This window comes from Pseudomonas sp. RW10S2 (genome assembly GCF_014268985.1).
Taxonomy (GTDB): Bacteria; Pseudomonadota; Gammaproteobacteria; order Pseudomonadales; family Pseudomonadaceae; genus Aquipseudomonas; species Aquipseudomonas wayambapalatensis.
On sequence record NZ_JABWRO010000016.1, the window covers coordinates 1 to 57,671 of the forward strand.

The 57,671-nt window shown below is 64.5% G+C and carries 48 protein-coding genes (1 of these 48 running past the window's edge); 19 read left to right on the forward strand and 29 right to left on the reverse strand.

Annotated features, from left to right (window positions below):
• Positions 1-1,224: multidrug effflux MFS transporter (locus tag HU729_RS05715; RefSeq protein ID WP_238348316.1), on the forward strand; the 1,224-nt coding region annotated here is incomplete at its 5' end.
• A gap of 111 nt (positions 1,225-1,335) precedes the next feature.
• Here the strand turns inward: HU729_RS05715 and HU729_RS05720 are convergent.
• From HU729_RS05720 to HU729_RS05760, 9 genes are all read right to left on the reverse strand, one after another.
• The gene (locus tag HU729_RS05720; RefSeq protein ID WP_186664272.1) at positions 1,336-1,839 is read right to left on the reverse strand and encodes a GNAT family N-acetyltransferase; all 504 of its coding nucleotides are present in this window, start codon (positions 1,837-1,839) and stop codon (positions 1,336-1,338) included.
• A 77-nt stretch (positions 1,840-1,916) separates the two neighbouring features.
• Positions 1,917-2,513 (reverse strand): nucleotidyltransferase family protein, encoded by a 597-nt coding sequence (locus HU729_RS05725; RefSeq protein ID WP_186708897.1) that lies wholly within the window; start codon positions 2,511-2,513, stop codon positions 1,917-1,919.
• Between the two features lie 52 nt (positions 2,514-2,565).
• Positions 2,566-3,591 (reverse strand): XdhC family protein, encoded by a 1,026-nt coding sequence (locus tag HU729_RS05730; protein ID WP_186664276.1) that lies wholly within the window; start codon positions 3,589-3,591, stop codon positions 2,566-2,568.
• Between the two features lie 10 nt (positions 3,592-3,601).
• Positions 3,602-4,945: a cytochrome c gene (locus HU729_RS05735; protein ID WP_186708900.1), complete on the reverse strand. Its 1,344-nt coding sequence runs from the start codon at positions 4,943-4,945 to the stop codon at positions 3,602-3,604.
• A gap of 13 nt (positions 4,946-4,958) precedes the next feature.
• Positions 4,959-7,208, reverse strand: coding sequence for a molybdopterin cofactor-binding domain-containing protein (locus HU729_RS05740; protein ID WP_186708903.1), 2,250 nt, complete (start codon positions 7,206-7,208; stop codon positions 4,959-4,961).
• On the reverse strand, positions 7,208-7,675 hold the full coding sequence (locus tag HU729_RS05745; protein ID WP_054890890.1) for a (2Fe-2S)-binding protein: 468 nt from the start codon (positions 7,673-7,675) through the stop codon (positions 7,208-7,210). The genes HU729_RS05740 and HU729_RS05745 overlap by 1 nt, the downstream gene beginning before the upstream one ends.
• 303 nt (positions 7,676-7,978) lie before the next feature.
• Positions 7,979-8,308 carry a hypothetical protein gene (locus tag HU729_RS05750; protein ID WP_186664282.1) on the reverse strand — a complete coding sequence of 110 codons (330 nt, stop codon included), beginning with the start codon at positions 8,306-8,308 and terminating at the stop codon, positions 7,979-7,981.
• 74 nt (positions 8,309-8,382) lie between these two features.
• Complete coding sequence (locus HU729_RS05755; RefSeq protein ID WP_186708906.1) at positions 8,383-9,033, reverse strand: DUF998 domain-containing protein; 651 nt, start codon at positions 9,031-9,033, stop codon at positions 8,383-8,385.
• A gap of 91 nt (positions 9,034-9,124) precedes the next feature.
• A complete protein-coding gene (locus HU729_RS05760; protein WP_202883543.1) occupies positions 9,125-9,940 on the reverse strand; it encodes a sulfite exporter TauE/SafE family protein in 816 nt (271 codons plus the stop codon).
• Between the two features lie 108 nt (positions 9,941-10,048).
• On the opposite strand from HU729_RS05760, the gene HU729_RS05765 reads away from it, so the two are divergent.
• The 3 genes from HU729_RS05765 to HU729_RS05775 all read left to right on the forward strand — a co-directional run bounded on the left by HU729_RS05765 (position 10,049) and on the right by HU729_RS05775 (position 13,848).
• Positions 10,049-10,828, forward strand: a complete 780-nt coding sequence (locus HU729_RS05765; protein WP_186664286.1) for a helix-turn-helix transcriptional regulator — start codon at positions 10,049-10,051, stop codon at positions 10,826-10,828.
• A gap of 80 nt (positions 10,829-10,908) precedes the next feature.
• Positions 10,909-11,658 carry a FadR/GntR family transcriptional regulator gene (locus HU729_RS05770; protein ID WP_186708909.1) on the forward strand — a complete coding sequence of 250 codons (750 nt, stop codon included), beginning with the start codon at positions 10,909-10,911 and terminating at the stop codon, positions 11,656-11,658.
• Positions 11,659-11,793: 135 nt separating this feature from the next.
• Complete coding sequence (locus HU729_RS05775; protein WP_186708912.1) at positions 11,794-13,848, forward strand: pyridoxamine 5'-phosphate oxidase family protein; 2,055 nt, start codon at positions 11,794-11,796, stop codon at positions 13,846-13,848.
• A gap of 183 nt (positions 13,849-14,031) precedes the next feature.
• Here the strand turns inward: HU729_RS05775 and HU729_RS05780 are convergent, their stop codons facing one another.
• The 5 genes from HU729_RS05780 to HU729_RS05800 form a co-directional block, all read right to left on the reverse strand.
• Entirely contained in the window at positions 14,032-15,612 is a 1,581-nt protein-coding gene (locus HU729_RS05780) for an aldehyde dehydrogenase (NADP(+)) (protein WP_186708915.1), read from the reverse strand.
• A 57-nt stretch (positions 15,613-15,669) separates the two neighbouring features.
• Positions 15,670-17,223: a galactarate dehydratase gene (gene garD, locus HU729_RS05785; RefSeq protein WP_125930023.1), complete on the reverse strand. Its 1,554-nt coding sequence runs from the start codon at positions 17,221-17,223 to the stop codon at positions 15,670-15,672.
• Between the two features lie 79 nt (positions 17,224-17,302).
• Entirely contained in the window at positions 17,303-18,658 is a 1,356-nt protein-coding gene (locus HU729_RS05790) for an MFS transporter (RefSeq protein ID WP_186708918.1), read from the reverse strand.
• A gap of 102 nt (positions 18,659-18,760) precedes the next feature.
• On the reverse strand, positions 18,761-19,672 hold the full coding sequence (kdgD, locus tag HU729_RS05795; RefSeq protein ID WP_186664298.1) for a 5-dehydro-4-deoxyglucarate dehydratase: 912 nt from the start codon (positions 19,670-19,672) through the stop codon (positions 18,761-18,763).
• A gap of 403 nt (positions 19,673-20,075) precedes the next feature.
• Positions 20,076-20,888 (reverse strand): type 1 glutamine amidotransferase, encoded by an 813-nt coding sequence (locus tag HU729_RS05800; protein WP_186664299.1) that lies wholly within the window; start codon positions 20,886-20,888, stop codon positions 20,076-20,078.
• A gap of 414 nt (positions 20,889-21,302) precedes the next feature.
• Between HU729_RS05800 and HU729_RS05805 the strand changes: the two genes are divergently transcribed.
• Positions 21,303-22,328 carry an Ldh family oxidoreductase gene (locus tag HU729_RS05805; RefSeq protein ID WP_186708921.1) on the forward strand — a complete coding sequence of 342 codons (1,026 nt, stop codon included), beginning with the start codon at positions 21,303-21,305 and terminating at the stop codon, positions 22,326-22,328.
• A gap of 271 nt (positions 22,329-22,599) precedes the next feature.
• Here the strand turns inward: HU729_RS05805 and HU729_RS05810 are convergent, their stop codons facing one another.
• On the reverse strand, positions 22,600-23,112 hold the full coding sequence (locus tag HU729_RS05810) for a hypothetical protein (protein ID WP_186708923.1): 513 nt from the start codon (positions 23,110-23,112) through the stop codon (positions 22,600-22,602).
• Between the two features lie 300 nt (positions 23,113-23,412).
• Between HU729_RS05810 and HU729_RS05815 the strand changes: the two genes are divergently transcribed.
• The 8 genes from HU729_RS05815 (at position 23,413) to HU729_RS05850 (ending at position 38,221) form a co-directional block, all read left to right on the forward strand.
• Positions 23,413-24,612 (forward strand): amino acid aminotransferase, encoded by a 1,200-nt coding sequence (locus HU729_RS05815; RefSeq protein ID WP_186664305.1) that lies wholly within the window; start codon positions 23,413-23,415, stop codon positions 24,610-24,612.
• Between the two features lie 280 nt (positions 24,613-24,892).
• Complete coding sequence (locus HU729_RS05820) at positions 24,893-26,173, forward strand: serine/threonine transporter (RefSeq protein ID WP_186664307.1); 1,281 nt, start codon at positions 24,893-24,895, stop codon at positions 26,171-26,173.
• Between the two features lie 123 nt (positions 26,174-26,296).
• A complete protein-coding gene (tpx, locus tag HU729_RS05825) occupies positions 26,297-26,797 on the forward strand; it encodes a thiol peroxidase (RefSeq protein WP_186664309.1) in 501 nt (166 codons plus the stop codon).
• Positions 26,798-27,009: 212 nt separating this feature from the next.
• Positions 27,010-28,281: an MdtA/MuxA family multidrug efflux RND transporter periplasmic adaptor subunit gene (locus HU729_RS05830; RefSeq protein WP_186708925.1), complete on the forward strand. Its 1,272-nt coding sequence runs from the start codon at positions 27,010-27,012 to the stop codon at positions 28,279-28,281.
• A complete protein-coding gene (locus HU729_RS05835) occupies positions 28,278-31,376 on the forward strand; it encodes an MdtB/MuxB family multidrug efflux RND transporter permease subunit (RefSeq protein WP_186664312.1) in 3,099 nt (1,032 codons plus the stop codon). The genes HU729_RS05830 and HU729_RS05835 overlap by 4 nt, the downstream gene beginning before the upstream one ends.
• Positions 31,373-34,483 carry an efflux RND transporter permease subunit gene (locus tag HU729_RS05840; RefSeq protein ID WP_186708926.1) on the forward strand — a complete coding sequence of 1,037 codons (3,111 nt, stop codon included), beginning with the start codon at positions 31,373-31,375 and terminating at the stop codon, positions 34,481-34,483. Before HU729_RS05835 ends, HU729_RS05840 begins: the two co-directional genes overlap by 4 nt.
• On the forward strand, positions 34,480-35,973 hold the full coding sequence (locus HU729_RS05845) for an efflux transporter outer membrane subunit (protein ID WP_186708928.1): 1,494 nt from the start codon (positions 34,480-34,482) through the stop codon (positions 35,971-35,973). The genes HU729_RS05840 and HU729_RS05845 overlap by 4 nt, the downstream gene beginning before the upstream one ends.
• A gap of 175 nt (positions 35,974-36,148) precedes the next feature.
• A complete protein-coding gene (locus HU729_RS05850; RefSeq protein WP_186708930.1) occupies positions 36,149-38,221 on the forward strand; it encodes an EAL domain-containing protein in 2,073 nt (690 codons plus the stop codon).
• On the opposite strand, the gene HU729_RS05855 is transcribed toward HU729_RS05850, so the two are convergent.
• Both HU729_RS05855 and HU729_RS05860 read right to left on the reverse strand, forming a co-directional pair.
• Entirely contained in the window at positions 38,218-38,478 is a 261-nt protein-coding gene (locus HU729_RS05855; protein ID WP_186664320.1) for a DUF1652 domain-containing protein, read from the reverse strand. The two genes, HU729_RS05850 and HU729_RS05855, sit on opposite strands and share 4 nt — an antisense overlap.
• A gap of 269 nt (positions 38,479-38,747) precedes the next feature.
• Positions 38,748-39,395: a DUF1345 domain-containing protein gene (locus tag HU729_RS05860; RefSeq protein ID WP_186708991.1), complete on the reverse strand. Its 648-nt coding sequence runs from the start codon at positions 39,393-39,395 to the stop codon at positions 38,748-38,750.
• A 169-nt stretch (positions 39,396-39,564) separates the two neighbouring features.
• Here HU729_RS05860 and HU729_RS05865 point away from each other — a divergent pair, with 169 nt between their 5' ends.
• Complete coding sequence (locus HU729_RS05865; RefSeq protein ID WP_186708941.1) at positions 39,565-40,479, forward strand: tyrosine-type recombinase/integrase; 915 nt, start codon at positions 39,565-39,567, stop codon at positions 40,477-40,479.
• Between the two features lie 19 nt (positions 40,480-40,498).
• Here the strand turns inward: HU729_RS05865 and HU729_RS05870 are convergent, their stop codons facing one another.
• On the reverse strand, positions 40,499-41,689 hold the full coding sequence (locus tag HU729_RS05870) for a type II secretion system F family protein (RefSeq protein ID WP_186708943.1): 1,191 nt from the start codon (positions 41,687-41,689) through the stop codon (positions 40,499-40,501).
• A gap of 11 nt (positions 41,690-41,700) precedes the next feature.
• A complete protein-coding gene (gene gspG, locus HU729_RS05875; RefSeq protein WP_186664325.1) occupies positions 41,701-42,126 on the reverse strand; it encodes a type II secretion system major pseudopilin GspG in 426 nt (141 codons plus the stop codon).
• Positions 42,127-42,301: 175 nt separating this feature from the next.
• Here gspG and HU729_RS05880 point away from each other — a divergent pair, with 175 nt between their 5' ends.
• The gene (locus HU729_RS05880; RefSeq protein WP_186708945.1) at positions 42,302-42,898 is read left to right on the forward strand and encodes a lytic transglycosylase domain-containing protein; all 597 of its coding nucleotides are present in this window, start codon (positions 42,302-42,304) and stop codon (positions 42,896-42,898) included.
• 8 nt (positions 42,899-42,906) lie between these two features.
• Here HU729_RS05880 and HU729_RS05885 read toward each other — a convergent pair whose 3' ends face one another.
• From HU729_RS05885 to HU729_RS05895, 3 genes are all read right to left on the reverse strand, one after another.
• On the reverse strand, positions 42,907-43,503 hold the full coding sequence (locus HU729_RS05885) for a hypothetical protein (RefSeq protein ID WP_186708947.1): 597 nt from the start codon (positions 43,501-43,503) through the stop codon (positions 42,907-42,909).
• A gap of 90 nt (positions 43,504-43,593) precedes the next feature.
• Entirely contained in the window at positions 43,594-43,980 is a 387-nt protein-coding gene (locus HU729_RS05890; RefSeq protein ID WP_186708949.1) for a VOC family protein, read from the reverse strand.
• A gap of 164 nt (positions 43,981-44,144) precedes the next feature.
• Complete coding sequence (locus tag HU729_RS05895) at positions 44,145-45,005, reverse strand: CAP domain-containing protein (protein WP_186708951.1); 861 nt, start codon at positions 45,003-45,005, stop codon at positions 44,145-44,147.
• Positions 45,006-45,261: 256 nt separating this feature from the next.
• On the opposite strand from HU729_RS05895, the gene HU729_RS05900 reads away from it, so the two are divergent.
• Positions 45,262-47,430: a TonB-dependent siderophore receptor gene (locus HU729_RS05900; RefSeq protein WP_186708953.1), complete on the forward strand. Its 2,169-nt coding sequence runs from the start codon at positions 45,262-45,264 to the stop codon at positions 47,428-47,430.
• 15 nt (positions 47,431-47,445) lie between these two features.
• Here the strand turns inward: HU729_RS05900 and HU729_RS05905 are convergent, their stop codons facing one another.
• The 6 genes from HU729_RS05905 to HU729_RS05930 all read right to left on the reverse strand — a co-directional run bounded on the left by HU729_RS05905 (position 47,446) and on the right by HU729_RS05930 (position 54,066).
• Entirely contained in the window at positions 47,446-48,057 is a 612-nt protein-coding gene (locus HU729_RS05905; protein ID WP_186708955.1) for a cell wall hydrolase, read from the reverse strand.
• A gap of 47 nt (positions 48,058-48,104) precedes the next feature.
• A complete protein-coding gene (locus HU729_RS05910; RefSeq protein WP_186664339.1) occupies positions 48,105-49,022 on the reverse strand; it encodes an AEC family transporter in 918 nt (305 codons plus the stop codon).
• 117 nt (positions 49,023-49,139) lie between these two features.
• Positions 49,140-50,003, reverse strand: a complete 864-nt coding sequence (locus HU729_RS05915; protein ID WP_186708969.1) for a LysR substrate-binding domain-containing protein — start codon at positions 50,001-50,003, stop codon at positions 49,140-49,142.
• Positions 50,004-50,076: 73 nt separating this feature from the next.
• Positions 50,077-51,384, reverse strand: coding sequence for a phosphate ABC transporter substrate-binding/OmpA family protein (locus HU729_RS05920; protein WP_186708972.1), 1,308 nt, complete (start codon positions 51,382-51,384; stop codon positions 50,077-50,079).
• A gap of 84 nt (positions 51,385-51,468) precedes the next feature.
• Complete coding sequence (locus HU729_RS05925; RefSeq protein WP_186664345.1) at positions 51,469-52,071, reverse strand: cupin domain-containing protein; 603 nt, start codon at positions 52,069-52,071, stop codon at positions 51,469-51,471.
• Positions 52,072-52,113: 42 nt separating this feature from the next.
• Entirely contained in the window at positions 52,114-54,066 is a 1,953-nt protein-coding gene (locus tag HU729_RS05930; RefSeq protein WP_186708982.1) for an FAD-dependent oxidoreductase, read from the reverse strand.
• A 144-nt stretch (positions 54,067-54,210) separates the two neighbouring features.
• Between HU729_RS05930 and HU729_RS05935 the strand changes: the two genes are divergently transcribed.
• Positions 54,211-54,978 (forward strand): class II aldolase/adducin family protein, encoded by a 768-nt coding sequence (locus HU729_RS05935; protein WP_272979759.1) that lies wholly within the window; start codon positions 54,211-54,213, stop codon positions 54,976-54,978.
• 58 nt (positions 54,979-55,036) lie between these two features.
• Here the strand turns inward: HU729_RS05935 and HU729_RS05940 are convergent, their stop codons facing one another.
• A complete protein-coding gene (locus tag HU729_RS05940; protein ID WP_186664349.1) occupies positions 55,037-56,434 on the reverse strand; it encodes a cytosine permease in 1,398 nt (465 codons plus the stop codon).
• Positions 56,435-56,702: 268 nt separating this feature from the next.
• Here HU729_RS05940 and HU729_RS05945 point away from each other — a divergent pair, with 268 nt between their 5' ends.
• Positions 56,703-57,590, forward strand: a complete 888-nt coding sequence (locus HU729_RS05945) for an EamA family transporter (protein WP_186708983.1) — start codon at positions 56,703-56,705, stop codon at positions 57,588-57,590.
• A gap of 60 nt (positions 57,591-57,650) precedes the next feature.
• Positions 57,651-57,671 carry the start of a YbjQ family protein gene (locus tag HU729_RS05950; protein WP_186708985.1) on the forward strand. The gene runs 300 nt beyond the window's last position, so the window shows 21 of its 321 coding nt (coding positions 1-21); the start codon lies at positions 57,651-57,653; its stop codon lies off the right edge, out of view.

The following is a 57,671-nucleotide window of genomic DNA, read 5'->3' on the forward strand; positions in this document are numbered from 1 at the left end:
GGGCGCTTCGCTGCCCGGCACGCCGGAGATCCTATGCACGCCAATATGCGTTATGAAAACTTCATCGTCTTCCTCGCCCCGCTGGTCAACAGTCTGGGGGGCATCGCCATCGATCTGTATGCACCGAGCCTTCCGTCCATCGGACGCGAACTGGGCGCGGGGCCTGCGCTGATGCAGAACACCATCACCATCACGCTGCTGTTCTATGCCCTGGGGCAGCTGTTCTTCGGCGTGATGGCCGACGCGCGCGGGCGCCGGCCTGCCGTACTGCTGGGCCTGGGCGTGTTCGTGGTCGGCAGCCTGCTGGCCACTGCTGCGACGTCCATCGAGATGCTGCTGCTGGCGCGTGCGCTGCAGGGCTTTGCCATTGGCGCCTGCCAGGTCGTTGCCCGTGCTGTGTTGGTCGACATCGTCAAAGGCCCGCGCTTCTATGTCGCGATCATCTACCTCAGCCTGGCGTTCGGCCTGGGGCCAGTCATCGCGCCCTATATCGGCGGGCTGATCGAGGTGCATTTCGGCTGGCGCTACAACTTCGTGCTGTATGCCGCCTATGCCCTGATGGTCCTGGCTTTCGTCGTTGCCGGGCTCAAGGAGTCACTGCCGACCGGTGCCCGTCGCAGTGCCTTGCAGACGGTGGTCGGCTATCGGTTCATCCTGGCCGACAAGCGCTTCCGTGCCTCGGTGGTGGTGCTCGGCGCGAGCTTTTCCGCATTCCTGCTGTGGAACGTGTTTGGGCCGCATATCGTCCAGGATGTGCTCGGCCATGACGCTCATTACTTCGGCACCACGGCGCTGGGTGTGGGCTGCTGCTATCTGGTCGGCACACTGACCAACCGTGCGCTGGTCCGTGTCGTTTCACCCGATACCTTGATGTGGAGCGGGCTGGCGCTGTTTCTGGTGGGGGTACTGTGCATCGCGGCGGCTGCCGACACCTTGAGCCTGGCGAACATTCTCGCGGGTATCATGCTGATCGCCTTCGGCCAGGGCTTTATCTTCTCCAATGCCATGGCCCGTTCGATGGCACTGTTTCCTGATCGCGCTGGGGTGGCTGCGAGTCTGCAGGGCTGCTTGATGCTGGTGTTCGGTTCGATTGCCTCGGCGACGGTCAGTGGCTTCGGGTTGGAGTCGAACCTGCCGATCGCCGGGGTCTTCGCAGTACTGATGCTGGTATCTTTTTCCGGGATGCTGGGTGCACGGATGGCGCGCCAGGCGTCCTTGGCCTAGGTGCTTGTGCGAATCGTAAAGCGCCCAGCGCCCGATCAATCCAGTAGCTGGGACAGCAGACGGTCCAGCTACTGGGCATAGGCAGCAAGCGCTGCCAGCCTCGCGCAACCGTCACCCCAGTGCTTCGTGCTCTTGCTTGTACAGTTGCAGGCCACGGGCCTGATAGTTGGCCAGGGCGGCGGGATGGTCGAGGCTGCAGGTGTGCACCCAGACCCGCCGCGTGCCAGGCCACTCCCACGCGCTGCGGATGGCCTGGCTGAGCAGCGGGCCGCCGAAGCCCTTGTCAAGGAACTGCGGGGCGAGGCCGAAGTAGCGGATCTCGGTGTTCTCGCCGTCGGGGCGGTGCAGTTCGTAGTAGCCGGCGATGGCGCCACGGTGGTAGGCCACCCAGGTGCGGTGGCAGTCCTGGCCGACAACCGCCAGCCACTGTTCGTCGCTCCAGCTGTTCAGGTCGGTCCAGCCCCAGGCCTTGCCCACCAGTTGGTACAGGAAGCGGTTGAGCTCCGGCTGGACGACTTCGCATTCGACGATCGTCAAGCCATCGGGGGCAGGCTTGCTGCGCAGGGCATCCGGGGAGGTCATTTCCAGGTAGAAGGTGGTCAGCGTGGCGGTCACCGGTGCGGCTCCAGGTCGGGGGCAAGACCGCTAGCGTACCTGCCAGGACGTGCGGATCAAAGCCTGGTGGCCATTCCTCAGGTCGATGTGGGCGGGATATCGGCGGGTGTGTCGATGTCACGCAGGATGCCAGGGTCGTTGAGATCCAGCACAAGGCAGGCGTGGGGGTTGGCCTCGATGACCGGTCGCCCACCCTGGTCACCTTGCAGGCGGGTGAGGGCTGCCCAGAAATGGCGCCCGAAGATGACCGGATGGCCACGTCGGCCTTGGTAGCACGGCAGGACGATACGTTCGGCAGCGAGGTGACCGAGCAGGTGCTCGAAGGTGCGTGGTGCGATCCACGGCATATCGCCAAGCAGCACGGCCACCGCCGGGGCATCGATGCTGGCCAGGGCCGTGATGCCGGCCGCGAGGCTCGCTCCCATGCCATCAGCTGCCTGTGAGGCGCGTACGATGTGGACTTGCGCATCGATGCCCAGGGTTTGCGGATCATCGTCGCAGCGCAGCACCACATACACCGGGTCGAAACAGGCTTGTACCTGTTTCAAGGTGCTGGCCAGTAGGCCCTGTCCGTCCGCGAGCACGGCCTTGCGCTTGTCGCTGCCAAAGCGCGTGCCGCGTCCGGCGGCGAGCACCAGGGCGGCGCAGCGAGCTCTGGCTTGGGGTTCGGTCATGGTGGGTTGTCCGAGTGTGGCGGCATGGGGTGCAGGCAAGCATACCGCAGGGTCAGGCGGCAGGCAGCGCCTGTTGTTCGCGTGCCTGCTTGGCCTTGGTGACGTTCACCGCGCCGGGCAGTTCGACGCCGTTCTTGGCGGCAAGGATCTCGGCCATCACACTCACGGCAATCTCGGCCGGAGTCTTGCTGCCGATGTAGATGCCGATGGGGCCGTGCAGGCGCGCAAGGCTGGCGTCGGTTTCACCGAAGTGCTCGATCAGCCGCGCGCGACGCTGCTGGCTGTTGCGCCGCGAGCCGATGGCACCGATATAGAAAGCCGGGCCACGCAGCGCTTCGAGCAGGGCCAGGTCGTCGAGCTTGGGGTCGTGGCTGACCGCAACGATGCAGGTACGCAAGTCCGGGGCGTAGTCGCGCACGACATCGTCGGGCATGCCGACCAGGCACTCGACGCCGGCCACGTTCCAGCCGTCGATGTACTCGGGCCGCGGGTCGCAGACCGAGACACGAAAACCGTTGAACAGGGCCATGGTCGCCAGGTATTCGGCCAGGGCGCCGGCCCCGATCAGCAGCAGTCGATAGCCCGGGCCCAGGGTGCTGGCCATGTGCTCGCCATCAACGCTGAACTGCTCCGGGGCAGCGCTGGCGAGAAGGGTGGCCGCGCCGCTGTGCAGGTCGAGCTGACGGCGCACCAGTTGGCCGCTGTCGAGCTGCTCAAGCAGTTGGGCCAGCGACTGCCACGATGGCGAAAACTCCAGAATCAGCTCCAGCGTGCCGCCACAGGGCAGCCCGAAGCGATGGGCCTCGTCGGCGGTAACGCCGTAGCGCACCCGTTGCGGGGTGCTTTCAGGCAGGCCGGGGCCTCCATAGGCGGTGGTGTAGCGGTGGATCAGGTCGTCTTCGATACAGCCGCCGGAGACGCTGCCGACCACCCGCCCGTCGCTGCGCAAGGCCATCATCGAGCCGACCGGGCGTGGCGATGAGCCCCAGGTACGGGCGACGGTGGCCAGTAGCACGCGGTGGCCGGCTTGCAGCCAGTCCCGAGCGGTGCGCAGGACCAGCAGGTCGATACTTTCCATGGGCGCTCCTTCAACGCATATGCAGCACGATCGGGCTGCTGCTGGCAGGGTCGGTATGCTCGCGAAGCTTGGCCACTGCCTTTGCATCGACAGCGCCGCCGGTATTGCCCCAAGTCGTACGGACGAAGCTCAGCACCTCGGCGATCTCCTGGTCCGACATCTGCTCACGCAGCGCGGGCATCCGGTAGGCATCCGGCACCCCGGCGGCGACGACACGCTGCGAGCCGTTGAGGGTGATATTGATTGCCGAAGCGTTTTCCTTGGCCAGCATCGAGGTCGCGCCGGCCAGTGGCGGTATCCACTCGGCCTGGCCCTGGCCGTCCAGGCCATGGCACGACGCGCAACGGGTTACGTAGCTGTGCGCGCCCGGTGCATCCAGACGGGTAGCCGCCGACATGGCCTGATACTGCCAGGGGGCGCCGTCGCGCTGGGGATCACCCGGCAGGGACTTCAGGTAGCGGGCAATCGCGCCCAGGTCGTCGTCGCTCATGAACTGCGTGGAGTTGTTGAACGCCTCGGTCATCGAACCGTACACCACCGCATGCTTGTTGCGACCGGTCTTGAGGAACTGCACGATCTCGGGTTCGCTCCAGCGCCCGAGCCCGGTGTTGTGGTCCTGGCGCAAGCTCGGCGCATACCAGCCGTCGAGCAGGGCTCCGGCGAGAAACGCCTTGCCGGAGTCGTCCAGCGCTTTTTCGTTGAAGGCAAGGCCACGTGGCGTATGGCAACTGCCGCAGTGGCCCGGGCCCTGAACGATGTACGCGCCGCGGTTCCACAGGGGGTCTTCGGTGGGCTTTTCAGCGTAGGGCTTGTCGGCGGCGAACAGGCCGTTCCACAAGGCGATCGGCCAGCGCAGGTTCAGCGGCCAGGGAATATCGCTGGGGATATTGGCCTGGTCGGACGGTTGCACGCCCTTCATGAAGAAGGCATACAGCGCCCTCATGTCGTCATCGCTGAGCTTGGCGTAGGAAGGGTAGGGCATGGCCGGGTACAGCCGGCGCCCGCCCGGCGCAACGCCATGGCGCACGGCGCGGTCGAAGTCAGCGAGGCTGTAGCTGCCGATACCGTTTTTGCGGTCCGGGGTGATATTGGTGGCATGGATCGCGCCCAGGGGCGTTGCCATTTCCAGGCCGCCGGCGAACGGCGCCTTGCCGGGCAGGCTGTGGCACGCCACGCAATCGCTCAGGCGCGCGACATATTCGCCGCGGGCGATCAGCGCCTGGTCGGGGCTTGGTGTTTCCTGCTCGAAGGGCGAGGTGACCTCGCGGGTGACATACCAGGCCAGCAGGCCTGCCGCGACAAGGCAGGGCAGCGCAAGCCAGCGAGTGGTGGTGACCAGTCGGCTGTTTTTCATGAGGGCTTCCGTGTCAGGCAAAGGTATGGCGGCTGAGGGGCAGGCTGCGTGCGCGTTGGCCGGTCAGCCGCGCCACGGCGTTGGCCACCGCTGGTGCCACTGCCGGCAGCGGCGGCTCGCCGATGCCACCCATCTTCGCCCCGCTCTCGACGATGCGCACATGCACCCGGGCCATGCGCGATGGCGGCAGGATCGGGTACAGGTCGTAGTTACGCGCACGCGGCATGCCGTTGACCCACACCGCTTCCTCCACCAGTGTCTGCGACAGGCCGAGCGCCACGGCGCCGTTGACCTGATGCTCGACGATCGCCGGGTTGACGATGCTGCCCGGGTCGATCGCCTGCCAGATGTCGTGCACCTTGACCTGGCCGTTCTCGATCGATACTTCGGCAATCACCGCCGCCTCCGAACCGAACGGCGAGGCCATGGCCACGCCGCGGGCCCGCTTGGTTCCATCTTCGGCGGTGAAGGGGCCACGCTTCCAGCCACCGGACAATTCGCCGACAGCCTGCAGCAGGGTGGTCAGGCGTGGGTTGTCGCGCAACAGATGCAGGCGCAGCTCGAACGGGTCGTGCCCGCCTTTGTCGGCCAGTTCATCGAGGAACGACTCATAGAAGAAGTCGTTCAGCGAATTACCGACCGAACGCCAGTAGCCCAGCATAGCAGGGCCCTTCACATAAATTTGCCCGATGCGTTTGTTGGCAATGGCATAGGACTTGCCCGCCAGGCCTTCCAGGGCAGTGGGGTCGATCTTCTCGCCCTGTTTGCCGGCGATTGCCTCGGTCGGGCCCTCGGTCGCGCTGACCGCTTCGATGGCAACCGGCAGGCCCTTCTCGTCGAGCCCGGCGCGGAACTTGACCACTGCCACGGGCCGCAGCACGTCACGTACGAACTCTTCCTCGCGGGTCCAGATCAGCTTGACCGGGCGCCCGACCGCCTTGGCCAGGGCAATGGCCTGTGGGTAGGGGTTGGCCGAGTCGTACAGGAAGTGGCGCCCGAAGAAACCGCCCAGAAGCGGCGAATGCAGGATGATCTGTTCCTTGGCAAGGCCGGTGCGCTTGGCGATGTCGTCGCGGAACATGTCCGGCGCCTGGTTGGGCAGCCAGACTTCGAGCGACCCATCGGAATTGAAGCGCGCGAGCGCCGACGGCGGTTCGAGCTGGCCGTGGTTGAGGTACTGGTTGTGGTAGGTGGCTTCCACCTGGGTCTTGGCCCCCTTGAGCGCAGCCGCTACATCGCCTTCGTTCTCGTCATCGCGCGCCGGGCCGGTTTGTGCGGCCAGGTGATCGCGATAGGCATCGCTGGAAAAGTCAGCCGGCATCGTGCGTACCTTCGAATCGGCCCCCGGCTCCTGCCAGTCGACCTGTACCGCCTCCACTGCACGCTTGGCATGCCACCAGCGTTCGGCGACCACCGCCACTGCACCCGGCAGGACATGCACCGAATGCACGCCCTTCATCGCCTTGACCTGCGCTTCGTTGCGCAGGCCGCCCACCGTCATGCCCAGTCGTGGCGCGTGCTGCACCGCCGCGTGGAGCATGTCGTCGACCTTGAGGTCGATACTGTACTGAGCCTTGCCGGTGGACTTGTCGTAGGCATCGAGACGGCGTACCGGCTTGCCGATCCAGCGGAACTGGCTGGGATCGCGCAGCTTGACGCTGGCCGGGTCCGGCACAGGCAGGTCCATGGCGCGCTCGGCCAGGTCGCCATAAGCGACCGAGCGGCCGGAGGCTGCATGCACCACCTTGCCCGGTTCGGTGCTCAGCTCGCCGACCGGGACTTTCAGGGTGTCGGCACCGGCCTGCAGCAGCATGGCCCTGGCCAGCGCGCCAAGGCGGCGCATGGTTGGGTAGCTCATGCGTACCGACATGCTGCCGCCGGTGATGCGTAGGCCATTCTCCATCACCACATAGGCTTCGCCAGGTGGTGCGGCATCGATCAGGAAGTGGGCCGGTTCCACATCCAATTCTTCGCCGACGATCTGCGCCATGGCGGTGAATGTGCCCTGGCCACCTTCCATGAAGGGGCAGAGCAGGCGCACGGTGCCGTCAGGGCGGATTTCCAGGAATGCCGGCACCTGCGTGCCGCGCTCTGCGGTCACCGCGGTGGCGGCCTGGACCCGGGCCGAGCCGATCGGCAAGCCAAAGCCGATCACCAGGGCGCCGATGGCGCTCCCCGCAAGAAAGCGCCGACGCGACAGGTTGACCGGCTGATCCAGTTTCAGGTCGCGCAGTTCGGACGGGATGTCGATGGGCGAGTTCATCAGACGCTCTCCTTGGCGGCGGGCTGGGCGGCGAGCTCGTGCACCGCGGCGTGGATCGCGTTGTAGGTGCCGCAGCGGCACAGGTTGACCATCGCGGCGCTAATCTGCTCGTCGCTCGGTGCTGGCGTGTGCTTGAGCAGGGCGGTCGCGGCCATCACCTGGCCAGACTGGCAGTATCCGCACTGGGCGACCTGATGTTCGACCCAGGCCGCAACCACGCGCTTGCCCACCGGGTCGGCCTCGATCGCTTCGATGGTGGTCACTTCACGGCCAACCACACCGGCCACCGGCGTGACACAGGCACGCACCACGTTGCCGTCCACCAGCACCGAGCAGGCGCCACACTGGGCCAGGCCGCAGCCGTATTTGGTGCCGGTCATGCCCAGGTCATCGCGGATCACCCACAGCAGGGGGGTATCGGCGTCGGCGTCGACCTGATAGGTCTTCTGGTTGATGCGTAGTTCCATGGCGTTCACCCGCTGATCATCGGTTGGTGTTTCGTCGTTATAGGCAGGGCAGTGCATCGAGGCAGGGCCCTGGTAGGAATGCCGCGCGCGCATGAGGCGGGTTCCCGATCTGAAAACTCTAGACCCTGGTGGACAGGTTTCCTATCCGTCGGGCAGCAGGTTCAGAGAATCAGGCAAGAAATCAGGTGGATTGCGCTAGTGACAGGACTGGGCGGCTGCATCGCGCGGCGAGCCGTCGGTAAAAGCGCCGACATCGATCACGGATGTCGGCATCAGGCCAGTTGAACCAGGGGCCCGCGTTCGTTATCGGCGCGCGACGGCGTGATGGACGCACTGTTCGTAGTAGGTCTGCTTGATGGCGTTCGGCGGCAGGCGTGAGCTGCTGCTGTAGGTTTGCTCGGTGATGCCGAACGCCGTCATGCGCATCCAGGGTTTGGCGAAGCGCCGCACTTGCAGTTTCTTGCGCTGCGCATAGAGCGTCACCCCGGAGAGCTTGGCATGCTGCGCGTCGGCGGCGATCTGCGCGCCCCAGCCACACACGCTGCGATCGTTCTGGCTCAGCGGCCTGGCCTGGGCGCCGAATGCGGTGACCACCAGTACGCAGCTGGCCAGGGTTGCTAGAAATACCCGCATGTTGCTGTCCTAAGCGTCTGAAGAAAAAGGGAGTTTGCCTTCGCTTTGAACGCCTGGGGGCCAGCAATTTGCCGTCAGACGACAAGCAGCTTTGTCGGGCAGGAGGTGGGCAGGCGCAGGGAGAACCAAGCCAGCCCAGCAACCCAGAGCACCGCCACGCCGTAGTTGATTCGTTGATAGAGACCGAAGAGCTGGCCTGTTTCGGCTGCCCGTGCCATCAACGCCACCGTGCCGATGGAGAACACCACACAAAGCAGGGAGCCAATGGCGAGCAGCCGTGAATCACCCATGCGCAGTGCCAGCCAGACCCACAGCAGGCTGGCCAGGGTCAACGACAGGAACATCAGCAGACCGCTGAGGTTATGCATGTGCTGGGAGAACGAAGGCTCTGTGGGGGTGCAACCTGGGTCGCAGGCGAATACCCCAGTCCCCAGGCTTGCAACACCGTGCAACAGCACCAACAGCGCGCTCGCCAGGGCGACGTTCGAGTGACGCCAGCGACGGGCCAGCCCCCAGGCGAACAAGGCAAACAGCAGTGCCAATGGGAAGTTGTTGACCCAGGGCGAGAATGCCGCGGTCGGTGCGCCTGTCGCCCCGAGCTGGCTCATGGCCTGCTGCAGGTGCTGGTAACCGGGGTAAGCCTGAGCGGTGAGCCAAACCCCCAGCAGCAACCAGAGTGGGATGAACAGGCCGGTGGTGAGCAGGGCTCGGTCGAGTTTCGTCATAAGATGCCTTCCTTGGGCCATGCCGCTACATCTGGCGGCACGTGAACCCGCACACTACAGGCCTCGGCGGGCGGTTCGCCAGCCGTTTCGCTCAGCGGCCGGTCCCCAGCATCACCACCAGCACGCAGGCCAGCAGTGCCAGGTAGGCCCGCGCATGCAGGGTATCGCTCAGGCGCCCCAGCAGCGGCGCCGCCAGGTGCATGCCGAGCCAGGCGCCTGCGGCCATTGCCAGTGCCGCACGCAGGTCGATGTAGCCCAGCAGGCCCGTGCCCAGGTCCGTTCCCGGAGTCGGCACCAGGGCATACACCAGGGTCGCGGCCAGCGCCATGGGCAGTGACAGCGGGTTGGCCATGGCGGTGGCGGTGCTCATGCTGGCGCCCCGCCTGCGCATCAGCGGCACGGTCATCACACTGCCGCCGACTCCCAGCAGCGCTGCCAGTGCGCCGATCGGCAGGCCGGCGAGGGTGGCCGCTGCCTTGCCCAGCGGCGCCGGGCGGTGGTTGTCAACGCGCATGAAGCCTGGACGCAGCCATGCATCGAGCAGGCTCAGCAACAGGTAGCCGATGAATAGCCAACGCAGCCAGGTGCTGTCCAGGTACAGGGCGGCCCAGGCGCCAGCCAGTGCCCCCAGCGCGATGGCCGGCGCCAGAGGGCGTACCAGGTCCCAGCGCAGCGTGCCGGCGCGCTGGTGCCGCCAGGTGGCCAGGGCGCTGCTGAAGATCATCACCAGGGCAGAGGTGGCCACGGCGATCTGCATGGCGTGCAGTGCCATCGGGGAGCCCGCCGCGTGGCTGGTGAGCAGCAATGCGTAGAGCAAGGGCACAGCGAAGAAACCGCCGCCGAAGCCGAACAACAGCGTGGTGACGCCAGCGCACACGCCGAAGACACCGAGCAGGGGGTACAGCATGATCGTCAGCCTTTATTGAGAGAGTGGAGGTGCAGGGTAGGAGGACTAGGGCTGGCCAGCATTCGAACATTGGGCAATAATCCGTGCGTTTCAGCCATGGAGGCTCCGATGCGCAATGTGCCGCTGTTCCAGGTCGATGCCACGCCGCGCCCGGTGTTGGCGATCGCCACCGATTACCCGCCCGACACGCTATTGCCACGGCATGTGCACCGGCGTGCTCAGTTCCTCTATGGCATGAGCGGGTTGATGGAAGTCCTGACCGACGATGGCGCCTGGGTCATCCCGCCCTACAGCGGTGTGTGGATTCCGCCCGGCAAGCCCCATCAGGTACTGATGCGCGGCGTGAGCACGCGCAGCCTGTACATCGAGGCCGTTGCGGCGCCGAGGCTGGGGCAGGCCTGCGAAGCGCTGCTGGTCACGCCGCTGCTGCATCAGTTGCTGCTGGCCAGTGCCGAACTGCCTGCGCTGTACGACCCTCAAGGGCGCGATGGCCAACTGGTCGGCTTGATCCTGCATGAGTTGCGCAGCGCCGAGCGCCTGCCGCTGTTCGCGCCGATGCCAGGGGAGCCGCGTCTGGCGCAATTGTGCCTGGCGTTTCTCGCGGCGCCGTCGATCAGCACTACGGCCGAGGCCTGGGCGATACACCTGAACTGGAGCCCTCGGACGTTCAGCCGACGCTTTCGCGAGCAGACCGGGCTGTCGTTCGGTCAATGGCGCCAGCAAGCCTGCCTGATGGCAGCCGTCACGCGACTGGCAGCGGGTGAGGCGGTCACCCGGGTTGCCCTCGACCTCGGGTATGACAGCCCCAGTGCGTTTTCCAGCATGTACCGCAGGGTCATGGGCGAGGCGCCGTCGGCGGTTCGGCAAAAGGCATTGGCGGCGAGATGAAAACCCTGGCGGATGTATGTGATCGTACAACTGCATGAGCTATGATGGCGGCTGTCTTTTCACGATGAAACGTACAGGGCATGACAGAGCAGCAACTACAGGCACGTACCCGACGCAAACCGCGCAGTCTGGCGCAGGAACTGGTCACGGTGCTGACCGAACGTATTCGCAGCGGCCAACTCAAGCGTGGCGACAAACTGCCGACCGAATCGCAGATCATGGTCGAGGAGGGCGTCAGCCGCACGGTGGTGCGTGAGGCGATCTCGCGGCTGCAGGCGGCCGGCCAGGTGGAGACCCGCCACGGCATTGGCACCTTTGTGCTCGACGCGCCGAGCACCGGCGGTTTCCGTATCGACCCGGCGACCATCGTGACCCTGCGCGAGGTGCTGGCGGTACTGGAGTTGCGCATCGCCCTGGAGATCGAGTCGGCCGGGCTTGCCGCCCAGCGTCGCAGCGATGAACAACTGACCGGCATGCGTGCTGCGCTCGACGAGCTCAACGAAGGTGCCGCGCATGCCTCCGATGCGGTCTCGGCGGATTTCCAGTTCCACCTGCGCATCGCCCAGGCCAGTGGCAATCATTATTTCGCTGACATCATCAATCACCTGGGTACCAGCATCATTCCCCGCACCCGGCTCAATTCGGCGCGCCTGGCCCACGATGACCAGGCCCATTACCTGAGCCGCCTGAGCCATGAGCACGAGGCCATCTATGAAGCCATTGCCCGACGCGACAGCGAAGGAGCGAAAATGGCCATGCGCCTGCACCTGAGCAACAGCCGCGAGCGGCTGCGCCAGGCGCATGAGGCGGCTGAGGCACAGGGGGGCTGATCGAACCATTGGCTTGAATGCGGGCCCATGACTATTTCTTGAAGAGAAATAATCAATTGCCACCTGCACTGATTCTAAGGGTCGGGCGAATGAGTAAGGATTGATACACCCTCACTCAACCGCCCAGGTGCCACCATGAACAAGCCTACGTCGGACCTCAAGCCCTCGCCATGGCACGACGGCGAGCTTGCGCTGCAACGCAGCGTCGGCGCGATCGAACGCATGGTGGGGACCGGCAAGGTGCAGATGTCGCGCTACTTCATGCCCGACCAGCACCGCGAGTTCTATGCCCAACTGCCTTTCGTGGTGCTCGGCAGCGTCGATCCGCACGGCAATCCGTGGGCAACGCTGCGCACCGGCCAGCCCGGCTTCATGCAATCCCCCGATCCGCGTCGGCTGCTGCTGGACCTGCCCCGTGAGCCCGCCGATCCCGCCGATGCCGGGCTGGAGGACGGTGACGGCGTGGGCATGCTCGGCATCGAGTTGCACACCCGCCGACGCAATCGCCTGAACGGCTTCGTGCGCCGGGCAGACGACAGCGGTTTTACCATCGAGCCGACCCAGTCCTATGGCAACTGCCCGCGCTATATCAATCTGCGCCGCTATGTCTTCGATGACAGCACACCCGGTGAGCCCTGCGAGTCTACCGAGCTGAGCGCAGCGGACCGTGCCGTGGTGGCCGCCGCCGATTCCTTCTATGTTGCCTCGTATGTGGTGCGCGATGGCGTGCGCCAGGTGGATGTCTCGCACCGCGGCGGCAAGCCAGGCTTTGTCCACATCGACGCCGACGGCACGCTGAGCGTGCCTGATTTCAATGGCAACCTGTTCTTCAACACTCTGGGCAACATGCTGCTCAACCCCCGTGCCGGGCTGGTGTTCGTCGACATGCGCAGCGGCGACCTGCTGCAGATGACCGGGCGTACCGAGGTGATCGTCGACGATCCACAGACACTGGCCTTCATCGGCGCCGAGCGCATGTGGCGGTTTTACCCCGAGCGGGTCGTGCGCCGACCGGGAGGGTTGGCGCTGCGCTGGGTCGACATGGATGACGGCATCTCGCCCAATGTGTTGATGACCGGTAGTTGGGAGGACATGCAGGCGCGCCTGAAAGCCGCGGCATTGCAGCAAAGCTGGCGTCCGTACCGGGTAACGCAGATCGTCGACGAGAGCGAGCACATCCGTTCGTTCCACCTGGCGCCCGACGATGGTTTGGGCTTGCCGGTGCGCCAGGCGGGGCAGCACCTGCCGATCCGAGTACGGTTGCCTGGAGATGAGGCGCCATTGGTGCGCACCTACACCTTGTCTGGCGCGCCGGCGGACCATGCGCTGCGCATCAGCGTCAAGCGTGAGGGTGTGGTCTCTCGGCACCTGCATGAGCAGGTCAGGGTCGGTGACCTGATCGAGGCGCGTGCGCCGGCTGGAGCCTTCACCCTCGATGCTGCGGTACGCCGGCCCGTGGTGCTGCTGGCTGCGGGCGTGGGGGTGACCCCGGCATTGGCCATGGCCAGGCACCTGGTCAATGAGGGACGGCGTACACGCTACGCCCGGCCTGCCTGGGTGTTCCAATCGGCGTCGAACCGGGCGCAACTGGCCTTTGCCAGCGAGTTTGCCGCGTTGGTGGCAGCCTCCGAAGGCAAACTCAGGCATATGCGCCTGCTCAGCGATGCCCGCGGTGCGGTCGCAGGTGAGGACTATGAGCGCGAGGGGCGCCTGGGCGTCGATCTGCTGCGCGAGGTGCTGCCTTTCGATGACTACGACTTCTACCTGTGCGGGCCGCAGGGTTTCATGCAACAGATGTACGACGGCCTGCGCGCACTGGATATCAACGATGCACGGATCCACGCCGAAGCCTTCGGCCCATCGAGCCTGCGCCGCACGCGCAACGAGCAGCAGGCCGCGCCGGCCTTGCCGGCGGTGGCCGCTGAGTCGGTTGCGGTGATGTTCATGGACTCGGCGAAAGAGGCGCGCTGGAACCCGGGAGATGGCTCGCTGCTGGAGCTGGCCGAGCAGCGTGGCCTTGAGCCGCCTTTTGGCTGCCGTGGCGGGTCGTGCGGAAGCTGTCGGACCCGCGTGCTCAAAGGGGCGGTTACCTATGCCGAGGCACCGGAGTTCGCCGTGGCGCAGGACGAGGCGTTGATCTGCTGCGCCATGCCGGCCGACGGATCCGGGCCCTTGCACCTGGCGTTGTGATCGCAAACTGTCTCTTCGATTGGACTGCCCCCAACAAGTTGGACACAAATCCAACCCTTGGGGGCAGTCCACCCTGTGGGAGCGGGCTTGCCCGCGAACACGGGCGTAGCCCGTGCCAGGGCAGCGCGGTATCTTTTTCGCGGGCAAGTCGCAGCGGCGAACCGCCGCTCCTACAAGCGCGCGTCAGAGCGCGCCGTCGCTCCACTGACCATTGACCAGGCGCCGCAACCCCAGTGGGTTGCCGTCCTGCAGGGCCTTTGGCAACAAGGCTTGCGGGTAGTTCTGGTAGCACACCGGACGTAGGAAGCGATCGATGGCCAGGGTGCCGACCGAGGTGCCGCGGGCGTCGGAGGTGGCCGGGTAGGGGCCGCCGTGCACCATGGCGTCGCATACCTCAACACCGGTCGGATAGCCGTTGACCAGAATCCGTCCGACCTTTTCTTCCAGCAGCGGCACCAGCCAGGCATAGGCGTCGAAGTCTTCGGGCTCGCCGATCAGGGTGGCCGTGAGCTGGCCGCGCAGGCCCAGCAGCGCGGCGCGCAACTGCTCATCGCCACAGACTTCGACCGCCACGGTGGTGGGGCCGAACACTTCTTCCTGCAGCAGCGGATCGGCATCCACCAGCAGGCGTGCGTCGGCCTTGAACAGTTGGGCGCGGGCCTGGCTGCCTTCCTGCGCCCGGCCGGCCAGGTGCTCGATGCCGGCGTGCGCGTGCAGGTGTTCCAACCCGCCCACATAGCTGCGCAAGCCGCCGGCATTGAGCAGGGTCTGCCCCGCCTGCTGCGCCAGGTGTTGGCCGAGGTCTGTGAGCAACTGGCTGAACTGTGCCGACTGCAAGCCGATCACCAGCCCTGGGTTGGTACAGAACTGACCGGCCCCCAGGCACACGGAGCCTGCCAGTTCACGGGCGATGGCGTCGCCGCGTTTGGCCAATGCGCCAGGCAGCACGATTACCGGGTTGATGCTCGACATCTCGGCGAATACCGGGATCGGCTGCGGACGTTCGGCGGCCATGCGGCACAAGGCATCGCCGCCCTTGAGCGAGCCGGTGAAGCCGACCGCCTGGATGGCCGGGTGCTTGACCAGCCACTCCCCCACGCCACCGCCGAAGACCATGTTGAACACGCCCTTGGGCATGCCGGTGCGTTCAGCGGCACGGACGATGGCGCAGCCCACCAGGTCGGCGGTGGCCATGTGGCCGCTGTGCGCCTTGAACACTACCGGGCAGCCGGCAGCCAGCGCAGCCGCGGTATCGCCGCCTGCGGTGGAAAACGCCAGTGGGAAGTTGCTGGCGCCGAACACCGCCACCGGGCCCACGCCGATGCGCATCTGGCGCAAGTCCACTCGTGGCAGGGGTTGACGGTCCGGCAGCGCCAGGTCGATACGGGCACCGAGGAAATCGCCCCGGCGCAGCACTTGGGCGAACAGGCGCATTTGCCCGCTGGTACGGCCGCGCTCGCCCTGAATGCGGGCGGCGGGCAGGGCGGTTTCGCGGCAAACGATAGCGACGAAGCTGTCGTCCAGCTCATCCAGTTCGGCGGCAATGGCGTCGAGGAACTCGGCGCGACGGGTTGGCGGCAACTGGCGGAATTCGGCGAAGGCGGTGGCAGCGGCTTTGGCAGCTTGATCGACTTCGTCTTCGGTGGCTTGCATGAAGCTGTAGGGCAAGGCCTCGCCAGTGGTGGCGTCCAGGCTCTGCAGGCGCTGCTGGCCGGCGGCACTGCGCTGGCCGGCGATGAAGTTGTGGCCGAGGATCTCAGGCATGAGGTGCTCCTGTAGGTAAAGTGCAAGGTCCATCCATCCCCCATGGAGGGAAGGCTGTCAGGTAATCGGTGCCGGGTTGAACAGAGTGATGTCGTTATGCAACTTGTGCCGCTCGGCCCAGGTCTGCTTGCGGCCGCTGGCAACGTCCAGGTAGTAGTGGAAGAGCTCCCAGCCCAGCTCCTCGATGCTTGCGCGGCCGCTGGCGATACGCCCGGCATCGATGTCGATCAAGTCGGGCCAGCGCTGGGCCAGTTCGCTGCGGGTGCAGACCTTGACCACGGGGGCCATGGCCAGCCCGTAAGGTGTGCCGCGACCGGTGGTGAACACATGCAGGTTCATGCCCGCTGCCAGCTGCAGGGTGCCGCAGACGAAGTCGCTGGCCGGCGTCGCGCAGAAGATCAGGCCTTTGCGCGCGACGCGCTCGCCCGGGCCGACCACGCCCTGGATCGCAGCGCTGCCGGACTTGACGATCGAGCCCAGGGACTTTTCGACGATGTTCGACAGCCCGCCTTTCTTGTTGCCCGGCGTGGTGTTGGCGCTGCGGTCGGCTGCACCCTGTTGCAGGTAGCGGTCGTACCAGTCCATTTCGCGCACCAGCGCTTCGGCCACTTCCGGGGTTTCTGCACGGGAGGTGAGCATGTAGATGGCATCGCGGACCTCGGTGACCTCCGAGAACATCACCGTGGCACCGGCGCGCACCAGCAGGTCGGCGGCATAGCCCAGCGCCGGGTTGGCGGTGATGCCGGAGAAAGCATCGCTGCCGCCGCACTGCATGCCCAGGATCAGCTCACTGGCCGGCACCGTTTCGCGGCGGCGCTGGTCGAGCTTCTTCAGGCGGGTTTCAGCCAGTTGCATGATCTGTTCGATCATCTCGACGAAACCCAGCGAAGCGTCCTGCAGGCGATACAGCCAGGGCTCGCTGAGGTCCACGGACGGGTCGTCTTCGTGCATCACCTGGCCGGCCTGCAGCTTTTCGCAACCCAGGCTGATGACCAGGGCTTCGCCGCCCAGGTTGGGGTTGCGCGCCAGGTTGCGCACGGTGCGGATGGGTATATAGGCGTCACGCGCGTTGATCGCCACGCCACAGCCGTAGCTGTGGGTGAGGGCGACCACGTCGTCGACGTTGGGATACTTGGGCAGCAGCTCGTCGCGGATGCGTTTGACCGCGTGGTCGAGCACGCCGGTCACGCATTGCACGGTGGTGGTGATGCCGAGGATGTTGCGGGTACCGACGGTGCCGTCGGCGTTGCGATAGCCTTCGAAAGTAAAGCCTTCAAGAGGTGGCAGGGCCGCGGGAACCGCGTCGCAGCGCGGCAGGCTGTCGAGTTCGGGGGCAGCGGGCATCGATAGCTGGGTTTCCTGAACCCAACTGCCCTGACGCAGGTCTTGCAGGGCATAACCGATGATCTGTCCATAGCGGCGTACAGGCTCGCCCTGGTGGATATCGACGGTGGCGACCTTGTGGCTTTGCGGCACGCCCTCGACCAGGGTCAGGCCATCGGCGAAGCGCGCACCTTCGCCCAGGCCACCGTCATTGACCACCACCACGACATTGTCGTCATCGTGCAGGCGGACGTAGCGGGGCGACTCGGAATGTTCGATCAACTGCATGGTCAGGCCCTTCTTGTGATTTCTTTCAGGCTTTTATACGGCCACCGACGCCCATCCCGGGGCGCCGGCGTACTTCAGGTTACTGGCGCGAGCCGGCCAGTTCGGCGTTGGGCGCCGCTTGCGGTGTGGCTTCGTCCTTGAGCTCGATGCGCTTGATCGGGCCGACGATCACCAGGTAGCTGAATACCGCTACCAGCGCATTGGCACCCACGTACACCAGTGCCCATTTGAACGAGCCGGTGGCACTGATGATGTAGCCGATGACGATCGGCGTGGTGATCGAAGCGATGTTGCCGAAGGTATTGAACAGGCCGCCCGAGAGCCCTGCGATCTGTTTGGGCGAGGTGTCGGCGACCACTGCCCAGCCCAGGGCGCCGATGCCTTTGCCAAAGAAGGCCAGGGTCATGAAGCCGACCACCATCCATTCGGCGTCCACGTAGTTGCAGAACACCATGGTGGTGGATAGCAACAGGCCACAGACGATGGGCAGCTTGCGCGAGAAGGTCAGCGAGTTGCCGCGGCGCAGCAGCCAGTCCGACAGCACACCGCCCAGCACCCCACCTATGAAGCCGCAGATGGCCGGCAAGGAGGCGATGAAGCCGGCCTTGAGGATGGTCATGCCGCGCTCCTGCACCAGGTACACCGGGAACCAGGTCAGGAAGAAGTAGGTGATGGCGTTGATGCAGTACTGGCCCAGGTAAACGCCCAGCAGCATGCGGCTGGTCAGCAGTTGCTTGATGTAGCCCCATTTCGGGCCGTCGTTGCCGCGTTTCTGGTCCATGTCCACCAGGCCGCCGTTCTGCTCGATGTGCTCGAGTTCGGCCGGGTTGATGCGCGGATGCTGGCGAGGGTTGTAGATGGTCTTCATCCATACCATCGAGAACAGGATGCCCAGGCCACCCATGACCACGAACACGTGTTCCCAGCCGAAGCTGAACACGATCCAACCCATCAGCGGTGCGAACAGCGCGGTGGCGAAGTACTGCGCCGAGTTGAAGATCGCCGAGGCCGTGCCGCGTTCGGCGGTGGGGAACCAGGCCGCAACGATGCGGGCGTTGCCCGGGAACGACGGGGCTTCGGCGAACCCGACCAGAAAGCGCAGGGTGAACAGGGTGACGACTGCCCAGGCCACCGGCAGGCCGCCGACGAAACCTTGCAGCAGGGTGAACAGCGACCAGGTGAAGATGCTGAATGCGTAGACGTTCTTCGAACCGAAGCGGTCCAGCAACCAGCCGCCGGGAATCTGCCCGGCCACGTAGGCCCAGCCGAAGGCGGAGAAGATATAACCGAGGGTGACCGCGTCGATGCCCAGATCCTTCTGCAGGCTTGAACCGGCGATAGCGATGGTGGCGCGGTCGGCGTAGTTGATCGTGGTCACCAGGAACAGCATGAACAGGATCAGGTAGCGTACATGCGTCTTTTTCGTCGCTTGCATGCTGGTGTTCTCCCACTATTTATTGTTGTGCGGGGCATTCGGATTGTGGGCCGGAGCGCGGCTGGCGCTCCGGCAGCGGCATTGGCAGGCCGCGGGGGTCGCTTATTGCGGGCCCATTTTGTCCATCAGGGCGGCGAGCATTTCGTACTCTTCGCCGGTCAGGTCGGTCAGCGGGGTGCGTACCGGGCCTGCGTCGTAGCCCGCCAGTTTGGCGCCGGCCTTGACGATGCTCACCGCGTAACCGGCCTTGCGGTTGCGGATGTCCAGGTACGGCAGGAAGAAGTCATCGATCAACTTGCCGACCGTGGCGTGGTCGTCGCGGGCGATGGCGTTGTAGAAGTCCATTGCGGTCTTGGGTACGAAGTTGAACACGGCCGAGGAGTAGACCGGCACGCCCAGCGCCTTGTAAGCCGCAGCATACACCTCGGCGGTCGGCAGGCCACCCAGGTAGCTGAAGCGATCGCCCAGGCGGCGACGAATCGACACCATCAGCTCGATATCACCCAGGCCATCCTTGTAGCCGATCAGGTTCGGGCAGCGCTCAGCCAGTTTTTCGAGCTGTGCAGCGTTCAGGCGGCAGACGTTGCGGTTGTACACCACCACACCGATCTTCACCGACTTGCACACGGCTTCCACGTGGGCGGCTACGCCGTCCTGGCTGGCTTCGGTGAGGTAGTGCGGCAGCAGCAGCAAGCCCTTGGCACCCAGGCGCTCGGCTTCCTGGGCGTACTCGATGGCCTGGCGGGTGGCACCGCCTACACCAGCCAGGATCGGTACGGAGGTGGCGCAGGTGTCAACGGCAGTCTTGATCACCTGGCTGTATTCGCTGGCAGCGAGGGAGAAGAACTCACCGGTGCCTCCGGCGGCGAACAGCGCGCTGGCGCCGTAGGGGGCCAGCCATTCCAGACGCTTGATGTAGCCGGCGGGATTGAAGTCGCCCTGGGCGTTGAAGTCGGTGACGGGGAACGACAACAGGCCGTGGGAGAGGATGGATTTCAGTTCTTGTGGATTCATTGTTGTAGGCATCCTGGGGGCGCTTGGGTAAGAAGGTGTACCAAGGTGAGAGGTAAGTTATCGTACAACTTACACGATGACTAGCCCTGCCTGAGAAAATTTTTGAAGCGACGCCTATCCGTAGGGCCCTGTCGCGGTGTGCGTCAGCTCCCGGTGGATCAGCCATAGCTGTGATTTTGTAGGAGCGGCCTCGTCCGCGATAGAGCCGCAACCACCAGCCGAAACGGCTGATCGTGCACTACGGCCGATCAGTCATCGTATGTCTTGAGGAAAAAAAAGATCGCGGAGACAGGCACAAGCCCGCCGCCCGCTTCCACGGGAAGTGTTCTGGGACCAGCAGAGGGTGACCGGGGAAGCAGGGGCGACCTTGCGCCGCCCCGCGATCAAAGCTAACGAAGAGGGGTCAGGCCGCCTGGTGGCGCTTGCTGGCCTGGGACTTGCGGACCTGGGCGCGGCAGGCGTCGCCGAAGGCTTGGAACATCTTGATCGAATCAGGGTTCTTCGCCGCTTGCCACTCGGGGTGCCACTGCACCGCGAACAGGAAGGGCGAAATGCTCGGTGCATGAATTGCCTCGACCAGGCCGTCTTCGGCGTGGGCGATCGGCTCGATGCCTTCACCCAGGTTGCGCAGGCCCTGACCGTGCAGCGAGTTCACGCGGATCTCGTCGGTGCCCAGGGTGTCGCGCAGCCAGCTACCGGGCTTGATCTTCACGCCGTGGGAGGCGGCGTATTGCACATCGACCGGGTCTTCAGGGTTTTCGCGGTGGTCGTTGAAGCCAGGTTCGGCGTAGACCTTCTGGTAGATGTCACCACCCAGGGCCACGTTGATTTCCTGCATGCCACGGCAGATGCCGAAGATCGGCAGGCCGCGGGCGATGGCCAGTTGTACCAGGGGGATGTCGAACAGGTCGCGATCCTTGTCCTGGGCCTTGCCGGGGGTTTCGTTCTCCTGGCCATAGAGGGCCGGATCGATATTGCTGCCGGCGCCGGTCAGGTAGACGCCGTCGGCCATGTCCAGGTACGCCTCGAGGGCGTCGGTGCCGCAGCAGGTAGGGACCAGAACCGGTACGCAGTCGGCGAAATCGACCAGGGGAGTGATGTATTTATGGGTCATGACCTGATAGTCGTGACCTTTGCGCTCTTGGGTACCCATGGTCATCAGGACGACGGGTTTGCGCAGGGCGGGTTGCTTGTTGCCAATGTTGCTGTTGGACATATGTCACCTTGGGACAGGTTTTACCTGTCGTTGTTGTGCAGGTCCGCGGCCTTGGGCCCTTGATGCGTGACCTGTGGTCCCGAGCACTGCCGGCGCGGCCTGAAGGCTGCGGACCGGTCGGGACATGCTTCATAGCTTGCCAGAGCCGTTTAATATGTCAAACGACTGGCGGGTCGGTTTCAGGGGGCGATCTGCCTGTTTTTGGGGGCTTCGCCTGCTGGAAGCCCGAGCCGACAAGGCTTTGGCAGGGCAGTCGGTCAATAATATTTAACGACGCAGTTGGGTCATTGCAGCGCTGCAATAAACCTGGCGTTTGCGCGCTTGCCGGATTTGACAGCACACCCTTGCCGAGGGAAGAGTGGCAGGCATTGCCCTGGGCTATCGCCATTCCAAATCCAATAAAGGGAGTTTCAGATGTCTGCACCATCCACCGATACCGTCGTACGTGTGCCTCTTGCGCAGTTGCAGGAGCGGTTGCAGCAGATCTTCCAGCGTCATGGATGCAGCGAGTCAGTGGCCGCAGTGCTGGCCGCCAACTGCGCCAGCGCCCAGCGCGATGGTGCTCACAGCCATGGTGTGTTCCGCATGCCGGGTTATGTCTCGACGCTGACCAGCGGCTGGGTCGATGGCGCTGCGGTGCCCGAGGTCACGGATGTCGCCCCGGCCTTCGTGCGGGTCGATGCCAGGGGCGGTTTCGCCCAGCCAGCCCTGGCGGCGGCACGCACGTTGTTGGTAGAGAAGGTGCGGCAGGCGGGTATTGCCGTGCTGGCTATTCATAACTCCCACCATTTCGCGGCGCTCTGGCCGGATGTGGAACCCTTTGCCGAAGAGGGCCTGGTTGCATTGAGCGTGGTTAACAGCATGACCTGCGTGGTGCCCCATGGCGCCTGCAAACCGTTGTTCGGCACCAACCCCATCGCGTTCGCCGCACCTTGTCAGGGACTCGCCCCGATCGTCTTCGACATGGCCACCAGTGCCATGGCCCATGGTGATGTACAGATCGCCGCGCGCGAGGGTGAGCAGTTGCCGCCCGGTGTTGGCGTCGATGCCGAGGGTAAACCGACCACCGATCCCAAGGCCATCCTCGAAGGCGGCGCCTTGCTGCCGTTCGGTGGGCACAAGGGCTCTGCGCTGTCGATGATGGTCGAGCTGCTCGCGGCGGCGCTGACGGGCGGGCATTTTTCCTGGGAGTTCGACTGGTCGCAGCATCCAGGCGCCAAGACACCCTGGACCGGACAGCTGATCATCGTCATCGACCCGAGCAAGGCTGAAGGTGGACGCTTTGCCGAGCGCAGCCAGGCGTTGGTGAAGCGGATGCAGGCGGCAGGGTTGTCGCGCCTGCCCGGGGAGCGGCGGTTCGAGGAGCGGGCGGTTTCGGAGCGGGAAGGGGTGGCGGTTAGGGAGGCCGAGTGGGATAGGCTTGAGGCGCTCTCCAGCTGAGTGGCCACAAACTGCGGGGCCTGCAGGCCCCCTTCAGGGCTCTCTGTCGAACCAGTGGCTGCGCTCGAACAGTAGAGGAAAGCCTGCAAGTATGAGAAAGATGCTCCATTCTCCGCCGTCCCAATAGAGCACTTCACGACTGCCTATATGAGTGCAGGCCGCAATGCCTGTCGCCAGGAAAAATAAATACAGGAATCTGCGTAGCGCAACGGGCTTGCATAGCCAGTCGAGTAACAGGCTGGTGACGACAATGCACGCTATCTGGATTATTTCAGACATCTCGTTCTCGAAGAATCATCATGACGGTAGTGTGCTGTGGGCCAATGCCACCCTCGACCCATGCTTCCAAGGCGACAATTACATCACCGGCATGAAAGGTCGCTATCTTTCCTTTGATCAGCCAACTTGCAGCAGCCCCGGCAGCCGTGCCGACAGCTGCGCCCGCTAAAGTGCCTGCTCCACTGGCGACCACGGTTCCTGCGGCTTTACCTACTGCTGTTCCGATCAACGTAAACAATGTAATGCGCTGTTCATTGAGCAAGTCGGCTTGCTGGCGTGCAAGTGCCCGAGAAACCACCACTCTCATACGGCAAGGTTGTTTCCCGGGAAGCATCCGTTCATAGAGCTCCTGTGCTTTCTCAAGTATCTGATGACGCGATTTGTGTGCGTAAGGTAAGGAAAGTGTTCGGATGTCACAGCATTCGCCTGGTTGGATAGTGAATTCACTGACGTCGAATGCAATTCCGTAATGACCGATATAGTGATAAGTCTTTTCGGTTCGCATGCGCGCTCCTCAGCTGATGGGCTGGTCCGACGAGCTGCGAACGATGCCTGGATGGGGATACAGCAATCTGCCGGTTGGATCCGGCTTTTCTGTGGGAATCTCCTGCAATCTTGCTCAGTACCTGAAAAACGGCTCGCACCTAAGGGAATCGCGCAGCAAATATCAGCAGATGTGCACTATCGGCAATGCTATGCAAACCTGCATTCACACCTTGCACATTCAGTGATGTTCCTTGCGCGTCACTGCAGGTATGCTCGGGGAAGCCTTTCCGAACTGTCCTGATCCAAGGAGCTGCAAGCTGTGTTCAAACATGTCGATGCCTATGCCGGCGACCCGATTCTCTCGTTGATGGAAGCCTTCAAGGTCGATCCCCGCGCCGACAAGGTCAACCTGAGTATCGGTCTGTACTACGACGAAGCTGGCGTGGTGCCGCAGCTGCCGTCGGTGGGCAAGGTCGAAGAGCGTCTGGCCGGCCAGCCGCATGAGGCTTCGCTTTACCTGCCCATGGAAGGCCTGGCCAGCTACCGCCAGGCGATCCAGGCGCTGCTGTTCGGTGCCGACCATCCGGCAGTGACCGGCGGACGTGTCGCCACCGTGCAGACTGTGGGCGGCTCGGGTGCACTGAAAGTCGGTGCCGACTTCCTCAAGCGCTACTTCCCGCAGTCCGAGGTGTGGGTCAGCAATCCGACCTGGGACAACCATCGCGCGATCTTCGAAGGCGCGGGCTTCAAGGTGCACACCTACCCGTACTTCGACCAGGCCACCCGCGGCCTGGACTTCGACGGCATGCTGGCGAGCCTGCAGACCCTGGCCAAGCACAGCATCGTCCTGCTGCACCCGTGCTGCCACAACCCTACCGGCGTCGACCTGAGCCAGAGCCAGTGGCAGCAAGTGGTTGAGGTGGTCAAGGCTCGCGAGCTGATTCCGTTCCTCGACATCGCCTATCAGGGCTTCGGCGAAGGTCTGGCCGAAGACGCCTACGCTATCCGTGAAATGGCCCGTGCCGGTGTGCCGTGCCTGGTCAGCAACTCGTTCTCCAAGATCTTCTCGCTGTATGGCGAGCGGGTAGGGGGCCTGTCGGTGGTCAGCGATGATGCCCAGAGCGCCCAGAGCGTGCTGGGTCAGCTCAAGGCCACGGTGCGCCGCAACTACTCCAGCCCACCCAGCCATGGTGCGCTGCTGGTCGCCGGCGTGCTCGGCGATGCCGGCCTGAACGCCCAGTGGCAGGCGGAAGTCGAGACCATGCGCAAGCGTATCCTCGACATGCGCCAGGGGCTGGTCGATGCACTGGCCAAGCAGTTGCCAGGCCAGGACTTCCAGTTCTTCCTGCGCCAGCGTGGCATGTTCAGCTACACCGGCTTCAGTGCCGAGCAGGCGCGCCGCCTGCGTGACGAATTCGGTGTCTACATCATCGACAGCGGCCGGGTGTGCATGGCTGGCTTGCGTCCGGACAACCTGCAGCGTGTCGCCGAGGCGTTTGCGGCGGTGCAGCAGGGCTGATCCGCCGGGCCAGGCATGCCTGGCCTGTGGGAGCGGGCTTGCCCGCGAAACAAAGAGGTGAGATTACCGACGCCTTCGCGGGCAAGTCGCAGCGGCGAACCGCCGCTCCCACAACGATTCGCTTCCTCTTCTCAAAACAGGTGCCGTCCCTCGGACGGGGCTTCGCAACAGCACCTATTCAGTGCACAATCGCGCCCCTCTTTTTCGGTTGAGGTGGCGTGAGGCTTCTATTTCGCCACTCTCAGCCTGTTGCAGTCTTGCGAGTGGAGTTGCACCCGGAATGAATGAGCAGGCCCAAAGCGTCGAACAACGCTTCGAATCGACCCAACAAGCCACCCTCGGTAGCTGGTCGCGTCAAGACACCACCTGGATGCTGGGCCTGTTCGGCACGGCCATCGGCGCAGGCACGCTGTTCCTGCCGATCAACGCCGGCCTCGGCGGCTTCTGGCCGCTGCTGATCCTGGCCGTGCTGGCCTTCCCCATGACCTACTACGCACACCGTGCGCTGACCCGTTTCGTGCTGTCCGGCAGCAAGGGCGGCGATATCACCGAGGTGGTCGAGGAGCATTTCGGCATCACCGCCGGTGCGCTGATCACCGTGCTGTACTTCTTCGCCATCTTCCCGATCCTGCTGATCTACAGCGTGGCGCTGACCAACACGGTCGCAAGCTTCATGGAGCACCAGTTGCACATGACGCCACCACCCCGCGCGATCCTCTCGTTCGTGCTGATCCTCGGCCTGCTGGCCATTGTGCGCTGCGGTGAGCAGGCCACGGTCAAGGTCATGAGCCTGCTGGTGTATCCCTTTATCGTCGCCCTGGCGCTGCTGGCCCTGTACCTGGTGCCGCACTGGAATGGTGGCATTCTCGATACTGCTGGCCAGTTGCCGTCTGGTTCGGCCTTCCTCCACACCCTGTGGCTGGCGATCCCGGTAATGGTGTTCTCGTTCAACCACTCGCCGATCATTTCGGCCTTCGCGGTCGATCAGAAGCGCCGTTATGGCGAGCATGCCGACGCGCGCAGTGGGCAGATCCTGGCCCGTGCCCATCTGCTGATGGTGGTGATGGTGCTGTTCTTCGTGTTCAGCTGCGTGCTGACCCTGAGCAGCGCGCAACTGGCCGAGGCCAAGGCGCAGAACCTGTCGATCCTGTCGTACCTGGCCAACCACTTCAGCAATCCGGCCATCGCCTTCGCCGCGCCGCTGATCGCCTTCGTCGCCATCGCCAAGTCGTTCCTGGGCCACTACATCGGTGCCAGCGAAGGCCTCAAGGGGATCATCGTCAAGACCGGCTTGCGCCCGGGGGCCAAGGCCCTGGATCGTGTGGTCGCGGCGCTGATGCTGGTGGTGTGCTGGATCGTCGCCACGCTCAATCCGAGCATTCTGGGCATGATCGAGTCGCTGGGCGGCCCGATCCTCGCGGTGCTGCTGTTCCTGATGCCGATGTACGCCATCCGTCGTGTGCCGTCGATGCGCAAGTACAGCGGTGCGATGTCCAACCTCTTCGTCGTGGCGATCGGCCTGGTGGCCCTGAGTTCGGTGGTCTACGGCCTGCTGAACTGAGGCCGTCGCACAGAGCAGGCGGGCGCGCGGCAATCCGCGCCTGCCTGTTGCTCGAAGCTTGCAGCCCGACGCTAAAAGCGATTAACTCGGAATCCTTTTCAAACCCCTATAAGGATTTCTGCCATGGCTCAAGTGACTCTCAAAGGCAACCCGGTTCAGGTCAAGGGCGAGTTGCCCAAGGTCGGTGCCCAGGCGCCTGCCTTTTCCCTGGTCGGCGAAGGCCTGGCCGACAAGTCGCTGAAGGACTATGCCGGCAAACGCAAGGTGCTGAACATCTTCCCGAGCGTCGACACTCCGACCTGCGCTACCTCGGTGCGCAAGTTCAATGCCCAGGCCAATGACCTGGCCAACACTGTGGTGCTGTGCATCTCCGCCGACCTGCCGTTCGCCCAGGCGCGCTTCTGCGGCGCCGAAGGCCTGGAGAATGTAAAGAACCTGTCGACCCTGCGTGGTCGTGAGTTCATCGAGAACTACGGCGTTGCCATCGCCGACGGCCCGCTGGCCGGCCTGACTGCCCGCGCCGTTGTGGTACTGGACGAGAACGACAAGGTGCTGCACGCCGAACTGGTCGGGGAAATCGCCGACGAGCCGAACTACGACGCCGCTCTGGCTGTTCTGAAGTAAACGCGGGCAGAGGGCTGCAGTGCGGCCCCAGCGGTTTACACACTGTTACGCCGGCCCGGAAGCCATTCCGGGCCGTTTTCATTTAAAGTTCATCGTTTTAGCAACGTCAGCCAATGGTAAATGCCTGGTAAAGGCCCTTTGCTAAAGCGATGCCAGTGCTTATCGTTCAATCTCCCCCGGTCGCCACTCTCTGAACAAGGTTCGTTCAACCCATGCAAGCTTCTGCCTCCCGTTCTCCCCGTCGCTGGCTGTTCGGCCTGCTGATCCTGCTGCTGGTGGCCTTGCTGGCCTGGTGGCTGTGGCCTGCCGCTGCCCCGACGCACAAGGAGCAGGGCGTGCGCATGGGCAAAGGCGGGCGCCCAGGCTTCGGGGCCTCCAGCGACCCGGTGCCGGTGCGCGTCGAACCTGTGCGGGTCGGCGACTTCACGCTCTACTACAAGGCACTGGGTACGGTCACGGCGGCTAATACGGTCAATGTTCGCAGCCGGGTGGCGGGTGAGCTGGTCAAGATCCACTTCAAGGAAGGGCAGCAGGTCAAGGCTGGCGACCTGCTGGCCGAGATCGACCCGCGCTCGTACCGGATTGCCCTGCAGCAGGCAGAGGGCACCCTGGCGCAGAACCAGGCGCAGCTGAAGAACGCCCAGGTCGATCTGGCCCGCTATAAAGGCCTGTACGCCGAAGACAGCATCGCCAAGCAGACACTGGACACCGCCGAAGCCCAGGTCGGGCAGTTCCAGGGGCTGGTCAAGACCAACCAGGCTGCGGTGAACGACGCACGCCTGAACCTGGAGTTCACCCAGATTCGTGCCCCCATCAGCGGTCGCCTGGGCCTGCGCCAGCTCGATCTGGGCAACCTGGTGGCGGCCAACGACACCACCGCGCTGGTGGTGATCACCCAGACCGAACCGATCAACGTCGCCTTCACCCTCCCGGAAACCGAACTGGCCACCGTGCTCGAGCGCTACCGCAGTGGCGCGCGCCTGCCGGTCGAGGCCTGGGACCGCGGTGACCGCAAGCTGCAGTCCACCGGTGTGCTGGGCAGTTTCGACAACCAGATCGACACCACCACTGGCACCCTGAAGTTCAAGGGTTTCTTCGAGAACAAGGACCTCGCCCTGTTCCCCAACCAGTTCGTCAACGTGCGCCTGCTGGCCGATACCCTCAAGCAGGTGGTGCTGGCCCCGGCGGCGGCGATCCAGTTCGGCAACGACGGCACCTTCGCCTATGTGGTCAACGCCGAGAACAAGGTCAATGTCCGCAAGCTCAAGGTTGGTGCCAGCGACGGCGAGAACAGCGTGATCCTGGAGGGCCTGAAGGCCGGCGAGCGCCTGGTGCTCGAAGGCACCGACCGCCTGCGCGAGGGCACCCAGGTCGAGGTGGTCGAGGACAGCTCGCAAGTGCCGACCACTCCTGGCCAGCACCTGCAAGGCCAGGAAGCCAAGGGCTCGGCCCAGACCGGTGAGTCGAGCAAGGCGGGCGCATGAACATCTCGCGGCTGTTCATCCTGCGCCCGGTCGCCACCACGCTGAGCATGCTGGCCATCGTCCTGGCCGGCCTGATCGCCTACAAGATGCTGCCGGTGGCAGCCTTGCCCCAGGTCGATTACCCGACCATCCGTGTCATGACCCTCTACCCGGGCGCCAGCCCCCAGGTGATGACCAGCGCGGTCACTGCGCCGCTGGAACGCCAGTTCGGCCAGATGCCGGGCCTTAGCCAGATGGCCTCGACCAGTTCGGGCGGCGCCTCGGTGCTGACCCTGCGCTTCAACCTGGACATGAACATGGACGTTGCCGAGCAGCAGGTCCAGGCTGCGATCAACGCCGCCAGCAACCTGCTGCCCAGCGACCTGCCGGCCCCGCCGGTGTACAACAAGGTCAACCCGGCCGATACCCCGGTGCTGACCCTGGCCATCAGTTCCGGCACCATGCCGCTGCCCAAGCTCAACGACCTGGTCGACACCCGTGTAGCGCAGAAAATCGCCCAGATCAGCGGCGTCGGCATGGTCAGCATCGCCGGCGGCCAGCGCCAGGCGGTGCGGATCAAGGTCAACGTCGATGCCCTGGCCGCCAACGGCCTGAACCTGGACGATGTGCGCACCTTGATCGGCGCCTCCAACGTCAACCAGCCCAAGGGCAACTTCGATGGCCCGACCCGGGTGTCGATGCTCGATGCCAACGACCAGCTGCGTTCGCCCGACGAATACGCCAACCTCATCCTCAAGTACAACAACGGCGCACCGCTGCGCCTGAAGGACGTCGCCGAGATCGTCGACGGTGCCGAGAACGAGCGCCTGGCGGCCTGGGCCAATGAAAACCACGCGGTGCTGCTGAACATCCAGCGCCAGCCCGGGGCCAATGTCATCGAAGTGGTCGACCGCATCAAGGAGATGCTGCCGTCGATCACCGACAACCTGCCGGCCGGCCTCGACGTCAGCGTGCTCACCGACCGAACCCAGACCATCCGCGCCGCGGTGCGCGATGTGCAGCACGAGCTGCTGTTCGCCATCGCCTTGGTGGTGATGGTCACCTTCGTCTTCCTGCGGCGGGTCAGCGCCACGATCATTCCGTCGATCGCCGTACCGCTGTCGCTGATCGGCACCTTCGGTGTGATGTACCTGGCCGGCTTTTCGATCAACAACCTGACCTTGATGGCCCTGACCATCGCCACGGGTTTCGTGGTGGACGATGCCATCGTCATGCTGGAGAACATCTCCCGGCACATCGAAGAAGGCGAAACGCCGATGCAGGCAGCGCTCAAAGGCGCCCGGCAGATCGGATTCACCCTGATTTCGCTGACCTTCTCGCTGATCGCGGTGCTGATTCCGCTGCTGTTCATGGCCGATGTCGTCGGCCGGCTGTTCCGCGAGTTCGCCATCACCCTGGCGGTGGCGATCCTGATCTCGCTGGTGGTATCGCTCACGCTCACGCCGATGATGTGCGCGCGTTTGCTCAAGCGCGAACCCAAGGAAGAAGAGCAGAGCCGCTTCTACCGCGCCAGTGGTGCCTGGATCGACTGGCTGATCGAACGCTACAGCCACGCCCTGACGTGGGTGCTCAAGCACCAGCCGCTGACCTTGCTGGTGGCGGTGGGCTCGCTGGCGCTGACGGTGTTCCTCTACATCATCGTGCCCAAGGGCTTCTTCCCGGTGCAGGACACCGGGGTGATCCAGGGCATTTCCGAAGCCCCCCAGTCCATCTCGTTCAGCGCCATGAGCGAGCGCCAGCAGGCACTGAGCAAGGTGATCCTGCAGGATCCGGCGGTACAGAGCCTGTCTTCGTACATTGGTGTGGACGGGGACAACGCCACGCTCAACAGCGGGCGCCTGCTGATCAACCTCAAGCCCCATGCCGAGCGCGATGTCACGGCCAGCCAGGTGATCAGCCGCCTGCAGCCGCAGCTCGACCGGCTGGTGGGTATTCGCCTGTTCATGCAGCCGGTACAGGACCTGAGCATCGAGGACCGGGTCAGCCGCACCCAGTACCAGTTCAGCCTGTCCTCGCCTGACCCGGACATGCTCGCCGAGTGGAGCGGCAAGCTGGTCCATGCCCTGCAACAGCGCCCTGAGCTCACCGACGTTGCCAGCGACCTGCAGGACAAAGGCCTGCAGGTGTATCTGGTGATCGACCGCGACATGGCCAGCCGCCTGGGCATCACCGTCGCGCAGATCACCAACGCCTTGTACGACGCCTTCGGGCAGCGGCAGATCTCGACCATCTACACCCAGGCCAGCCAGTACCGCGTGGTGCTGCAGTCGCAGGCTGCGGCCAGCATTGGCCCGCAGGCGCTGGAGTCGATTCACGTCAAGGCCACCGATGGCGGCCAGGTTCGCCTCTCGGCGCTGGCGCGCATCGAACAGCGCCAGGCGCAGTTGGCCATTTCGCACATCGGCCAGTTCCCCGCCGTGATGATGTCCTTCAACCTCGGGTCGGGCGTGTCGTTGGGCGAAGCGGTGCAGGTGATCGAGCAGGTGCAGCAGGACATCGGCATGCCGCTGGGCGTGCAGACCCGCTTCCAGGGCGCCGCCGAAGCCTTCCAGGCCTCGCTGTCGAGCACCTTGCTGTTGATCCTCGCCGCCGTGGTGACCATGTACATCGTGCTCGGCGTGCTCTACGAGAGCTATATCCACCCGGTGACCATCCTCTCGACCCTGCCGTCGGCGGCCGTGGGTGCCTTGCTGGCGCTGCTGCTCAGTGGCAACGACCTTGGGATGATCGCCATCATCGGTATCATCCTGTTGATCGGTATCGTCAAGAAGAACGCGATCATGATGATTGACTTCGCCCTGGAGGCGGAGCGTCACCAGGGCATGAGCCCGCGCGAGGCGATCTACCAGGCCGCGCTGCTGCGCTTCCGGCCGATCCTGATGACCACCCTGGCGGCGCTGTTCGGCGCCTTGCCGTTGATGCTCGCCACCGGCTCCGGCGCCGAACTGCGCCAACCGCTGGGCCTGGTGATGGTCGGCGGGCTGCTGGTCAGCCAGGTGCTGACGCTGTTCACCACGCCTGTCATCTACCTCTACTTCGACCGCCTGGCGCGCCGCTGGCGCCCGGCCGCTGATACCGCGCAGGCCGAGGCATGAACCTGTCCGGACCGTTCATTCGCCGGCCCGTGGCGACCATGCTGCTGAGCCTGGCGATCATGCTGCTCGGTGGCGTCAGTTTCGGCCTGCTGCCGGTCTCGCCGCTGCCGCAGATGGACTTCCCGGTCATCGTGGTGCAGGCCAGCCTGCCAGGCGCAAGCCCGGAGGTGATGGCCTCGACCGTGGCAACGCCGCTGGAGCGCAAGCTGGGCAGCATCGCCGGGGTCAGCACCCTGACCAGCAGCTCAAGCCAAGGCTCGACACGGGTGATCATCGGCTTCGACCTGGGGCGCGACATCGACGGCGCGGCGCGCGAGGTGCAGGCTGCAATCAACGCCACCCGCAACCTGCTGCCCAGCGGCATGCGCAGCATGCCCACCTACAAGAAGGTCAACCCGTCGCAGGCGCCGATCATGGTGCTGTCGCTGACCTCGGACGTGCTGTCCAAAGGGCAGTTGTACGACCTGGCCGACACCATCCTCTCGCAGAGCCTGTCGCAGGTCAGTGGGGTAGGGGAAGTGCAGATCGGCGGCAGTTCGCTGCCGGCGGTGCGCATCGAGCTTGAGCCCCAGTTGCTCAACCAGTATGGCCTGGCGCTGGACGATGTACGCACCGCCGTGGCCAACGCCAACCAGCGCCGCCCCATGGGTTTCGTCGAGGATGCCGAGCGCAACTGGCAGGTACGCGCCAACGACCAGCTGGAAAAGGCCGATGACTACAAGCCGCTGGTGATCCGCCAGCAGAACGGTGCCATCCTGCGCCTGGCCGATGTGGCCAAGGTCAGCGACGGTGTCGAGAACCGCTACAACAGCGGTTTCTTCAACGACGATGCGGCGGTGCTGCTGGTGGTCAACCGCCAGACCAACGCCAACATCATCCAGACCGTGCAACAGATCAAGGACCAGCTTCCGGCCCTGCAGTCGCTGCTGCCGGCCAGCGTCAAGCTCAACGTCGCCATGGACCGCTCGCCGGTGATCAAGGCCACGCTCAAGGAAGCCGAGCACACGCTTCTGATTGCCGTGGTGCTGGTGATCCTGGTGGTGTACCTGTTCCTGGGTAATCTGCGTGCCTCGTTGATTCCGAGCCTTGCCGTGCCGGTGTCGCTGGTGGGCACCTTTGCGGTCATGTACCTGTGTGGCTTTTCGCTGAACAACCTGTCGCTGATGGCATTGATCCTGGCCACAGGGCTGGTGGTGGACGATGCCATCGTGGTGCTGGAGAACATTTCCCGGCACATCGAGAATGGCGCCAAGCCCATGCGCGCTGCGTTTCTGGGTGCCAAGGAAGTGGGGTTCACCCTGCTGTCGATGAACGTTTCGCTGGTGGCGGTGTTCGTCTCGATCCTGTTCATGGGCGGTATCGTGCGCGGGCTGTTCCAGGAATTTTCGATCACCCTGGCCGCAGCAATCCTGGTGTCGCTGCTGGTGTCGCTGACCCTCACGCCGATGCTCTGCTCGCGCTGGCTCAAACCCCATGCCCCACAACACCAGACGCGTTTGCAGCGCTGGAGCGACCGGGTGCACCAACGCATGGTCGAGGGGTACGACAAGAGCCTGGGCTGGGCCGTGCGTCATCGCCGGCTGACGCTGATCAGCCTGTTGGCGACCATCGTGCTCAACGTCGCCCTGTACGTGATCGTGCCCAAGACCCTGATGCCGCAGCAGGATACCGGTCAGTTGCAGGGCTTCGTGCGGGGCGATGACGGGCTGTCGTTCACCGTGATGCAGCCGAAGATGGAAATCTACCGCCGGGCGCTGCTCAAGGACCCGGCCGTGCAGAGCGTCGCTGGTTTCATTGGCGGTAACAGCGGCACCAACAACGCCTTCGTCCTGGTACGGCTGAAACCGATCGCCGAGCGCAAGGAGAATGCGCAGAAGGTCATCGAGCGTCTGCGCAAGGAGTTGCCGAAGGTGCCGGGCGGGCGCCTGTACCTGATGGCCGACCAGGACCTGCAGCTGGGCGGTGGCGGGCGTGATCAAAGCACCTCGCAATACCTCTACACCCTGCAAAGCGGGGATCTGGCAGCCCTGCGCGAGTGGTTCCCCAAGGTGGCCGCGGCCTTGCGCAAATTGCCCGAGCTGACGGCCATCGACGCCCGCGATGGTGCCGGCACCCAGCAAGTGACCCTGGTGGTCGATCGCGACCAGGCCAAGCGCCTGGGCATTGACATGGACATGGTCACTGCCGTGCTGAACAACGCCTACAGCCAGCGGCAGATTTCGACCATCTACGACAGCCTCAACCAATACCAGGTGGTAATGGAGATCAACCCCAAATACGCCTGGGACCCGAGCACCCTGGAGCAGGTGCAGGTGATCACGGCCGAGGGTGCGCGGGTGCCGCTGTCGACCATCGCCCGTTACGAGAACAGCCTGGCCAATGATCGGGTCAGCCATGAGGGGCAGTTCGCCTCCGAAGACATCTCCTTCGACGTTGCCGAGGGCTACAGCGTCGACCAGGCCCTGGCGGCGCTGGAGCGCGAGGTGGCCAAGCTGGGCCTGCCGGAGTCGGTGATCGCCAAGCTCGGTGGCAGTGCCGACGCCTTCACCAAGACCGCCCAGGGTCAGCCGTTGATGATCCTCGGTGCACTGGTTCTGGTGTACCTGGTGCTGGGCATCCTCTACGAGAGCTACATCCACCCGCTGACCATCCTCTCGACCCTGCCGTCGGCGGGGGTTGGTGCATTGCTCACGCTTTACGTGACCGGCGGGGAGTTCAGCCTGATCTCGTTGCTGGGGCTGTTCCTGCTGATCGGGGTGGTGAAGAAGAACGCCATCCTGATGATCGACCTGGCCCTGCAACTGGAGCGCAATGAAGGCCTGTCGCCGGAAGAGTCGATCCGTCGCGCCTGCCTGCTGCGCCTGCGACCGATCCTGATGACCACCATCGCCGCCATCCTCGGCGCATTGCCGTTGCTGCTCAGCCAGGCCGAAGGCGCGGAAATGCGCCAGCCGCTGGGCCTGACGATCATCGGTGGCCTGGTCTTCAGCCAGATCCTCACCCTTTACACCACGCCCGTGGTCTACCTGTACCTGGACCGCGCGCGCCACCGTTTCAACCGTTGGCGCGGCGTGCGCACCGACGCCGCCCTGGAAACCCCGCTATGAACTTTGCCCAGACCCCGCTGCACCGCGCCCTGCAATTGCTGACCCGTGGCCGTGGATCGCGCCTGCTTGGCGCCGGCCTGTGCGTGGCGATGCTCAGTGCCTGTACCCTGAGCCCCGATTATCACCGCCCTGAGGTCAGCACCCCGACGCAGTTCAAGCAGGCCGAGGGCTGGACCCAGGCCAACCCCTCGGATGCCATCGCCCGCGGTGCCTGGTGGGAGCTGTATGGCGACAAGGGCCTGAACGCCCTGGTCGAGGAACTCAACCGCAGCAACCAGACGGTCGCCCAGTATGAAGCGCAGTACCGTCAGGCCCAGGCCCTGGTACGCAGCAGCCGGGCGTCGCTGTTCCCGTCGCTGAACCTCACCACTAGCAAGAACCGTTCAGCCCAGGGCACTGGCAGTTCCAGCTCGAGCCTGTCGAACAACAGCAGCGGCATTCGCGACACCTACAACGCGCAGTTGGGCGTGAGCTGGGAAATCGACCTCTGGGGCAAACTGCGCGAGACCATGAATGCCAACGAGTCCAGCGCCCAGGCCAGCCTCGCCGACATGGCGGCGATTCGTCTGAGCCAGCAGTCGGAGCTGGTACAGAACTACCTGCAGCTGCGGGTCATCGACGAACAGAAACGCTTGCTCGAAGCCACCGTGGCCGCTTACGAGCGCTCGCTGCGGATGAACGAGAACCAGTACCGCGCCGGCGTCGCCGGCCCGGACGCCGTCGCCCAGGCACGTACCCAGCTCAAGAGCACCCAGGCCGACCTGATCGACCTGGCCTGGCAGCGCGCCCAGTATGAAAATGCCATCGCCGTGCTCATGGGCAAGGCGCCGGCCGAGTTCTCGCTGGCCGCCAGCAACGATATCCCTGCGCTGCCGCCGATCCCGGTGAGCTTGCCGTCGCAGTTGCTGGAGCGTCGTCCGGATATCGCCTCGGCCGAACGCAAGGTCATGGCCGCCAACTCGAGCATCGGCGTCTCGCGCGCGGCCTATTTCCCCGATCTGTCGTTGAGCATGAATGGCGGCTATTCGAGCAGCAGCTTCAACAACTGGATCGAGCTGCCGAATCGCTACTGGTCGGTGGGGCCACAACTGGCATTGACCCTGTTCGACGCTGGCAAGCGTAGCGCCGAGGTGGACCGCACCGTGGCGGTCTACGACCAGACCGTAGCGCAGTATCGCCAGACGGTGCTCGATGGCTTCAAGGAGGTCGAGAACTACCTGGTGCAGTTGAAGGTGTATGCCGACGAAGCGGTGGTACGCCAGGAAGCGCTGGATGCTGCCCGTGAATCGTTGCGCCTGACCGAGAACCAGTACCGTGCCGGATTGATCGGCTATCTGGATGTGGTGAACGTGCAGACCACGGCGCTGAGCAACGAACGCAGTGTGCTGAATCTGCTGCAGGGGCGCCTGGTGGCCAGCGTGCAGTTGATCGCGGCATTGGGCGGCGGCTGGGAAGCGGGGCCGGCGTTCGCAGAGGCTGACAAACAGTAAGGTTGCAGTGCCGGCGTTATCGCGGGGCAAGCCCGCGATAACGCCGGCACCGTGCGTAACCGACCGCTGGATCTTCCACCCTGTAGTCCCCGCAAAATCCCGTGCCTTTCCTCCCTGTTCGCGTAAAATCCTCCGCCTTTTCCGGGCCCTTCCTCGCCCTCTGCCGGAACTTGAAATGCTGACAGGTAGCTACTCCTCTTCGCTGGTGTTGATCTCGCTGTGCGTGGCCATCCTGGCGTCCTACACCGCACTCGACCTCGCAGGCCGCATCGCCACCGCCAAGGGACGCGCGGTGTATCTGTGGATGGGCGGCGGGGCGCTGGCGATGGGAATCGGCATCTGGTCGATGCATTTCATCGGCATGTTGGCCTTCGAGTTGCCCATCGAGCTGGGCTACGACCTGGGCTTGACCGCGTTGTCACTGCTGATCGCCGTGTTATCTGCAGGCTTTGCCTTGTGGTTGGTCAGCCAGCCGCGGTTGAGTTGCCCGCAGGTGGGCTCGGGTGCGCTGTTCATGGGCACCGGGATTGCCTGCATGCACTACACCGGCATGGCTGCCTTGCAGATGCTGCCCGGGATCGACTACGACCCGGCGCTGTTCGGTGCTTCGCTGGCCATCGCCGTGGGCGCCTCGGCGGCAGCCTTATGGATTGCCTTCCGCCTGCGCAGGCAGACGCCGTACGTTCGGCAGATCCGCGGTGCCGCAGCGGTGCTGATGGGGGTTGCCATCGTCGGCATGCACTACACCGGCATGGCGGCGGCCAACTTCCCCGAGGGTAGTTACTGCGGTGCGCTGGTCGGCGGGTTGTCTGGCGACTGGCTGGACTATGCAGTACTGATCACCACCCTGGCGGTGCTGGCGGTGGCCTTGCTGACGTCGGTGCTGGACGCGCGCCTCGAATCCCGCACCGCGGAACTTGCGCGCTCATTGACCCAGGCCAACCAGGAGCTGACGCAACTGGCCCTGCACGACACCCTGACCGGGCTGCCGAACCGCACCTTGCTGGCCGACCGTATCGAGCAGGCCATGGCCAAGGTGGCAGAGCAAGGTGGTTGCTTTGCGCTGATGTTCATCGACCTGGACGGGTTCAAGCCGGTCAACGATGCCTTCGGCCATCATGTTGGCGACCAGTTGCTCAAGGCGGTGGCTGCGCGGCTGCGTGGACATCTGCATAGCCAGGACACCTTGGCGCGGATTGGTGGTGACGAGTTCGTCCTGCTGGTCGAGTTGCAGGAACCGGACGATGCTGTGGGCGTGGCGGACAAACAGGTCAACCTGGTAGCCAGGCCATTTCGTGTTGCAGAGCACGACCTGCAATTGTCGGCAAGCCTGGGTATCGTGCTCTACCCGGGTAATGGCCAGGACCAGCACGAACTGCTGCGCAATGCCGATGCGGCCATGTATCACGCCAAGAGCGCGGGCAAGAACGGCTACAGTTTTTTCGACACCTCGATGAACAGTAACGCCCGCCAGCAGCTGCAATTGCTGCAGGACCTGCGCGCGGCGCTCGAGCATGACCAGTTCCGGCTGTATTACCAACCCAAGTTCGAAGCGCACCAATGTACGCCGATCGGTGCCGAGGCCTTGTTGCGTTGGGAGCACCCGCAGCAAGGGCTGTTGCTGCCGGACCGTTTCATCGGCCTGGCGGAGAAGACCGGCCTGATCATCCCCATCGGCGAATGGGTGCTGGGCGAAGCCTGCCGGCAGATGCGCCTGTGGCTGGATCAGGGCCATGGACATTGGCGCATCGCGGTGAACCTGTCGGCCATCCAGTTCTGCCATTCAGGGTTGGTTGACAGTGTCTCGCGAGCCTTGGCCGACAACGGCCTGCCGGCCAACCGCCTGACCCTGGAAATCACCGAAACCACCGCCATGCGCGATGCCGATGCCAGCCTGACGGTGTTGCAGCGCTTGTCGGACATGGGCGTCGATCTGTCAATCGACGACTTCGGGACGGGCTATTCCAGCCTGATGTACCTCAAACGCCTGCCGGCGAACGAGCTGAAGATCGACCGCGGTTTTGTCCGCGACCTCGAGCATGACAGCGACGATGCCGCGATCGTTTCGGCGATCGTTGCGTTGGGGCAGGCATTGGGTTTGCGGATCGTTGCCGAGGGCGTTGAAACCGATCGTCAGCAGGACTTCCTGACCCGCCTGGGCTGCGATTCGCTGCAGGGCTACTTGCTGGGTCAGCCGGTACCGGCCGAGCAGTTCATGCAACGGCTGACGCAGGGCGAGAACGGCTAACCCGCGTCGCGCAGGGTAGGGAAGGGGTTGAAGGCGTCCATCTCGGCTTCGACTGCCTCGATGATGCGCTCCACATCTGCCGCGGCCATGATCGCGGCGCAGGGAATGCCGGCGATGGCCAGCAGGGTTTCGCCAGTGGCCCGGTCGAACAAGCGCGCGACCATGCTGCGTGGTGCATCCATGCTGGCCTCGAAGCCCAGCGGGTGGAAATGCCAGCGCATCACCTGGCAGGCGTTGGGGAACGTCATCTTGTTCATGCCAGCCTCCATTTCCGGGTGTTCGGGCGTCTGGTCGCTGAACCCTGTGCCTGGCCTTGTCGTGAAGGGCAGGGGGGACAGCGAAACTTAAACATAGCAGCTACGGCGCCAGTGTCGCGCAGCGAAGATGACAAATCGGCGAATGCATGACACAGGTCACATCCACGTGGCTCCGGCAAATCACGGGCGTCCATGGGGGCAAACGTTTTCCGCGTGGCTTGGCGAGCAACGGGTGCGAACCTGACCGACCTGCGCTTTCGGACCAGCGGTCAACTGAGCAGGCCGGCGGCGATATTGATGGTGAAACCCAGGATCGCGGTGTTGAACACGAAACTGACCAGGGAGTGGGCCAGCACCACCCGGCGCATGGCTCGGCTGGCCACGCCTATGTCCGAGGTCTGGACCGCGACACTGAGGGTGAAGGAGAAATAGTGGAAGTCCCAGTAATCGGGGTTGCGTTCGCCATCGGCGAAGCGCAGAGGGGGCTCCTTGTGGCTGTCGGTGTAGAACAGCCGCGCGTAGTGCAGGCTGAAGATACAGCCGATCAACAGCCAGGATCCGGCCACGGTCAGGCCGGTATACAGGTAGTGCAGGGCCTGCGCGCTGCCGTGCAGGCCGCGACTGGACGCCAGTTGGAGGGTCACGGCGACCAGGCTGGCAATGGCTGCAATGCAGACGGTGAACAGGACCAGGCCTGCGTTTTCGTCCTCGACATTGGCGACCTTGCGCACGGTTTGGGATGTAGCGCGCCAGGTCAGCCACAGCACCAGCGTTAGGTACAGCCAGACACCGAGGTTCCAGCCTGCGAGAAAACGCTGCGTCCAGTCGTCTGCGGGGATCAGCCAGCCGCCGAGCAGGCCAACAAGCGTGGCAAGGGTCAGGCGTGGGTGGGTTCGGGTCAGGCGGTGGAAAGCCATGGGCGCTCGGCGGTAGTCTGGGTTGTCTTCCACTTTAGCCTGCACCAGGTGGTGTTGTGTCGCCGCGCGTTCGATCCGTGGTCGATCATCAGGTACCATCCGCGTTCGCCATCGATAAAAGCCTTGTGTATCAAGGTGATGACTCGTTTCACGCTACAGGATCCACGTTTTGACCGATTCCCTGCACAATCCCTTGCTGCAGTACCTGGCACGCCTGGCGCCCTCCAGCCAGTTGACCATGCGCTATATCCTCCAGGATGCCGCCGACCGGCTGGGGTTCGCCGATTGCGACATCGCCGCGGTGCCCTGGCACCTGATCGAACCTGGCCACGTCATTGCCCTGGTGGCAGCCTTGCGTGCCGATGGTTTTGCACCCAATACCTCTTCGCTGTACGTCAACGCGGTGCGCGGGGTGATGAATGAGGCCTGGCGCCAGGGGCTGATCGACCACGAGCATCTACTCAGGATTCGCGAGGTCAAGCCTGCGAGCGGCACGCGCCTGCCACCTGGGCGCAACCTGCGACGCAGCCTGATCCGTGAGCTGATGGAAGTCTGCGCTGCCGATCCGCGGCCGCAAGGTGTGCGCGATGCGGCGATCATCGCCTTGCTGTACGGCACCGGGATGCGCAAGTCCGAGTCGGTGGACATCGACTTGTGCGATGTCGACTTCCACGAACACAGCCTGCAGGTGCTGGGCAAGGGCAATCGGCAACTGGTCAAGTACGCCCCGGCCTGGGCCTTCGACAAGCTGCAGGCCTGGCTCGACCTGCGCCGCGCGCAGTTGCCGGAGGGCGCGGCGGACGATCCCTTCCTCTTCAACCGGATTCGCCGGGGCAGCCATATCACCCGTGCGCGCATCACCAAGCATGCGATCTACTACATCGCCCGCCAGCGTGGCGCGCAGGTGGGGGCGAAGATCATGCCGCACGATTTTCGCAGGGCGTTCATTACCCGGGTGATCGAGGAGCACGACCTGTCGATTGCCCAGAAGCTTGCCCACCATGTGAACATCCAGACCACCGCAGGGTACGACCGACGTGACGACAACGAGCGGCGGCGGGCGGTGGAGCGCTTCGACTATTGAGATCGGCGTTGTGCCCCGCTCAATGAATGCTCGAGGCCAACTCGAAGATCGGCATGTACATCAGGATCACGATCAGCCCGATCAGCAGCCCGATGAAGGTCATCAGCAGTGGTTCGAACAAGCGCACGAACCACTCGACCCAACGACCGATCTCCTGGTCATGGAAATCGGCGCAACGTTCGAGCATCTGCCCCAGGTTCCCTGATTGCTCCCCCGCCCGCAGCAGACGCAGCGACACCGGCGTGACCAGCCCGCCAGCCTCCAGCGCCGCCGACAAGGCTAGCCCTTCGCCCACCTGCCGCGCCGCACGCTCCAGCCCTTCGCCTGCAACGCTGCCGAGCAGTCCGCGCGCCATCCCCATTGCGGTCAGGATCGGAATGCCACCCTGCAGCAGGATCCCCAGCGAACGATAGAACCTCGCCAGCTCGTACATCAGCAAGCGCTGGTGCAAGGCCGGCAGGCGCTGCAGTTGGCGGTTGGCAACGCGGCGCACACGCGGGTGGCGGCGCAGCAGCACCAGGGTGAGGATGCCTGTCAGTGTGCCGAGCCCCAAGGGCAGTTGCTGGGCATGTAGAAACAGGCCGACCTTCATCAGCACCCGCGACAGCCACGGAAGTTCACTGCCCATGCCCTCGAACACCAGGCTGAAGCGCGGCACCACATAGCCGAGCAGAAACAATACGACCCCCCCGCCGACCAACAACAGCAACAAGGGATAGACCGACGCGCCCACAAGCTTCTGGCGCACCAGGTCCAGGCGCTGGCGATAGCTGATATAGCGGCCGAGGGCATCACCCAGGGCTCCGGTGCGCTCGCTGGATTGCACCAGCGCCACATAGAGCCCGGGGAAGATCCGGGGCTGCTGGGCCAGCGCCTGGGACAGCGAACGGCCTTCGTACAGCTGGCTCACCAGTTGGCCAAGCACCTTGCGCGCCGGGGCGTTCGGCGCCTTTTGCGCCAGGCTTTCCAGGGCGTCGATCAGGGGCAGGCCGGCGTCGAGCAGAGTCCCCAGCTCCTGGCTGAACAGCACCAGGTCGAAGGGCTGAGCGCGCCGCCAGTTGCCATGCGACCAGGACAACCCCTGGCGTTGCAGGCTCACTACCCGCAGCCCCTGGTCCTGAACCTGGCGCCGGGCATGCTCGGCATCCTCAGCTTCGACCTGCATTTGCACGATACCCTGCCTGCCGAGGGCCTTGAGGCTGTAGCGCATGGCGAATGCCCTCACTGCCAACTGGTGACTTCGGCGTTTTCGCCGTCACCACCGGGCTGGCCGTCCTTGCCCATCGACAGCAGATCGTACTCGCCACCGTTCTCACCCGGCTGACGATAGATGTAAGGGCGGCCCCAAGGGTCCTGGGGCACGGCCTTCTGCAGATAAGGGCCGGACCAGCGCGCCTCGCCACCGGGGGCGGTGACCAGCGCCTGCAAACCCTGCTCGCTGCTGGGGTAGTGGCCCACCTCGAGGCGGTACAGGTCCAGTGCCTTGCCCAGCCCTTCGATCTGCGCCCGGGCAACCTTGGCTTCGGAGCGGCCGAGCTGGCTGAAGTACTTGGGCGCGACGATGCCGGCCAGCAGGCCGAGCACCACCAGCACCACCAGAAGTTCGAGCAGGGTGAAACCACGTTGTGTGCGAATGCGGCGCTGCATGGCGATGCCCTCCGATGCGTGTACAGGCCCCCATGCAACAGCCGTGCACGTCTGCCTTGCGGCCTTGTGGCATGCGGCTCAGGCAAGCGGCACGCTGCTTGCGTGAGAGCTGCAGGGCCCAGGTTTTTCGGGGCATTTCCCCCACATCGGGGGGCACGGCGGGGAGACGAGCGACATGCGTGGACTCATCCTTGGCTTGATCGGGCTGCTGGCAGGTGCGGCCCAGGCTGACGTGTACATCTCCATCGGCGCGGGTGGCACCTACGTGCTGTCCAACGTGCATCGACCGGGGCGCCAGTATGAGCGGGTCATCAGCGAGACCCGCCCCCAGGCCGGCCCTCTGGAGGCGCAACTGTTGAGTGGGCGCCCCTACGCTGACCTGGTAGCGGATGCGGCCCGCCTGCATGAAGTGCCCCAGGCGTTGCTGCATGCCGTGATCAAGGCCGAGTCCGGCTACAACCCCAAGGCCCGCTCGGCCAAGGGGGCTGCCGGATTGATGCAATTGATGCCCGATACCGCCCGGGAGATGGGGGTCAAGGACGTCCTCGACCCCAAAGACAATGTGCAGGGCGGGGCGCGCTACCTGAAGCGCATGCTCAGGCTGTTCGACAACGACATCACCCTGGCCGTGGCAGCCTACAACGCCGGGCCCGACGCGGTGATCAGCCGTGGTCGCGTGGTGCCGCCCTTTGCCGAAACCCGGCGCTATGTGCCCAACGTGCTGCGCGACTACCGGCGCCTGCAGGGGCTCGCCGAGGGTGGGGCGTGGTGAGCGGTGGATCAGTGCGCGATGACGGAGGGCACTTCGCCGCCCAGCGAAAAGCGATAGCCAATGTCGATATCGGGGGCTGGCCGGTGGCAGTGGGTGCGACTGAGCAGGAACTCGAACGCCGGCTCGTACAGCCCGTCACGTACTACTGCGCCGGCAAGGACCTCGACCTGGTACCAGCCGTTGTCGAGTTCGATCATCGGTCGGCCCGGCACCTGGTAGCGGGCCATGAAGTCGCCAAGGGTCTTGTTGGTGAAGTGCTGCAGCATGCGCCAGGTGAACAGCATCAGCGCGTGGTTCTCCACGTGCAGCACGTAGCCTGCGCGGCGGTGTGCCACGCGACTGCCGGCTTCGAGCAGGGCCGGGGTTCGTTCGTCGAGGCTGAAGATGATGCGGTAGGGCAGGTTATCGATGCCTGCCAGGGGCAGTACCACGCCTTCGAGCACGGCGCGGTCGCCGCTGTCGGTGTCGGTGCGGGGGTGGGTGAATTCGTGGGCAAGGTCGTCGGGTAGCGCGTTGTCATCCTTGAAACGCGCCAGTCGCTGGATGTCGCCGACGAGGAAATAGTCGACCAGGTCGTTCAGGACTTCGCTGAATTCGTAGCGCATCGGATTTTCCTTGTTCTATGTGCGCTGGCGGGTAAACAGAATGTAGCGGATGCCGTGAGGGCTGTCGCCTCTGCCGGCAGTCCGCTGTGATCAATGGCGTTGGGCGATCTGGATCAGGTTGCCACAGGTATCGTCGAACACCGCCACGGTGACAGGCCCCATTGGCGTAGGCGGCTGGGTGAACTGCACGCCGCCGGCGCACAGGCGCGTGTACTCGGCCTGGATGTCACGCACGGCGAAGGAGGTGGCCGGGATGCCGTCGGCCTTGAGCGCGGCCTTGTAGGTTTTGGCAGCCGGATGGGCATCGGGCTCGAGCAGCAGCTCGACACCATTGGGGTCGTTGGGGGAGGTGAGGGTGAGCCAGCGGTGCTGGCCCATCGGAATGTCGTGTTTGGGCTGGAAACCCAGAACGTGATGATAGAAAGCCAGAGCCTTGGCCTGGTCGTCGACGAGGATGCTGGTGACTACGATCTTCATAGGCTGCACCGTTCCTGAGGGTCGTAGCGTTAAGTAAAGACGCTGCGCGCCATTTGACCAGTCTGATGGCGGGGCGAGGCACCCTTGATCCTATCTGCAGGAGCGGGGGGGCGGAGCTCCGACTTGACCCGCGATGGGGCGCGCAGCGGCCCCATGCATCCGCCTCACTGCGGCGACCCGAACAATGCCGTCCAGTAGATCCCCGCATCGCTCGTGGGATCTACGGCATAGGCTGCGCCCAATTCGCGGTAATCCGGGTTCATCAGCGTTGCGCAGTGGCCAGGGCTGGCCAGCCAGCCATCGACCACCTTGCGTGGCGTATCGCGGCCGGCAGCGATGTTTTCGCCGATCTGCTGATACAGATAGCCGGCAAGCTCGGCCCGATCACCCGGCGTGCGGCCGTCGCGGTCGATGTGGTCGAAGAAGTTCTGGTTGGCCATCGCCCGCGTGTGGTTGGCGGCGACACCGGCCAGCGTGGTATTCCAGCTCAGGGCCGCTGCTGCTGCGAAAGGCTGCCCACCGCATTGGCGCGGTATCTTGCGCGCGGCGTTGACCTCCTGCAGCAGTTTCTGGCCTTCGGCTTGCCAGTCGCCGAGGCGCCCGCTGAGCAGCGGGCGTGCCAGCACGATGCGCCAGTCGCGGCCTTCCTGGCTGACACCGATATCCACGAACTGCGGGTCGAGCACCACCTGGCAGAAGCTTTCTTCGATGGCGCTCATCGCCGCCTTGGCATCCCGTGGCCCAGACAAGCTGATGGCCTGGACATTGACCATGGGGTAGGCGGCACGGGTCATGGCCTGCTGCAGGTCGCGGGTGCCTTCCGGCGACAGCGCCAGGCGGGTGTCGCTATTGAGCGGCGGCAACTCCAGCGAACCTGCGTCGCCGCAGCGCTGGGCCTGGCTGCGGTAGGCATTGATCGACTCGATCAGTTGCGCTTCGTCGCCGCTGATCGCCAGGGCACTGGTGGAAATGACCAGGCCGAGTGACAGGGCGCCAAGGCAGGCAACAGATGACAGGACGCGCATCAAGAATCTCCCTATGACTGGCAGCGACCTCGTGTTGGCGCTGCCCATCCTACACAAGCTGCAGGCTTTTGGCCTCGTCTTGTGAGTTGCAGTAAACCACCGACAACCGATTGTTGCGGCAAAAGAGGCAGTAGACCGGCGAAGGGCGAAAAAGTGCAATTGATTGGAAATAATTCGCAATATCCATTATAAACACGACTCAATCGCAATAATGCATGCCAGGAAGGCGCTCCATTCACTTCATCGGGAGCCTTTCATGGCACGTTCCTGTCCTTTTCGTCCGACCCTGCTCGCCCTCTGCTGTTCCCTTGGCATAGCCGCCCATGCCGCTGATGCGCCGCTGGAGCTCGACGCCACCGCGATCAACGCCGATGCCGTCAAGGCGCCTCGCACCCAGTTGCCGGAGGCCTTCGCAGGTGGGCAGGTGGCTCGTGGCGGGCAGATGGGCGTGCTGGGCAACCAGGACATGATGGACGTGCCGTTCACCATGACCAGCTACACCTCGCAGTTGATCGAGGATCAACAGGCCGAGGATATTGGTGATGTGCTGCTCAATGACCCCTCGGTGCGCCAGTCGTTCGGCTTTGGCAACCAGTCCCAGGTCTTCGTGATCCGCGGCCTGCCGTTGAGCGGCGACGACGTGTCGTTCAATGGCCTGTACGGCGTGCTGCCACGGCAGATGATCTCCACCGACGCGGTAGAGCGGGTCGAGCTGTTCAAGGGCCCCAATGCGTTCCTCAACGGCGCCAGCCCCACTGGCACCGGCCTTGGTGGCAACGTCAACCTGCAGCCCAAGCGCGCCGGCGACACGCCGACTCGCCGTTATACCCAGGACATCAGCAGCGATGGGCGCATCGGCGAACACCTGGACATCGGCCAGCGTTTCGGTGAAGACAACCGTTTCGGCGCGCGCCTGAACCTGTCCCAGCGTGAAGGCGAAACCGCCGTGGACGACCAGGACCAACGCAGCAAACTGTTCGTTGCAGGCCTGGACTATCGTGGTGACCAACTGCGCCTGTCGGCCGACATCGGTTACCAGAAGCAGCGCGTCAATCACCTGCGCAATTCGGTGCGCCTGGGCTCGGCGGTGACCAGCATCCCGCGTGCTCCGAGCGCCGATCACAACTACGGCCAGGATTGGTCGTGGACCGAGACCGAGGATACCTTCGGCATGCTGCGCGGCGACTACGACTTCAACGAGAACTGGAGCGGCTACATCAGCGGGGGCGTCAAGCACACCCGCGAGAACGGTTTCTATGGCACGCCGGTCCTCACCAACGCTGCCACGGGCGCCGCGACCATCGGTGGTTCGCAGATCCCGCACAACGAAGACAACACCAGCCTGATGGCCGGGATCAATGGCCGCTTCCAGACGGGCCCGGTGAGCCACCAGTTGAATCTCGGCGCCGCGAGCATCTGGACCCAGCAGGAAAACGCCTACGTCTTCTACAGCTCGCAGAACACGAATATCTACAACACCAGCCCACTGCCCAAACCGACAACGCCTACGCTGGTCGGCGGCATGCTCGACGACCCAGGTGTGACCGGCAAGACCCGCAACCGCAGCCTGGCGCTGTCCGATACCGTGGGGCTGTTCGACGACACGCTGCTGCTCACCGCTGGCGTACGCCGCCAGCAACTGCGTGTCGAAGGCTATGCCTACCGCGGCACGGGTGTGGACGCCGGGCGTACTGCGTTCTACGACGAAGCGGTCACCACACCAGTGTATGGCATCGTCTACAAGCTCAACCCGTCGGTCTCGTTGTACGCCAACAGCATCCAGGGCCTGGCCCAGGGCGCCACGGCGTCGGGCCAGGTGGTCAACGTCGGTGAGGTGTTCCCACCGGCCAAGACCAAGCAGATCGAGGCGGGCATCAAGTTCGACCGCCAGACCTACGGTGCCAACCTGGCGCTGTTCCGTATCGAGCGGCCCACCGATGGCTACGTGCAGGGCAACCTCTATGTGCAGGACGGCGAGCAGGTCAACAAGGGGATCGAGCTCAGCGGATTTGGCGAGCCGGTGCCGGGCCTGCGCCTGATGGCCGGTGGCACGCGCATGGACACGGAGCTGAAGAACACCCAGAACGGCACCAACGATGGCAACAAAGCGGTGGGGGTCCCGACCTTCCAGCTCAATGCCAGCGTCGACTGGGATGTGCCTGGGCTCGACGGCGTGGCGCTCAATGCCCGCATGCTGCGCACCGGCGGGCAGTACGCCAACCCGGCCAACACCCTCAGCCTGCCGACCTGGAACCGCTTCGACGTGGGCGCGCGCTATCGCCTCAAGGTGCAGGAAAAAGACATCACCTTGCGCATGAACGTCGAAAACCTGACCGACAAGAACTATTGGGCCTCGGCCAACGGCGGTTACCTGACCCAGGGCGACCCACGGCTGGTCAAGTTCTCCGGGACCATCGATTTCTGATGGCCCGTCGCCTCGCTATCGCGCCAGTGCCTGGTTGGGCTTGTAGAAGATGAAATGCGTGGTCTGCGCTGTGCGCCGATAGGCCTTGGCCCAATCTGGCCGCACAGTGCGATCATGGAAGTACAGCGCCCCCGCGGTGCTGTCCTGCAGCTGCTGGTTCAATGCCTTGCGCGCGATTTCCTTGGCGACCTCGTAGCGCTCCTTTTCCTCGACCTGGTCAGGGCGCCCGTCACACCACCAGGAGAACTGGCAGCTCTTGCTCTCGACGCCTTGCTTGACCACGCCGCAGATGGTGTCGGGGAAGCCGTCCTTGCCCAGGCGGTTGAGCACTACACTGGCCACTGCGCTCATGTCTTGCTCGTCAGCGCCCTTGGCCTCCCAGTAGAGGGTGCGGGCAAGGCAGGTGATGCTGTCGTCCAGCGGCGCTTGCCCGGCCGGATCCACGGCCTGCACCTCGGTGGGGGTGATCTTCTCCGGCGCCTTGGGTGGCGGGGAGTCGTTTACCACTTTCTGTTCCAGCGCCTGGGCCTTGTCTTCAGCGACTGCGGCCTTGGCGCTGTCGGCGGCATGCAACGGGCCTGCGGGCAGGGCCAGGAACAGGCTGATGACCATCCACGGGTGGCGCATGATCGGGCTTCCGCGTCAGTGAGCTGATTACATTCTAGCCAGTGGTTTCAACTTAGCGTGAGGCTCAGCATCAATGGCAGGGTGACGGCTGCGGCGACGGTCTGCAAGGCGATGATGGTCGCCATCAGCGGCGCATTGCCCCCCATCTGCCGGGCCATGACGTAGGACGATGATGCGGTGGGCAGCGCCTGGAACAGCACGGCCACCACGGCGGCCTGGCCGCTGAGACCGAGCAGGCGACACAGGCCGAAGGTGGTCAGTGGCATGACCAGGAACTTGAACGCCGAGGCGGCCACCAGGGGCTTGACCTGCTGGCCCATCCGCGCGCCGCCCAATGCCGCTCCGACGCACAGCAAGCCGAGGGGCAGGGCGGCCTGGCCAAGGGCCTTGACCGTCGGCTCCAGCCCCGCCGGCAGGCCAAGCCCGGTGACCCGCAGCAGCAGGCCACCCGCGCAACCTACGATCAACGGATTGGCGAAGATCGCCCGCAGCACGGTCAGTGGCGAGCTGTGGCGAGCACTGAAACGGGCGAATACCAGTACGCAAAGCAGATTGACCAGCGGCACGATCGCCGCGTTGGCCACGGCCGCCAGGGCGATGCCGGCGCTGCCGTAGATGCCCGCCGCCAGGGTCGCGCCAATGTAGTTGTTGAAGCGTATGCCACCCTGGAACACCGAGGTGAAATCAGCACCATCGTGGGCTGCCGCGCCCTGGTAGAGCACCAGCAGCAGCGCGCCTGCGAGGGTCGAGAGCATCAGCACCCCAACCATGCCCAACACCGGTACTCCATCCAGGTTGGCGGTGGCCAGGCCATGCAGGAACAGTGAGGGCAGCAGCACGTAGTAGCTCAGGCGCTCGGCGCCGGGCCAGAAACCCTCCGCGAGAAAACCGCGCACCCGCAACAGAGTGCCCAGGGCGATCAGCAGGATGATGGGCACCAGGGTGGTGAGGAGCAGAGGCAGCATGGTCGCGGTTCCGTGGTCGGGTACCGGCACAGGTTAGCGAGGTGAGTCAGCAGAAAAAAACGTTGTTTTCTGCATTCACCGTTGAGAAAAACTGCATGGTCGTAAGCAGTTGCCTGATCAACTGCCCAGGGCGGTCCTGAGTACCGCGCTCAGGTGACGGCGCTGGCTCTTTTCATGTTCCAGCAACACCACGTGGCGGCTCAGTTGCGGCTCACCAAAAGGCAGCACCGTGGCGGGCGGCAGCCGTTGCAGGTCGTCGTCGCTCATCGGGATGATCGCCACCCCGAGGCCCATTGCAGCCATGCGTGCCAGGGCTTCCTGGCTGTCCAGCTCCATCTGCTCGCTGACCTGCAAATGCTGGCGACGCAGTTCCTGTTCGATCTGCCGACCGGCCCAGGCGCGTTTGTCGAAGCGCAGGAACGGCTGGTTGGCGAGCAGTTGCGCCAGGCTTTGCCCGGCCAGGTCGGGGCTGGCGACGGCCCAGAAACGGTCGGAGAACAGCGGGCTGAACTGCAGGCTCTGCGGGTAGGGGCTGACCGGTTCGGTGGTAATGGCGGCGTCCAGCTCACCGTCCTCGATCCGCCGCGCAAGTTCCGCGGACATGCCCGAGACCACGCTGATGTGCAGTTGCGGATGGTGCGCCTTGATCCACACCAGCGCCTTCGGCAGGCGCCGGGCGAGCACGGTATGGATCGCACCGATACGCAGGCGTCCACGCAGGCTCGGGCCGCAGGCCAGGGTATCGGCCAGCTCGTCGTAGGCGGCGAGAATGCTTTCGGCGCGCGCTACGGCCAGTTGCCCGGCTTCGGTGAGTATCACCTGGCGACGGCTGCGGTCGAACAGCGGCACTTGCAGTTCGTCTTCGAGTGTCTTGATGTGCAGGCTTACCGCCGAAGGGGTCAGGCTCAGCAGGTCGGCGGCGCGGGCGAAGGTGCCGTGGCGGGCGATGGTGACCAGGGTACGCAGGGCTTTGAGGGACACGCGACGGTTCTCCTGCACGGGAATGCCCGGCACGGTACGCGCATCGCGCCTCCTCGGGCAAGCGCCAGGCAGGTCAGTAGACCCACACCTCCACCCGGCGATTGCGCAGGCGCCCCTGTTCCAGGTCGTTGTCGGCTACCGGCAGTTCATCACCCATGCCGGTGACATCCCGGATCTCCACGCCGCTGCGCGCCAGTTCACGGCGCACGGCCATGGCGCGCAGGCGCGAGAGCAGGGCGGCGCGGCCGGGCGTTTCCTTGGGGTCGCCAAAGCCCACGAGTACCGCTTTGTCACGCAGCTTGCCGACCTGGCGCAGGTAGTCGCTGACCCGCTGCACATCGCGCAGGGCCTTGTTGTCGAGGCTGGCGCTGCCCTCCTGGAAGCGGAAGTTGACGCTCAGCCGCCGGGCCTCCGCAGCCAGGGCACGGTATTGCGCGGGCATCTCGGCCTGCACCGCGACCGGCAATGCCTTGACCTGCTGCGAGACGAAACCCTGAGCGGCAACAATGGCCTGCCCGGCAGGGCCCTGGGTGAATTCGGCCAGCGCCCTGGCCTGGTCGGTCGCTTGGGCCGGCAGGTAGAAGAACAACCGCCGCGACAGCGGATAGTCTTCGCTGGCCACGCCTGCGGCGGTTGGCAACAGGGCCGGTGCATCGCCTTCGGCGATGGCCAGCAGCTTGGCGCCATGCACTGTGGTCAGGCTGCTGAAACCGATGGCCGCGGGATCGGCCTTGACCCGTTCGGCCAAGGCATCGCCGGATTCGAAGCGTTCGGCCCGTGGCGAGAGCTCCAGTGCCCGTGGTTGCAGTACCAGCGCGCGAAAGGTTTCGAAGGTGCCGGAGCGATCGTCACGGGCGTACAGGTGAATGGGGCCGCCCGCTACACCGAGTTGTTCCCAGCGTTGGATCTGGCCGGAGAAGATCTGGGCCAGTTGCGCGGTACTCAACTGCTGCAGGCGGTTGTCGGGGTGCACCATGACCGCAACGCCGTCCAGGCCGATCACCTGCTCGCTGGCCGCGCTGCGCAGGTCGCCCAGGCGCTGCAGTCGCAGCACTTCCTGGTCGGAAATCGGGCGCGAGGCGGCGGCAAGGTCGGCTTCGCCACTGTCCAGGGCACTGAAGCCGGTGCTGGAACCATGAGCGGCGATCGTGATCAGCAATGGCTGACCCTGGGCGTCGCGGGCACGGATATAAGTCTCGTTGGGCTGTTTCCCGCGCTCGCTGCGGATGTCTTGCGCACCTTGGCTTTGCAGCAGCCCACGCACCAGCGCAGGGCCCAGCGCCGCGCCGATGGTGTTGGAGCCCTGGATACGCAGTGTGGCTGGCTCCGCCTGAGCCAGCAGGGGCAGCAGGCAGAGCAGAAGAGCGAGCGGGCGGGGCATGCCGGGATCCTTGAGGCACAGATATGTCCGGCAGATTACGACAGCGGTGTGAATGAAAAATGACGGTCAGGCGCAGGCCAGCGGTCAGAAGGTGGGCGGCGTGATCACCCAGATGACCACCGTGTCCACCTCGCCAGGGTTGCCATAGCGGTGCGGCTCCTGGCTGGGAAAACTGAAGCTGTCGCCTTCATCGAGCAGGAAGTGGCGCTCTCCCACCCACAGCTCGAAACGCCCTGACAACACATACCCGGCTTCCTCGCCTTCGTGGCTGTAGCTCTCCTGGCTGTAGGCGCCCGGCGGGAAGCGCGAATGCAGCATCTCCAGCTGGCGGTTGGGCTGCGGGGTGAGCAACTGGTCGACCACGCCATCTTCGTAATGCACGCTCAGACGGCTTTGCCTGCGCACCACGAAGCCCTGGTCCTCGGGCGCGGTGCTGGCTTCGCTGGCGAAGAACCACTGGATGGTCACCCCCAGGCTGCGGGCGATGTTGAACAGCGCCGGGATCGAGGGGTACGACAGGTTGCGTTCCAGCTGGCTGATGTAGCCAGCGGTCAACTCGCTGAGGCGGGCCAGTTCCGCCAGGGTCATGCCGCGGCGCTTGCGCAGGCCGCGGATGCGGGTGCCGAGGAACTGCGGCGCGGCGGCACCGCCTTCGGCGAGTTGCGGGACGAGGGGGCGCTGGCTCATCGAGGGTCGGTCCATCGGTAAAAACCGGGAGTATGACCAGCCTCAGAGCGACCAGGCAACCGCCAGGCCGTCATGGATTGCCTCTTCAGCGGTTCGTGGAGCCAGGCAATCGCCGATGCGCCGTACTTCGACCAGCCCGGCCAGTTCCTGGGCCAGGGTGTCGACAGGCTGGTGACCGAGGCACAGCACCAGGGTGTCGATCTGTTCGAAGATCATGGGTTCGCCACTGGCGGAGTGCTGCAAGTACACGGTGTTGTCGTCGGTGCCGTAGAGGCGGGCGTAGGGGGTGATGGGGATACCCAGGCGGTGCAGTTCGCCGGCCATCTGGTCACGCACGTAGAGCGGCAGGCTCTCGCCGCAGTGAGTGCCATTGACAGCCAGTTGCACCTGATGACCTTCGCGCACCAGGCGTTCGGCGATGCCTGGGGCGATCCAGTCGCAGCGCCAGTCCAGCACCAGCACCGAGCGCCCCAGGGCGTGCTCGTTGCGCAGCACCTGCCAGGCATCCACCACCTGCAGCTCGCCGCTGCGCTCAAATGCAGGCCAGTAGGGGGTGGCACCGGTGGCCGCGATCACCAGGTCTGGCCGTTCGCGCTCGACCAGCGCGCGGTCTACACGGGTATTGCGTACCACCTGCACCCCTGCCAGTGCCAGTTCGCGCTGCAAGTTGGTGCTGGCGCCGCCGAACTCGCTGCGCCGTGGCAGCAGTTGCGCCAGCAGCACCTGGCCGCCGAGCTGCGGGCCCGCTTCGTACAGCGTCACTTCATGGCCTCGGGCGGCGGCGACGATGGCCGCCTTCATGCCTGCCGGACCACCGCCAGCCACCAGGATACGCTTGCGCCGGGAGGCAGGTGTGACGGTGCCGTACTGCAGTTCACGACCGGTTTCCGGGTGCTGGATACAGGAGATCGGCAGGCCCCGATGGAAGTGGCCGATGCAGGCCTGGTTGCAGGCGATGCAGGCGCGCACGTCTTCGACACGGCCTTGTTCGGTCTTGGTCGGCATCTGCGGGTCGCAGATCAGCGCACGGGTCATGCCGCACACATCGGCCTGGCCACGGGCGAGAATCAGTTCGGCTTCCTGCGGCTGGTTGATACGGCCAGTGACGAACAGCGGGATGTCCAGGCGCGCCTTGAAACTACCGGCTTCGCGGGCCAGGTAGGCCGGTTCGATGGCCATCGGCGGGACGATATGCACCGCGCCACCCAGGGTCGCCGAGGTGCCGGCGACGATGTGCAGGTAATCGACCTGATTCTGCACCGCGATGGCGGCCGCCAGTGATTCGTCTTCGCTCAAGCCTTCGCTGTCACGCTCGTCGGCACTGATGCGCAGGCCGACGATGAACTGTTCGTCAGTGGCTGCACGCACCGCTGCCAGCACTTCGCGCAGAAAACGCAGGCGTGCTTCGAGGTCGCCGTTGTAGCCATCGGTACGACGGTTGACACGTGGATTGAGAAACTGCGCGGGCAGGTAACCGTGGCTGGCCACCACTTCGACGCCGTCCAGCCCGGCCTGGTGCAGGCGCCGGGCTGCACTGGCGTAGCCCTGGACGATTTCGTCGATCATGGGCTGCTCCAGGGCGCGCGGCATCACGCGAAAGCGCTCGTTGGGCACCGCCGAGGCCGAGTAGGCCACTGCCAGCAGGCCATCGGCCGATTCCATGATCTCCCGGCCGGGATGGAACAGCTGCGACAGCACCACGGTGCCGTGTGCGTGGCAGGCCTGGGCGATACGTCGGTAACCGTCGATGCAGGCATCGTCGGTGGCCATCAGCACATGCGAGGTGTAGCGCGCGCTGTCGTGAACCCCGGCGACCTGCAGCACGATCAGGCCGGCGCCGCCCTCGGCGCGGGCGCGCTGATAGGCGACGAGCTTGTCGTTGACCAGGTTGTCGGTGGGCAGGCAGGTGTCGTGACCACTGGACATGATGCGGTTCTTCAGGCGTTTGCCACGGATCTGCAAGGGTTCGAACAGGTGAGCGAAGGCAGTCGACATGCGTACGAGCTCCAGCGTGCGTTCTTGTTTTTTTTCATGGAAGTGTACCTTCAGTAAAAAATCAACTTGTTTTTTTACTTTGGCAGGACTAGCGTTCGGCTCATCCCCTCGTACTGGGATAAGCTCGTCCCCACAAGAACAACCCTGGATGACACCATGCACCCCAGCGAACGTACCCTGCGTGAGGAACTGGCCGCCTGTTATCGGCTGATTGCGCATTTCCGCATGACGGACCTGATCTTCACCCACATCTCGGTGCGCGTGCCCGGCCCCGAGCATCATTTTCTGATCAACCCCTATGGCCTGCTGTTCGAGGAAATCACCGCGTCCAACCTGGTGAAAATCGACCTGCAAGGGCGTGCCGTGGAGGCGTCGCCGTACCCGGTCAATCCGGCTGGCTTCGTCATCCACAGCGCCATCCACGGCGCACGCGAGGATGCCCAGTGCGTGTTGCACACCCACACCCGTGCCGGGTGCGCGGTGGCGGCGCTCGAGTGCGGGCTGCTGCCGGTCAACCAGATCTCCATGGAGTTCTACGGCAAGGTCGCTTACCACGACTATGAGGGTGTCGCCCTGGACATGGACGAGCAGCAGCGACTGGTCGCCGACCTCGGGGACAAGCCGGTGATGATCCTGCGCAATCATGGGCTGCTGACGGTGGGGCGCACGGCCGGCGAGGCGTTTCTGCGCATGTTCTACCTGGAGAAGGCCTGCGAGATCCAGTTGGCGGCGCAGAGTGCCGGGAAGGTGGTGCTGCCATCGCCCGAGGTCTGCGCGCACACCGAGCAGCAGTTCAATGCTCCGGCGAGGCCGCTCAAGCCCGGTGAGCTGGCGGACCCGGATGCCATGGGGCTGGCCTGGGGGGCGCTGTTGCGCTTGCTGGAGAAAGTGGCGCCGGATTATCGGGACTGACGGCAGAAGCGGCTTTTTGTAGCGAAAGGCCGCTTCTGCAAAAGACCGGTGTCGTCGGTCAATGTGCCTGGGGTTCGATCAACTGCGCCGGCGCTTGCCTGGCCTTGCCCCGGGCAACCCAGTAATACAGCACGCTGGGTACCACCAACCCGATCAGCCACGACACATCGACACCGCCCAGGTGCGCAACCATGGGCCCGGTGTACAGCTTGGTGTCAATGAAGGGCATCTGGATCAGCACGCCGATGCTGTAGACGATGATGCCGGGCCAGTTCCAGCGGCCATAGCGCCCGTCGGGATCGGCCAGGGCAGGGATGTCGTAACGCTCGCGGGTAATGAAGTAGTAGTCCACCAGGTTGACCGCGCTCCAGGGCACGAAGAAGGTCAGCAGGAACAGGATGAACGACTTGAACGCACTCAGGAACGAATGCTGACCGAGCAGGGCCACCAGCGTCGCAGCACCCACGATGCCGAGCACGAACAACAAGCGCTGCAAGCGACTGATCTGCAGGCTGCCGCGAAAACCGCTGATGATCGTGGCGATGCACATGAAGCTGCCGTAGCTGTTCAGGGTTGAGATGGTCACCTTACCGAAGGCGATGGCGAAGTACAGCAGCGCCGCGGTGGTGCCGGCGCCACCCAGGCCGACGATGTAGGCCACTTCACGCCCCGAAAACTGACCGCCGGCAATCGCTGCGGCGAACACGCCGAGGATCATCGATGCCTGGGCGCCGATCACCGAGCCCAGGCCGGCGGCGAGGAAGGTCTTGAGCGGCGACGTGTTGCTGGGCAGGTAGCGTGAATAATCGGCGACGTAGGGGCCGAAGGCGATCTGCCACGAGGCGGCCAGCGACACCGCCAACAGGAACGAGGCCCAGCTGAAGTGGCGGTTGTCGAGCAGTTGGCCGATATCGGCGAGCATCAGGATACGGCTGAACAGATAGACGAACGCAATGATCCCCAGCACGCTGGCGACACGGCCGATCCAGTGGATCACGCGGTAGCCGGCGAGGGTGGCCAGCACGATCACGCCAGCGAAGATCAGGATACCGGCACTGTCGCTGACACTGAGCAACTGGCCGATAGCCTGGCCCGACAGCACTGTGCCGGTGGCAGTGAACCCCAGGTACATCAAGCACACCAGCACCATCGGGATGGCCGCGCCATAGACGCCGAACTGCACGCGGCTGGAGATCATCTGCGGCAGCCCCAGTCGCGGCCCCTGGGCGGCGTGCAAGGCCATGACCGCTCCGCCAATCACTTGGCCCAGCAGCAGGCCGATCAGCGACCAGAACACATCACCGCCAAGCACGACGGCGAGGGCGCCGGTCACGATGGCGGTGATCTGCAGATTGGCTCCCAGCCACAGGGTGAACTGGCTGTACACGCGTCCGTGGCGTTCAGCTTCGGGAATGTAGTCGATCGAGCGCCGCTCGATCACGGGCTTGCTGGACATGTGGTGCTCCGCTGGTTTGTTGTTGTAGGGCGGGGAGGGCATCCTGAGGGATGACTCTGCTCTTATATCATCATGTATATACAAGATGGTCAATGCGCAGGCATCGACTTTTGGGATAGCGAAAAGGTCACTGCAAAACCATCCACCACTTGCATAAACAGCTGACTGTTGCGCAACCCTAGGCCGCAACTGTGCTGGTCGCTGGCGAAGGAATACCCTTATGCTGTAACGAAATATGTCGTGAATGCCTGATAGAAGGAACACCGCAATGCCAGTCAAGGACCTGCTGATCGCCCTGTTGGTGATCATTGCCTGGGGCGTCAACTTCGTGGTCATCAAGGTCGGGCTCGACGGCCTTCCGCCCATGCTGCTCGGCGCCTTGCGTTTCATGCTGGTGGCCTTTCCGGCGATCCTCTTGATCAAGCGCCCGAACCTGCCCTGGCGCTGGCTGATCGCCTATGGCGCGACCATCTCCCTCGGGCAGTTCGCCTTCCTGTTCCAGGCCATGTACAGCGGCATGCCTCCGGGGCTGGCTTCGTTGGTACTGCAATCGCAGGCGTTCTTCACCTTGGGTTTCGCTGCGCTGTTTCTGGGGGAGCGGTTGCGCCCGGCCAGTGTGCTCGGGTTGCTGGTGGCGGCCGGCGGCCTTGCGGTGATCGGCAGCGAAGACAGCAGTCATGTGCCATTGGTGGCGCTGCTGTTGACCCTGTGCGCCGGCGCCATGTGGGGCATGGGCAATATCATTACCCGGCGCTTTGGCTCGGTGGACCTGGTGGCCCTGGTGATCTGGGGCGGGTTGATCCCGCCGCTGCCGTTCCTGGCGCTGTCGTGGTGGTTGGAGGGGCCGGAGCGCATCGGTCATGCGCTGGCCAACATCGGCATGAGTTCGGTGCTGGCGTTGCTCTACCTGGCGCTGGTCGCCACCATGCTCGGCTACAGCCTGTGGAGCACATTGCTCTCGCGTCACCCGGCCGGCAAGGTCGCGCCATTTTCGCTGCTGGTGCCGGTGATCGGCCTGAGCTCCTCGGCCTGGCTGCTCGACGAGCGCCTGAGCGCCGCACAGGGTTGGGGGGCGCTGCTGGTGATGCTGGGGCTGCTGATCAATGTCTTCGGGCCCCGCCTGGGCCAACGCCTGCGAGCTGCCAGCGCGCAGTAACCTGTCGAACGCGAGGCTCTGTTAGCATCTGGGGTTTTCCAGAACCACGGAGCCGCGCCCATGATCATTTCCACTACCAGC

Excerpts from the sequence above, each read along its gene's own strand:
- HU729_RS05725 (WP_186708897.1), bottom strand. The coding sequence starts at position 2,513 with ATGACCGAACCCCAAGCCAGAGCTCGCTGCGCCGCCCTGGTGCTCGCC.
- HU729_RS05730 (WP_186664276.1), bottom strand. The coding sequence starts at position 3,591 with ATGGAAAGTATCGACCTGCTGGTCCTGCGCACCGCTCGGGACTGGCTG.
- HU729_RS05735 (WP_186708900.1), bottom strand. The coding sequence starts at position 4,945 with ATGAAAAACAGCCGACTGGTCACCACCACTCGCTGGCTTGCGCTGCCC.
- HU729_RS05740 (WP_186708903.1), bottom strand. The coding sequence starts at position 7,208 with ATGAACTCGCCCATCGACATCCCGTCCGAACTGCGCGACCTGAAACTG.
- HU729_RS05745 (WP_054890890.1), bottom strand. The coding sequence starts at position 7,675 with ATGGAACTACGCATCAACCAGAAGACCTATCAGGTCGACGCCGACGCC.
- HU729_RS05750 (WP_186664282.1), bottom strand. The coding sequence starts at position 8,308 with ATGCGGGTATTTCTAGCAACCCTGGCCAGCTGCGTACTGGTGGTCACC.
- HU729_RS05755 (WP_186708906.1), bottom strand. The coding sequence starts at position 9,033 with ATGACGAAACTCGACCGAGCCCTGCTCACCACCGGCCTGTTCATCCCA.
- HU729_RS05760 (WP_202883543.1), bottom strand. The coding sequence starts at position 9,940 with ATGCTGTACCCCCTGCTCGGTGTCTTCGGCGTGTGCGCTGGCGTCACC.
- HU729_RS05765 (WP_186664286.1), top strand. The coding sequence starts at position 10,049 with ATGCGCAATGTGCCGCTGTTCCAGGTCGATGCCACGCCGCGCCCGGTG.
- HU729_RS05770 (WP_186708909.1), top strand. The coding sequence starts at position 10,909 with ATGACAGAGCAGCAACTACAGGCACGTACCCGACGCAAACCGCGCAGT.
- HU729_RS05775 (WP_186708912.1), top strand. The coding sequence starts at position 11,794 with ATGAACAAGCCTACGTCGGACCTCAAGCCCTCGCCATGGCACGACGGC.
- HU729_RS05780 (WP_186708915.1), bottom strand. The coding sequence starts at position 15,612 with ATGCCTGAGATCCTCGGCCACAACTTCATCGCCGGCCAGCGCAGTGCC.
- garD (WP_125930023.1), bottom strand. The coding sequence starts at position 17,223 with ATGCAGTTGATCGAACATTCCGAGTCGCCCCGCTACGTCCGCCTGCAC.
- HU729_RS05790 (WP_186708918.1), bottom strand. The coding sequence starts at position 18,658 with ATGCAAGCGACGAAAAAGACGCATGTACGCTACCTGATCCTGTTCATG.
- kdgD (WP_186664298.1), bottom strand. The coding sequence starts at position 19,672 with ATGAATCCACAAGAACTGAAATCCATCCTCTCCCACGGCCTGTTGTCG.
- HU729_RS05800 (WP_186664299.1), bottom strand. The coding sequence starts at position 20,888 with ATGTCCAACAGCAACATTGGCAACAAGCAACCCGCCCTGCGCAAACCC.
- HU729_RS05805 (WP_186708921.1), top strand. The coding sequence starts at position 21,303 with ATGTCTGCACCATCCACCGATACCGTCGTACGTGTGCCTCTTGCGCAG.
- HU729_RS05810 (WP_186708923.1), bottom strand. The coding sequence starts at position 23,112 with ATGCGAACCGAAAAGACTTATCACTATATCGGTCATTACGGAATTGCA.
- HU729_RS05820 (WP_186664307.1), top strand. The coding sequence starts at position 24,893 with ATGAATGAGCAGGCCCAAAGCGTCGAACAACGCTTCGAATCGACCCAA.
- tpx (WP_186664309.1), top strand. The coding sequence starts at position 26,297 with ATGGCTCAAGTGACTCTCAAAGGCAACCCGGTTCAGGTCAAGGGCGAG.
- HU729_RS05830 (WP_186708925.1), top strand. The coding sequence starts at position 27,010 with ATGCAAGCTTCTGCCTCCCGTTCTCCCCGTCGCTGGCTGTTCGGCCTG.
- HU729_RS05835 (WP_186664312.1), top strand. The coding sequence starts at position 28,278 with ATGAACATCTCGCGGCTGTTCATCCTGCGCCCGGTCGCCACCACGCTG.
- HU729_RS05840 (WP_186708926.1), top strand. The coding sequence starts at position 31,373 with ATGAACCTGTCCGGACCGTTCATTCGCCGGCCCGTGGCGACCATGCTG.
- HU729_RS05845 (WP_186708928.1), top strand. The coding sequence starts at position 34,480 with ATGAACTTTGCCCAGACCCCGCTGCACCGCGCCCTGCAATTGCTGACC.
- HU729_RS05850 (WP_186708930.1), top strand. The coding sequence starts at position 36,149 with ATGCTGACAGGTAGCTACTCCTCTTCGCTGGTGTTGATCTCGCTGTGC.
- HU729_RS05855 (WP_186664320.1), bottom strand. The coding sequence starts at position 38,478 with ATGAACAAGATGACGTTCCCCAACGCCTGCCAGGTGATGCGCTGGCAT.
- HU729_RS05860 (WP_186708991.1), bottom strand. The coding sequence starts at position 39,395 with ATGGCTTTCCACCGCCTGACCCGAACCCACCCACGCCTGACCCTTGCC.
- HU729_RS05870 (WP_186708943.1), bottom strand. The coding sequence starts at position 41,689 with ATGCGCTACAGCCTCAAGGCCCTCGGCAGGCAGGGTATCGTGCAAATG.
- gspG (WP_186664325.1), bottom strand. The coding sequence starts at position 42,126 with ATGCAGCGCCGCATTCGCACACAACGTGGTTTCACCCTGCTCGAACTT.
- HU729_RS05880 (WP_186708945.1), top strand. The coding sequence starts at position 42,302 with ATGCGTGGACTCATCCTTGGCTTGATCGGGCTGCTGGCAGGTGCGGCC.
- HU729_RS05885 (WP_186708947.1), bottom strand. The coding sequence starts at position 43,503 with ATGCGCTACGAATTCAGCGAAGTCCTGAACGACCTGGTCGACTATTTC.
- HU729_RS05890 (WP_186708949.1), bottom strand. The coding sequence starts at position 43,980 with ATGAAGATCGTAGTCACCAGCATCCTCGTCGACGACCAGGCCAAGGCT.
- HU729_RS05895 (WP_186708951.1), bottom strand. The coding sequence starts at position 45,005 with ATGCGCGTCCTGTCATCTGTTGCCTGCCTTGGCGCCCTGTCACTCGGC.
- HU729_RS05900 (WP_186708953.1), top strand. The coding sequence starts at position 45,262 with ATGGCACGTTCCTGTCCTTTTCGTCCGACCCTGCTCGCCCTCTGCTGT.
- HU729_RS05905 (WP_186708955.1), bottom strand. The coding sequence starts at position 48,057 with ATGCGCCACCCGTGGATGGTCATCAGCCTGTTCCTGGCCCTGCCCGCA.
- HU729_RS05910 (WP_186664339.1), bottom strand. The coding sequence starts at position 49,022 with ATGCTGCCTCTGCTCCTCACCACCCTGGTGCCCATCATCCTGCTGATC.
- HU729_RS05920 (WP_186708972.1), bottom strand. The coding sequence starts at position 51,384 with ATGCCCCGCCCGCTCGCTCTTCTGCTCTGCCTGCTGCCCCTGCTGGCT.
- HU729_RS05925 (WP_186664345.1), bottom strand. The coding sequence starts at position 52,071 with ATGAGCCAGCGCCCCCTCGTCCCGCAACTCGCCGAAGGCGGTGCCGCC.
- HU729_RS05930 (WP_186708982.1), bottom strand. The coding sequence starts at position 54,066 with ATGTCGACTGCCTTCGCTCACCTGTTCGAACCCTTGCAGATCCGTGGC.
- HU729_RS05940 (WP_186664349.1), bottom strand. The coding sequence starts at position 56,434 with ATGTCCAGCAAGCCCGTGATCGAGCGGCGCTCGATCGACTACATTCCC.
- HU729_RS05945 (WP_186708983.1), top strand. The coding sequence starts at position 56,703 with ATGCCAGTCAAGGACCTGCTGATCGCCCTGTTGGTGATCATTGCCTGG.